50 protein-coding genes, 1 other RNA gene and 2 pseudogenes (2 of these 53 running past the window's edge) are annotated in these 57,671 nt (G+C 51.3%); 29 read left to right on the top strand and 24 right to left on the bottom strand.

From position 1 onward, the window contains the following. The 5 genes from LOZ86_RS04890 to LOZ86_RS04910 all read left to right on the top strand — a co-directional run. On the top strand, positions 1-970 hold the 3' portion of the coding sequence (locus tag LOZ86_RS04890) for an enolase C-terminal domain-like protein (RefSeq protein WP_039486221.1). The gene continues 368 nt to the left of window position 1, outside the view; only the last 970 of its 1,338 coding nucleotides appear in the window; its start codon lies off the left edge, out of view; it ends in the stop codon at positions 968-970. Between the two features lie 36 nt (positions 971-1,006). Then, complete coding sequence (gudD, locus tag LOZ86_RS04895) at positions 1,007-2,347, top strand: glucarate dehydratase (protein WP_230242911.1); 1,341 nt, start codon at positions 1,007-1,009, stop codon at positions 2,345-2,347. A gap of 69 nt (positions 2,348-2,416) precedes the next feature. Further along, positions 2,417-3,187, top strand: coding sequence for a 2-dehydro-3-deoxyglucarate aldolase (garL, locus tag LOZ86_RS04900; RefSeq protein WP_039486217.1), 771 nt, complete (start codon positions 2,417-2,419; stop codon positions 3,185-3,187). A gap of 89 nt (positions 3,188-3,276) precedes the next feature. Beyond that, complete coding sequence (gene garR, locus LOZ86_RS04905) at positions 3,277-4,161, top strand: 2-hydroxy-3-oxopropionate reductase (RefSeq protein WP_039486215.1); 885 nt, start codon at positions 3,277-3,279, stop codon at positions 4,159-4,161. Positions 4,162-4,338: 177 nt separating this feature from the next. Further along, complete coding sequence (locus LOZ86_RS04910; protein ID WP_230242912.1) at positions 4,339-5,484, top strand: glycerate kinase; 1,146 nt, start codon at positions 4,339-4,341, stop codon at positions 5,482-5,484. A gap of 402 nt (positions 5,485-5,886) precedes the next feature. On the opposite strand, the gene barA is transcribed toward LOZ86_RS04910, so the two are convergent. Then, on the bottom strand, positions 5,887-8,682 hold the full coding sequence (gene barA, locus LOZ86_RS04915; RefSeq protein WP_230242914.1) for a two-component sensor histidine kinase BarA: 2,796 nt from the start codon (positions 8,680-8,682) through the stop codon (positions 5,887-5,889). A gap of 101 nt (positions 8,683-8,783) precedes the next feature. Between barA and rlmD the strand changes: the two genes are divergently transcribed. The 7 genes from rlmD to LOZ86_RS04950 all read left to right on the top strand — a co-directional run bounded on the left by rlmD (position 8,784) and on the right by LOZ86_RS04950 (position 20,544). Next, positions 8,784-10,133, top strand: a complete 1,350-nt coding sequence (gene rlmD, locus LOZ86_RS04920; protein ID WP_039513238.1) for a 23S rRNA (uracil(1939)-C(5))-methyltransferase RlmD — start codon at positions 8,784-8,786, stop codon at positions 10,131-10,133. A gap of 53 nt (positions 10,134-10,186) precedes the next feature. Then, positions 10,187-12,421, top strand: a complete 2,235-nt coding sequence (gene relA / locus LOZ86_RS04925) for a GTP diphosphokinase (RefSeq protein WP_039513235.1) — start codon at positions 10,187-10,189, stop codon at positions 12,419-12,421. A 432-nt stretch (positions 12,422-12,853) separates the two neighbouring features. After that, the gene (gene mazG, locus LOZ86_RS04930; RefSeq protein WP_039486205.1) at positions 12,854-13,651 is read left to right on the top strand and encodes a nucleoside triphosphate pyrophosphohydrolase; all 798 of its coding nucleotides are present in this window, start codon (positions 12,854-12,856) and stop codon (positions 13,649-13,651) included. Positions 13,652-13,877: 226 nt separating this feature from the next. Then, on the top strand, positions 13,878-15,515 hold the full coding sequence (pyrG, locus tag LOZ86_RS04935) for a glutamine hydrolyzing CTP synthase (protein WP_039486203.1): 1,638 nt from the start codon (positions 13,878-13,880) through the stop codon (positions 15,513-15,515). A 98-nt stretch (positions 15,516-15,613) separates the two neighbouring features. After that, positions 15,614-16,909, top strand: coding sequence for a phosphopyruvate hydratase (gene eno, locus LOZ86_RS04940; protein WP_039513233.1), 1,296 nt, complete (start codon positions 15,614-15,616; stop codon positions 16,907-16,909). 357 nt (positions 16,910-17,266) lie between these two features. Next, positions 17,267-19,462 carry a TonB-dependent receptor gene (locus LOZ86_RS04945; RefSeq protein WP_039513227.1) on the top strand — a complete coding sequence of 732 codons (2,196 nt, stop codon included), beginning with the start codon at positions 17,267-17,269 and terminating at the stop codon, positions 19,460-19,462. A gap of 5 nt (positions 19,463-19,467) precedes the next feature. After that, positions 19,468-20,544 carry an ABC transporter substrate-binding protein gene (locus tag LOZ86_RS04950; protein ID WP_039486195.1) on the top strand — a complete coding sequence of 359 codons (1,077 nt, stop codon included), beginning with the start codon at positions 19,468-19,470 and terminating at the stop codon, positions 20,542-20,544. Positions 20,545-20,633: 89 nt separating this feature from the next. On the opposite strand, the gene LOZ86_RS04955 is transcribed toward LOZ86_RS04950, so the two are convergent. Both LOZ86_RS04955 and LOZ86_RS04960 read right to left on the bottom strand, forming a co-directional pair. Beyond that, positions 20,634-21,311 carry a type 1 glutamine amidotransferase domain-containing protein gene (locus tag LOZ86_RS04955; RefSeq protein ID WP_039486193.1) on the bottom strand — a complete coding sequence of 226 codons (678 nt, stop codon included), beginning with the start codon at positions 21,309-21,311 and terminating at the stop codon, positions 20,634-20,636. Positions 21,312-21,358: 47 nt separating this feature from the next. Continuing rightward, positions 21,359-22,777, bottom strand: coding sequence for a coniferyl aldehyde dehydrogenase (locus LOZ86_RS04960; protein ID WP_039513225.1), 1,419 nt, complete (start codon positions 22,775-22,777; stop codon positions 21,359-21,361). A 295-nt stretch (positions 22,778-23,072) separates the two neighbouring features. On the opposite strand from LOZ86_RS04960, the gene LOZ86_RS04965 reads away from it, so the two are divergent. The 3 genes and pseudogenes from LOZ86_RS04965 to bglB all read left to right on the top strand — a co-directional run bounded on the left by LOZ86_RS04965 (position 23,073) and on the right by bglB (position 27,008). After that, complete coding sequence (locus LOZ86_RS04965) at positions 23,073-23,963, top strand: LysR family transcriptional regulator (protein WP_039486189.1); 891 nt, start codon at positions 23,073-23,075, stop codon at positions 23,961-23,963. 301 nt (positions 23,964-24,264) lie between these two features. After that, positions 24,265-25,824: an MFS transporter gene (locus tag LOZ86_RS04970; RefSeq protein ID WP_230242916.1), complete on the top strand. Its 1,560-nt coding sequence runs from the start codon at positions 24,265-24,267 to the stop codon at positions 25,822-25,824. Positions 25,825-25,867: 43 nt separating this feature from the next. Then, positions 25,868-27,008: pseudogene (bglB, locus tag LOZ86_RS04975) on the top strand (beta-galactosidase BglB). A gap of 371 nt (positions 27,009-27,379) precedes the next feature. On the opposite strand, the gene LOZ86_RS04980 reads toward bglB, so the two are convergent. Next, on the bottom strand, positions 27,380-28,126 hold the full coding sequence (locus LOZ86_RS04980; RefSeq protein WP_039486185.1) for an SDR family oxidoreductase: 747 nt from the start codon (positions 28,124-28,126) through the stop codon (positions 27,380-27,382). 712 nt (positions 28,127-28,838) lie between these two features. Between LOZ86_RS04980 and abiEi the strand changes: the two genes are divergently transcribed. Further along, positions 28,839-29,405 (top strand): type IV toxin-antitoxin system AbiEi family antitoxin, encoded by a 567-nt coding sequence (gene abiEi, locus LOZ86_RS04985; RefSeq protein ID WP_039513221.1) that lies wholly within the window; start codon positions 28,839-28,841, stop codon positions 29,403-29,405. Positions 29,406-29,588: 183 nt separating this feature from the next. Here abiEi and LOZ86_RS04990 read toward each other — a convergent pair whose 3' ends face one another. The 10 genes and pseudogenes from LOZ86_RS04990 to LOZ86_RS05035 form a co-directional block, all read right to left on the bottom strand. Continuing rightward, a complete protein-coding gene (locus LOZ86_RS04990) occupies positions 29,589-29,873 on the bottom strand; it encodes a type II toxin-antitoxin system RelE family toxin (protein WP_039486183.1) in 285 nt (94 codons plus the stop codon). Continuing rightward, positions 29,863-30,114, bottom strand: a complete 252-nt coding sequence (locus tag LOZ86_RS04995; protein WP_005973616.1) for a type II toxin-antitoxin system Phd/YefM family antitoxin — start codon at positions 30,112-30,114, stop codon at positions 29,863-29,865. Before LOZ86_RS04995 ends, LOZ86_RS04990 begins: the two co-directional genes overlap by 11 nt. 261 nt (positions 30,115-30,375) lie before the next feature. Further along, positions 30,376-32,703, bottom strand: a complete 2,328-nt coding sequence (locus LOZ86_RS05000) for a phage/plasmid primase, P4 family (RefSeq protein ID WP_230242918.1) — start codon at positions 32,701-32,703, stop codon at positions 30,376-30,378. 10 nt (positions 32,704-32,713) lie between these two features. Continuing rightward, positions 32,714-33,055: a DUF5375 family protein gene (locus tag LOZ86_RS05005; protein ID WP_230242919.1), complete on the bottom strand. Its 342-nt coding sequence runs from the start codon at positions 33,053-33,055 to the stop codon at positions 32,714-32,716. Then, positions 33,052-33,318: a hypothetical protein gene (locus LOZ86_RS05010; RefSeq protein ID WP_161546823.1), complete on the bottom strand. Its 267-nt coding sequence runs from the start codon at positions 33,316-33,318 to the stop codon at positions 33,052-33,054. Before LOZ86_RS05010 ends, LOZ86_RS05005 begins: the two co-directional genes overlap by 4 nt. Then, complete coding sequence (locus tag LOZ86_RS05015; RefSeq protein WP_005973630.1) at positions 33,315-33,509, bottom strand: hypothetical protein; 195 nt, start codon at positions 33,507-33,509, stop codon at positions 33,315-33,317. Before LOZ86_RS05015 ends, LOZ86_RS05010 begins: the two co-directional genes overlap by 4 nt. Further along, complete coding sequence (locus tag LOZ86_RS05020) at positions 33,502-33,699, bottom strand: host cell division inhibitor Icd-like protein (RefSeq protein WP_039488123.1); 198 nt, start codon at positions 33,697-33,699, stop codon at positions 33,502-33,504. Before LOZ86_RS05020 ends, LOZ86_RS05015 begins: the two co-directional genes overlap by 8 nt. 44 nt (positions 33,700-33,743) lie before the next feature. After that, a pseudogene (locus tag LOZ86_RS05025) lies at positions 33,744-34,046 on the bottom strand (ash family protein); the annotation flags it as partial. Between the two features lie 8 nt (positions 34,047-34,054). After that, positions 34,055-34,279, bottom strand: a complete 225-nt coding sequence (locus tag LOZ86_RS05030) for a hypothetical protein (RefSeq protein WP_015841426.1) — start codon at positions 34,277-34,279, stop codon at positions 34,055-34,057. Beyond that, positions 34,276-34,536, bottom strand: a complete 261-nt coding sequence (locus LOZ86_RS05035) for a helix-turn-helix transcriptional regulator (protein WP_039488126.1) — start codon at positions 34,534-34,536, stop codon at positions 34,276-34,278. The genes LOZ86_RS05030 and LOZ86_RS05035 overlap by 4 nt, the downstream gene beginning before the upstream one ends. A 535-nt stretch (positions 34,537-35,071) precedes the next feature. Between LOZ86_RS05035 and LOZ86_RS05040 the strand changes: the two genes are divergently transcribed. Continuing rightward, positions 35,072-35,875 (top strand): hypothetical protein, encoded by an 804-nt coding sequence (locus LOZ86_RS05040; protein WP_039485093.1) that lies wholly within the window; start codon positions 35,072-35,074, stop codon positions 35,873-35,875. Further along, positions 35,872-36,120 (top strand): ogr/Delta-like zinc finger family protein, encoded by a 249-nt coding sequence (locus tag LOZ86_RS05045; RefSeq protein WP_039516605.1) that lies wholly within the window; start codon positions 35,872-35,874, stop codon positions 36,118-36,120. Before LOZ86_RS05040 ends, LOZ86_RS05045 begins: the two co-directional genes overlap by 4 nt. Positions 36,121-36,380: 260 nt before the next feature. Here the strand turns inward: LOZ86_RS05045 and LOZ86_RS05050 are convergent, their stop codons facing one another. The 4 genes from LOZ86_RS05050 to smpB all read right to left on the bottom strand — a co-directional run bounded on the left by LOZ86_RS05050 (position 36,381) and on the right by smpB (position 40,952). Beyond that, positions 36,381-38,630: a hypothetical protein gene (locus LOZ86_RS05050; protein ID WP_111778634.1), complete on the bottom strand. Its 2,250-nt coding sequence runs from the start codon at positions 38,628-38,630 to the stop codon at positions 36,381-36,383. A 6-nt stretch (positions 38,631-38,636) separates the two neighbouring features. After that, positions 38,637-39,860 (bottom strand): integrase domain-containing protein, encoded by a 1,224-nt coding sequence (locus LOZ86_RS05055; protein ID WP_039485086.1) that lies wholly within the window; start codon positions 39,858-39,860, stop codon positions 38,637-38,639. Between the two features lie 198 nt (positions 39,861-40,058). Beyond that, positions 40,059-40,421: a transfer-messenger RNA gene (gene ssrA, locus LOZ86_RS05060) on the bottom strand. A gap of 48 nt (positions 40,422-40,469) precedes the next feature. After that, positions 40,470-40,952, bottom strand: coding sequence for an SsrA-binding protein SmpB (gene smpB / locus LOZ86_RS05065; RefSeq protein WP_230242922.1), 483 nt, complete (start codon positions 40,950-40,952; stop codon positions 40,470-40,472). A gap of 155 nt (positions 40,953-41,107) precedes the next feature. Between smpB and LOZ86_RS05070 the strand changes: the two genes are divergently transcribed. Together LOZ86_RS05070 and LOZ86_RS05075 are read left to right on the top strand one after the other, a co-directional pair. After that, positions 41,108-41,554 (top strand): type II toxin-antitoxin system RatA family toxin, encoded by a 447-nt coding sequence (locus tag LOZ86_RS05070; protein WP_039485083.1) that lies wholly within the window; start codon positions 41,108-41,110, stop codon positions 41,552-41,554. Beyond that, positions 41,544-41,825 (top strand): RnfH family protein, encoded by a 282-nt coding sequence (locus LOZ86_RS05075; protein ID WP_207783125.1) that lies wholly within the window; start codon positions 41,544-41,546, stop codon positions 41,823-41,825. The genes LOZ86_RS05070 and LOZ86_RS05075 overlap by 11 nt, the downstream gene beginning before the upstream one ends. A 238-nt stretch (positions 41,826-42,063) precedes the next feature. On the opposite strand, the gene bamE is transcribed toward LOZ86_RS05075, so the two are convergent. The 3 genes from bamE to nadK all read right to left on the bottom strand — a co-directional run bounded on the left by bamE (position 42,064) and on the right by nadK (position 45,174). Beyond that, positions 42,064-42,399: an outer membrane protein assembly factor BamE gene (bamE, locus tag LOZ86_RS05080; RefSeq protein WP_039485079.1), complete on the bottom strand. Its 336-nt coding sequence runs from the start codon at positions 42,397-42,399 to the stop codon at positions 42,064-42,066. A 153-nt stretch (positions 42,400-42,552) separates the two neighbouring features. Further along, positions 42,553-44,214: a DNA repair protein RecN gene (recN, locus tag LOZ86_RS05085; protein WP_039513202.1), complete on the bottom strand. Its 1,662-nt coding sequence runs from the start codon at positions 44,212-44,214 to the stop codon at positions 42,553-42,555. An 81-nt stretch (positions 44,215-44,295) separates the two neighbouring features. Then, positions 44,296-45,174 (bottom strand): NAD(+) kinase, encoded by an 879-nt coding sequence (nadK, locus tag LOZ86_RS05090; protein WP_010282445.1) that lies wholly within the window; start codon positions 45,172-45,174, stop codon positions 44,296-44,298. Between the two features lie 150 nt (positions 45,175-45,324). Here nadK and grpE point away from each other — a divergent pair, with 150 nt between their 5' ends. After that, positions 45,325-45,912, top strand: coding sequence for a nucleotide exchange factor GrpE (gene grpE / locus LOZ86_RS05095; RefSeq protein WP_039485073.1), 588 nt, complete (start codon positions 45,325-45,327; stop codon positions 45,910-45,912). A gap of 291 nt (positions 45,913-46,203) precedes the next feature. Further along, positions 46,204-47,442, top strand: coding sequence for an Nramp family divalent metal transporter (locus LOZ86_RS05100; RefSeq protein WP_039485071.1), 1,239 nt, complete (start codon positions 46,204-46,206; stop codon positions 47,440-47,442). 66 nt (positions 47,443-47,508) lie between these two features. Here LOZ86_RS05100 and LOZ86_RS05105 read toward each other — a convergent pair whose 3' ends face one another. Next, a complete protein-coding gene (locus LOZ86_RS05105; RefSeq protein WP_039485068.1) occupies positions 47,509-47,712 on the bottom strand; it encodes a 2-hydroxymuconate tautomerase family protein in 204 nt (67 codons plus the stop codon). Positions 47,713-47,725: 13 nt separating this feature from the next. Next, positions 47,726-48,892, bottom strand: coding sequence for an MFS transporter (locus LOZ86_RS05110; protein WP_230242923.1), 1,167 nt, complete (start codon positions 48,890-48,892; stop codon positions 47,726-47,728). Positions 48,893-49,142: 250 nt separating this feature from the next. Here LOZ86_RS05110 and nudK point away from each other — a divergent pair, with 250 nt between their 5' ends. The 6 genes from nudK to LOZ86_RS05140 all read left to right on the top strand — a co-directional run bounded on the left by nudK (position 49,143) and on the right by LOZ86_RS05140 (position 55,947). Continuing rightward, the gene (gene nudK, locus LOZ86_RS05115) at positions 49,143-49,724 is read left to right on the top strand and encodes a GDP-mannose pyrophosphatase NudK (RefSeq protein WP_039485062.1); all 582 of its coding nucleotides are present in this window, start codon (positions 49,143-49,145) and stop codon (positions 49,722-49,724) included. 382 nt (positions 49,725-50,106) lie between these two features. Beyond that, a complete protein-coding gene (locus LOZ86_RS05120) occupies positions 50,107-51,372 on the top strand; it encodes an ABC transporter substrate-binding protein (RefSeq protein ID WP_039485060.1) in 1,266 nt (421 codons plus the stop codon). A gap of 63 nt (positions 51,373-51,435) precedes the next feature. Next, complete coding sequence (locus tag LOZ86_RS05125) at positions 51,436-52,317, top strand: carbohydrate ABC transporter permease (RefSeq protein WP_039485057.1); 882 nt, start codon at positions 51,436-51,438, stop codon at positions 52,315-52,317. A 1-nt stretch (position 52,318) separates the two neighbouring features. After that, positions 52,319-53,131: a carbohydrate ABC transporter permease gene (locus LOZ86_RS05130; protein WP_039485055.1), complete on the top strand. Its 813-nt coding sequence runs from the start codon at positions 52,319-52,321 to the stop codon at positions 53,129-53,131. A gap of 36 nt (positions 53,132-53,167) precedes the next feature. Beyond that, the gene (locus tag LOZ86_RS05135) at positions 53,168-54,253 is read left to right on the top strand and encodes an ABC transporter ATP-binding protein (RefSeq protein ID WP_039485053.1); all 1,086 of its coding nucleotides are present in this window, start codon (positions 53,168-53,170) and stop codon (positions 54,251-54,253) included. 170 nt (positions 54,254-54,423) lie between these two features. Continuing rightward, on the top strand, positions 54,424-55,947 hold the full coding sequence (locus tag LOZ86_RS05140; protein ID WP_039485052.1) for a glycosyl hydrolase 53 family protein: 1,524 nt from the start codon (positions 54,424-54,426) through the stop codon (positions 55,945-55,947). Positions 55,948-56,017: 70 nt separating this feature from the next. Here the strand turns inward: LOZ86_RS05140 and LOZ86_RS05145 are convergent, their stop codons facing one another. Further along, entirely contained in the window at positions 56,018-57,055 is a 1,038-nt protein-coding gene (locus tag LOZ86_RS05145; RefSeq protein ID WP_039485050.1) for a LacI family DNA-binding transcriptional regulator, read from the bottom strand. 487 nt (positions 57,056-57,542) lie between these two features. Between LOZ86_RS05145 and maeB the strand changes: the two genes are divergently transcribed. Continuing rightward, positions 57,543-57,671: the beginning of an NADP-dependent oxaloacetate-decarboxylating malate dehydrogenase gene (maeB, locus tag LOZ86_RS05150; protein WP_039485048.1), read on the top strand. It continues 2,151 nt past the right edge of the window; the window shows 129 of its 2,280 coding nt (coding positions 1-129); the start codon lies at positions 57,543-57,545; its stop codon lies off the right edge, out of view.

A 57,671-nucleotide genomic window follows, 5' to 3' on the forward strand; every position in this document is an offset into this window, starting at 1 on the left:
GCTGGGGCAATTCATGGGCGTTCCCGTTGCCGAGCTGCTGGGGCCGGGTAAACAGCGTGATGAAGTCACCGTGCTCGGTTATCTGTTCTACATCGGCGATCGCACGAAGACAGATTTACCTTACTTATCAGGTGAAAAAGGCAAGCATGAGTGGTATCACCTGCGTCATCAGCAGGCGATGGACAGCGAGGCGATTGTGCGTTTGGCCGAAGCCACGACTGACCGCTACGGATTTAAAGATTTCAAACTCAAAGGTGGCGTACTGCCCGGCGAGCAGGAAATCGATGCCGTGAAGGCGCTGAAGAAACGTTTCCCGGATGCACGTATCACCGTCGATCCAAACGGTGCCTGGCTGCTGGATGAAGCGATTGCGTTGTGCAAAGACATGAAGGGCATTCTGACTTACGCGGAGGACCCGTGCGGTGCCGAACAAGGTTTCTCCGGCCGTGAAGTGATGGCGGAATTCCGCCGCGCCACTGGGCTGCCAGTAGCGACCAACATGATTGCCACCAACTGGCGTGAAATGAACCATGCCGTGATGTTACAGGCGGTCGATATTCCGCTGGCCGATCCGCATTTCTGGACGATGCACGGCGCGGTGCGCGTCGCCCAACTGTGTGATGAGTGGGGCCTGACGTGGGGCTGCCATTCCAATAACCACTTCGATATTTCTTTGGCGATGTTCACGCATGTGGGCGCTGCGGCACCGGGTAACCCGACGGCGATTGATACGCACTGGATCTGGCAGGAAGGGCAGCATTTGACCAAAGAGCCGCTGCAAATCGTCAACGGAAAAATTAAGGTGCCGGATCGTCCCGGTCTGGGGATTGAGCTGGATATGGAACAGGTTATGAAAGCCCACGATCTGTACAAAAAATTACCGAGCGGGGCACGTAATGATGCCGTCGCCATGCAGTACCTGATTCCTGGTTGGAAGTTTGATCGTAAACGCCCGGTTTTTGGCCGCTAACCCTACATAGAAAAATTAGAGAGAAAGGATAAGAAAATGACATTGCAAAGTTCAACTCCGGTGATTACCCACATGCAGGTTATTCCGGTTGCAGGTCACGACAGTATGCTGCTCAACCTGAGTGGCGCACATGCACCTTATTTCACTCGCAACATTGTTATTCTGAAAGATAACGCCGGGAATACCGGTGTCGGAGAAATTCCTGGCGGTGAGAAAATCCGTCAGACGCTGGAGGATGCTGCCGCGTTGGTGGTGGGCAAAACGCTGGGCGAATACAAAAACGTGATGACGGCGGTGCGTGCACAGTTCGCCGACCGCGATTCTTCCGGGCGCGGTTTGCAGACGTTCGATCTGCGTACCACTATCCATGTCGTCACGGGGATCGAAGCTGCCATGCTCGATCTGCTGGGGCAATTCCTCAACGTCAGCGTGGCCTCGCTGCTGGGCGTTGGGCAACAGCGTGATGCTGTCGAGATGCTGGGCTATCTGTTCTACATCGGCGATCGTAATAAAACCGACTTGCCTTACCAGAGCCAGACTAATGAGAAATGCGACTGGTATCGTCTGCGTCATGAAGAGGCCCTGACGCCAGAAACCATCGTGCGTCTGGCTGAAGCCGCGTATGAAAAATACGGTTTCAACGATTTCAAACTGAAAGGCGGCGTACTGGCTGGTAGCGAAGAGGCCGAAGCGGTTACCGCGCTGGCGAAACGCTTCCCACAGGCCCGCATCACGCTGGATCCAAACGGTGCCTGGTCGCTGGATGAAGCCATCGGTCTGGGCAAACAGCTGCGCGGCGTGCTGGCGTATGCCGAAGATCCGTGCGGCGCGGAGCAAGGTTTCTCCGGCCGTGAAGTTATGGCGGAATTCCGTCGTGCGACGGGGCTGCCTACTGCGACCAACATGATCGCCACCGACTGGCGGCAGATGGGTCACACTATTTCGCTGCAATCGGTCGATATTCCGTTGGCCGATCCGCACTTCTGGACGATGCAAGGTTCCGTTCGCGTGGCGCAGATGTGCCACGAATGGGGCTTAACCTGGGGTTCTCACTCCAATAACCACTTTGATATTTCATTGGCCATGTTTACTCAGGTCGCCGCGGCGGCACCGGGCAAGATTACGGCGATTGATACGCACTGGATCTGGCAGGAAGGCAATCAACGCCTGACGAAAGAACCGTTGCAGATTGTTGGCGGCATGGTGGAAGTGCCGAAGAAACCGGGTCTGGGCGTTGAGCTGGATATGGACCAGGTGATGAAAGCACATGAACTGTATAAAAACATGGGATTAGGCGCACGTAACGACGCCATGGGAATGCAGTACCTTATTCCTGAGTGGACGTTTGATAATAAACGTCCGTGTCTGGTTCGCTAACGTTCTGATTTTCCGTTTTTTGAGCGCGCCGCTTCAGGCAAGCGGCGCTGGAATGACCGAGGATAAAAAATGAAGACTCCGCTGTTACCTAACCGTTTTCGCCAAGATTTGCTGCAGGGGAAAACGTTGATTGGCTGCTGGTGTGCGCTGGGCAACCCGATTTCAACTGAAGTGCTGGGGCTGGCGGGATTCGACTGGCTGGTGCTGGATGGAGAGCATGCGCCTAACGATATCGTGACGTTTATTCCTCAGCTCATGGCGCTGAAAGGCAGCCACAGCGCGCCTGTTGTCCGTCCGCCGTGCAATGAGCCGATCATCATTAAGCGGCTGCTGGATATCGGGTTCAATAACTTCCTGATTCCCTTCGTGGAAACGGCGGAAGAAGCCGCGCGTGCGGTTGCATCAACCCGTTATCCGCCAGCCGGTATCCGCGGTGTTTCCGTGGCGCACCGTAGCAACAGCTATGGCACCGAACCGGACTATTTCGCCAAGATTAACGACAACATTACCGTCGTGGTGCAAATCGAAAGTCAGGACGGCCTCGACAATCTGGATGCGATTATCGCAGTAGATGGCGTAGACGGCGTGTTTGTTGGCCCGAGCGACCTGTCTGCGGCGCTGGGCTATCTCGGTCAGCCTAACCATCCTGACGTGCAGAAGGCGATCCGCCACATCTTCGATCGTACCGCCGCGCATAACAAGCCGTGCGGCATTCTGGCTCCGGTTGAGGCCGATGCGCGTCGCTATCTGGAATGGGGCGCAAGCTTCGTTGCGGTTGGTAGCGATCTGGGCGTGTTCCGCAGCGCAACACAGGCGCTGAGCGACAAGTACAAGAAGTAATTCATTAATTCCGTGCGAATCGGATCCGCCATGAGGCGGGTTCATCGTGAATTGAAGTGATATCTACATCAGACAATGAGGTTAGGGCGATGAAAATTGGTTTTATTGGATTGGGCATCATGGGAAAACCGATGAGTAAAAATCTGCTGAAAGCAGGTTACTCATTAGTCGTGATGGATCGAAATCTGGACGCGGTCGCGGAAGTGGTTGCGGCGGGTGCTACAGCGGCTGAAACGCCGAAACAGGTTGCAGAGCAGTGCGATGTCATCATCACCATGCTGCCTAACTCTCCGCACGTTAAAGAAGTGGTGCTGGGTGAAAACGGCGTCATCGACGGTGCACGCGCCGGAAGCATTGTGGTGGATATGAGTTCAATCGCCCCGCTTGCCAGCCGTGAAATTGCTACCGCGCTGGCAGCGAAAGAGATCACGATGCTGGATGCGCCAGTCAGCGGTGGTGAGCCTAAAGCGATCGACGGCACGCTGTCCGTGATGGTCGGTGGTGAGAAAGCTCAGTTTGATCGCTGCGTTGAGATTCTGAAATCCATGGCAGGCTCCGTTGTTCATACCGGTGATATCGGTGCCGGTAACGTGACCAAACTGGCGAATCAGGTGATTGTGGCGCTGAACATTGCTGCCATGTCCGAAGCGCTGGTGCTGGCGACGAAAGCAGGCGTTAACCCGGATCTGGTTTATCAGGCGATCCGCGGTGGATTGGCGGGCAGCACCGTGCTGGATGCGAAAGCGCCGATGGTGATGGATCGTAACTTTAAGCCGGGTTTCCGCATCGATCTGCACATCAAGGATTTGGCGAACGCGCTGGATACCTCACACGGCGTTGGTGCTCAGCTGCCGTTAACCGCAGCGGTGATGGAAATGATGCAGGCGCTGAAAGCGGACGATCTGGGATCGGCCGACCACAGTGCGCTGGCGTGTTACTACGAGAAGCTGGCCAAAGTTGAAGTTACGCGATAAGCCGTGAAGCGATAGTCACGAGGCTGGCACAGGATGCCAGCCGACTGGCAGATAATCACTCTGATCTACCTACTGGGTTTCAGGATTTGCTGCCCTGAACGTTGGCAGGTATAAGCGCCGTTTCATGAGCGCGCGGATTATTGATGCAATCGGAACGTTGATGAAATCGGATCGTTTATGAAAATAGTGATCGCACCGGATTCTTATAAAGAAAGCCTGTCTGCACAAGATGTTGCTACGCAGATTGAAAAGGGATTTCGTGAAATATTCCCCGATGCCTGCTATGTCAAATTGCCTGTTGCAGATGGTGGGGAAGGCACCGTTGAAGCCATGGTCGCTGCGACCGATGGCAAGATTGTGAATGTTAAGGTGACAGGGCCGTTAGGCGATAACATCGATGCGTTCTTTGGCCTGTCTGGCGATGAAAAAACGGCTTTTATTGAGATGGCGGCGGCAAGCGGTCTGGAACGTGTGCCTTCGCAACAGCGTAACCCGTTAAAAACGACCAGCTATGGCACGGGCGAGTTGATTCGCTGCGCGTTAGATCACGGTGTTCGGCACTGCATCATCGGGATTGGCGGAAGCGCAACCAATGACGGCGGGTCGGGCATGGTGCAGGCGCTGGGCGCGAAGTTGCTGGATAAGCAGGGCGAACAGATTGGTTTTGGCGGTGGTGAGCTCGACAAACTTGAATGCATCGATATCAGCGAGCTGGATGAGCGTATTAAAAGTTGTCGCTTTGAAGTGGCCTGCGATGTGACTAACCCGTTGACGGGGAAACAGGGCGCATCGGCAATTTTTGGCCCTCAGAAAGGGGCAACGCCGGAGATGATTGAACAGCTGGATAATGCGCTGAAGCATTATGCGGCGGTGATTCGCCACGATCTGGATATGGACGTGGAACACGTTCCCGGTGCGGGCGCGGCGGGTGGTCTGGGCGCGGCGCTACAGGCTTTTTGCGGCGCTGAGCTGCGTCAGGGCATTGAGATTGTCACGGAAGCGTTGGGGCTGGATGAGCTTGTGCGAGATGCCACGCTGGTGATTACCGGGGAAGGGCGTATCGACAGCCAGACGATCCACGGCAAAGTACCGATTGGCGTGGCGCGGATTGCCAAACAGTATAATAAACCGGTGATTGGCATTGCTGGCAGCCTGACGGCAGATGTCGCCGTGGTGCATGAACATGGCCTGGATGCCGTATTCAGCGTGCTTTATAACATCTGCTCACTCGAAGAAGCGCTGGATAATGCGGCAGAGAATGTGCGGATGACGGCACGTAATATCGCTGCCACGATCCGACTGGCGCAGTCGGTATCGCGTTGATCGTCATCGTGATGCGATGGCGCTACGGTTAGTCAGGCCTTTTATCTACACATTTTTATGCAGACTGATAGAGGGTTTCGTGCGCCACAATACGGCTATTTCATGCTACTTCGCAGCACGCGCCCGACACGGGACGGCTCAAACGCCGCTCGCCCCGTGACCCCAGGCTTTCGGCGGGAAATTATGCCGCTGACGCGGTGCCCTCGTCGGTATCTGGCTTAACGGACCGCTTGCGACACGTTCCATACGTGGCGCAAGCTTTCGCCGCGTCCCTGCGGCTCATCCGAAGCCCGCTATCTCCTCAGCATAATTTTTTACGCCGGGTAATAGCAAAGCGCACGAAACTGTCTCCACAGCCACATAAAATATGACGAAGAGACAGGGCTATGCTGGGGATATTGATTACGAATGCATGGGGTTGATATGCGGCTGGGCGGCTTTGTTGACGTTGTCGATTTCGTCCAGCAGCTCCAGCCATTCGGGTTCCAGATCGCTGGCGTGAACACCTTTACGCAGCTGTTGTTCCAAGTAGCGGCAGATGCGTTGCAGGCGCGGAACGCCGCTGTAGCTGCAACTGCCGTGCAGTTTATGAACTAAATCGATGATGTCATCATCCGTCTGACCCTTCAGCACGTTTTCTATCTTCCGCCGAACCTCTGGTAAGAAATTCAATAGCATTTGCAGCAGGTCACGCGCCAGTTCCGGCTTGTTGGCCGCCTGTTGCTGCGCCAGCGCCCAGTCGAGCGATAGCTGGCTATCGTCGTGCTCGTTCAGTAATCCCGTCATATCGCCCCGACTGCGCTTCAACGGATCTTGCCGTGCATGGCGTGTCAGCACGCTTTTCAGCATCTGTTCGTCTATCGGTTTAGCCAGATAGTCATCCATACCTGAACGCAGCAGATGCTCGCGTTCACCCGTCATAGTCTGTGCCGTCACCGCGATGATCGGCGTGGTGGCATGGTGAGGAATCTGACGGATCAGCTCGCTGGCGCAAATGCCGTCCATACCCGGCATCTGAATATCCATGAGGATAATGTCGCACTGATTCAGTTCTGCCTGTGCAATCGCATCTTGTCCGCTTTCGCACAGGATAATCGTCTCGACCTGTTCTTCCAGCAGTGTGCCGATCAGTTTCAGATTAGCGGGATTGTCATCCACCGCCATTACTCTCAGTGGCAGACGGGCAGGATGGTGTACGGCACCCTGATTCGGTGCGGTATCGTCCGGTAGAAAAGAGAGCTGGAACAGCGTGCTGTCTTGTAACAGCGGCAGCAGGCGTGACGTGGCGAGCGGTTTGCTCAGGCAGGCATGTACGCCGAAGGTTTTCAACTGCTCAGCATCCATTTGCGCGAGGCTAGGCAGCGCCAGAATCACACAGGGCGAACGGCGACAGATATCGCGCAGTCTGGGCGTATAGTCGAGCAGAGAGTTGCGATATTGCACGGGAATACCGAGCAGCAGGATATCGAACTCCCCTTCCGGCAGTTGCTCAAACGTCGGGCTGTAGCTCACGATGAGCGGCGTCTGGCTCAGGATATCCAGCGTGGCCTGCGCGGCGAGGGGATGATACTCAACGTAGGCCAGATGTTTGCCTTGCAGCATCGAGTAGGCTGGCTCGGTCGGCATGGCGTGCGGGTTGAGCGGCAGCGTGATGTGGAACCAGAAGGTCGATCCCTTGTTGAGCTGGCTCTGGAAACTGATATCGCCACACATCTCTTTGACCAGACGCTGGGTGATGACCAGCCCGAGACCCGTGCCGCCATGACGGCGCGAAATACTGGTGTCGGCCTGACGGAAAGCCTGGAACAGCTGCGATTGCTGCAACTCGGCGATACCGATGCCGGTATCGCGTATTTGCACCTCTAGCTGCACCTGATGAGGTTCCTGCCGACGCTTCTCCACCCGAATATCGATGTTGCCCTGTTCGGTGAATTTAATCGCATTGCCCAGCAGGTTGGTGATGATTTGCTGTATCCGCAGCGGATCGCCGACAAACTGTTCGGGCACGTCATTCTGAATACTGAGCGTCAGCTCCAATCCTTTTTCATGTGCCGTATGCGCCAGCAGCATCACCACGTCGTCCAGCGTGTTATGCAGCGAGAACGGAATATCCTCCAGCACCAACTTTCCTGCTTCTAGCTTCGAGAAATCCAGCACATCGTTAATAATATTCAGCAGGTTATTGGCGGATCGTTCGATGGTGAGCAGATAGTCCGTCTGCGTGGTGTTCAGCGGCGTCTTCAACGTCTGGCGGGTGAAACCGATCACGCCATTCAACGGCGTTCTCAGTTCGTGCGACATATTTGCCAGAAACTCTGACTTGATGCGCGCGGCTTCCTGCGCGCGCTTTTTGGCTAGATCCAGCTCAACGTTTTGGATCTCCATCTGCTCCAGCGTTTCCCGCAGATCGTAGGTCGCCTGATCGATATTTTGCTGCATCTCTTCGTGGTAGGCGGTCAGCGACATCGCCATCGAGTTGATGCCGTTTTTCAGCATATCCAGCTCGCCGAGCATGTAACCTTCGACCCGGCTATCCAACTGTCCACGGCGAATGCGGTCAACGGTATCCACCATATTACGAATCGGGGTGGTGACATCCCGCATCAGACGATAGGCAAAGATGACGGCGGCACCCAAAGAGAGCAGCAGCAGGAGCGCGGCGATGAAGATTTCCTGATACTGCTGAAGCCGAATGGTGCTGGTATCCAGCTCGATCACCAGATAGCCCATTGGCGTGGCGGTACCGGGCAGCACCGGAGTCGTTCCGCCTGGCATGAATTCGCTGTCATTGACGATCGGCATGTGCAGAATCAGCGCGTCATTCGTGTGGTGCAGGTGCAGTTTATTGTGTGCAAGCGCATCGTTGCTGAGCGACTGCAATGTCACGTTGTTGCGTACGTTGGTGGTCGCCAGGAGCTGATTACGCGCATCGAACACGCTAATGGTACGAATAATCGCAGAGTGGCGGCGATGAAGCGTATTGATTAATGCTGGGATCGTGTCCATCTGGCGATGGGTAATGGCGTAAGCGCTGATGGTCGCCAGCGGCTCAATGATACTGGCGCCTGAATCGGCCAACTGCGACTGCAACTGATTGTAACGATGAATGACGAAGAACGAACTCAGCAGCAGCCCGATCATCAGCGTCGGTGCCAAAATCAGTATCAACATCCGTGCACGAAGACTGTATTTGGTCATGGGGTTCCAATGTGGGAGAATTAGAGGATGCTAGGCACCCTATTATTTAATTTAGTTATCGGGTACAGCCGTTCAACTCAAGAGAAAATCGATAGTACATTATGGCGCAATTCTACTCTCCAAACCGGCGTGTGACGACCCGGAAAGCGATTCCTGCTAAGAACCTCACTGTTACGGTCACGTCGCTTGATCCGTTTGGGCAAGGGGTGGCGCGTCACGAAGGCAAGACGGTGTTTGTCACGGGTGTACTGCCGGGAGAGCAGGCCGACGTTCAGTTGACGGAAGAGAAGCGTCAGTTTTCGCATGCGAAACTGAAACGCCTTCTGACGCCTAGCCCGCAGCGCGTTACGCCGGCGTGTCCGCATTTTACCCGCTGTGGCGGTTGCCAGCAGCAGCACGCGGACATCACGCTACAACAGAGCAGCAAAACGGCTGCATTGATGCGCCTGATGACGCGGGAAACGGGCGCAGAGCTGCCGGAAGCCTCGCTGGTGGCTGGAACACCTTATGCCTATCGGAGGCGCGCGCGGCTTGCGTTATACTTTCAGGCAAAAGAGCAGCGTCTGTTGATGGGCTATAGACAGTCAAATTCTCACGATCTGGTGGATATCAACGCCTGTCCGGTATTGCGCCCCGAGCTTGAAGCGCTGCTGCAACCGCTGCGTGACTGCCTGAACCGATTAAAGGCGGTGAAGCGTCTTGGTCATGTGGAACTGGTGCAGGCGGAAAACGGTCCGCTGCTGGTGCTGAGGCACCTTGATCCACTCCATTCATCGGATCAGCACGCGCTGCGTGATTTTGCCCAGCAGCAGGGCGTTTCGGTTTATCTGGCACCGGATGCCGACTCGCTGACGTGCCTACAGGGTGAAGAGCCGGTTTATCACGTTGCCGGGCTGACGCTGGCCTTTAGCCCGCGCGATTTTATTCAGGTCAATGATGCAGTGAACCAGCAGATGGTCGCGCAGGCGCTGGCATGGCTGGATGTGCAACCGCAGGATAGAATATTAGATCTGTTTTGTGGCATGGGTAACTTCACGCTACCGCTGGCACAGCGTGCCGCCAGCGTCGTTGGTGTAGAAGGGGTAACCGCGTTAGTTGAGAAAGGACGCGAGAATGCCCAACGCAATGGGCTGTCCAATGTCACATTTTTTCACCAAAATCTTGAAGATGACGTCACGCAGCAGCCGTGGGCAGCTCAGGGTTTTGATAAGATATTACTTGATCCGGCACGTGCTGGCGCGGCAGGCGTTATGGAGCAGATAACCAGACTGGCACCTGAACGGGTGGTGTATGTCTCCTGTAACGCCACGACGCTAGCACGCGACAGCAAAGTATTACTGGCCGCAGGTTTTAGGCTGGCGAATGTCGCGATGCTGGATATGTTTCCACATACCGGTCACCTTGAATCGATGGCACTGTTTTTGCACGATACCGGCACGCGAAAGGCGTAACAGGCAGCAAAGCGGCGTCGTTTGCAAGGTGAAGGGTAACGTAGGGAGAAATTATGGTTGCGGTAAGAAGTGCGCATTTGAATACGGCAGGTGAATTTGTCCCTGACGCGTGGATTGCTTCACTGGGTATTTCCAGCCAGCAATCGTGTGAACGTTTAGCCGAAACCTGGCGTTACTGTGAGCAGCAAACGCAAGATCACGCCGATGCGTCGCTACTGCTGTGGCGCGGCATTGAAATGGTGGAAATCCTGTCCACGCTCAGCATGGACAATGACAGCATGCGCGCGGCGCTGCTCTTTCCGCTGGCCGATGCGAACGTGGTCGATGAGGCGACGCTGGAAGCCGCGTTTGGTAAAAACATCGTTGATTTGGTGCATGGCGTGCGCGATATGGATGCAATCCGCCAGCTCAAAGCGACGCAGAATGATTCCGGCGCGTCTGAGCAGGTCGATAACATCCGCCGCATGCTGTTGGCGATGGTGGAAGATTTCCGCTGCGTGGTGATCAAGCTCGCGGAGCGGATTGCGCACCTGCGTGAAGTGAAGGATGCCCCGGAAGAAGAACGGGTATTGGCGGCCAAAGAGTGTACCAATATCTACGCGCCGCTGGCGAACCGCCTGGGTATCGGCCAGTTGAAGTGGGAGCTGGAGGATTTCTGCTTCCGCTATCTGCATCCTGATGAATATAAAAAAATCGCCAAGCTGCTGCACGAGCGCCGTATCGATCGCGCGCAGTACATTGACGATTTTGTCAAAACGCTGCGCAACGCGATGAAAGAAGAGGGCGTGCAGGCGGAGATCTATGGTCGTCCCAAGCATATCTACAGCATCTGGCGCAAGATGCAGAAGAAGGCGCTGTCGTTCGATGAGCTGTTCGATGTGCGAGCGGTGCGTATCGTCGTTGAGCGCTTGCAGGACTGCTACGGCGCGCTCGGTATCGTGCATACCCACTATCGTCATCTGCCTGACGAGTTTGACGACTACGTCGCTAACCCTAAACCAAACGGCTATCAGTCCATCCACACCGTGGTGTTAGGGCCGGGCGGGAAAACGCTCGAAATCCAGATCCGCACGCGGCAGATGCATGAAGATGCCGAACTGGGCGTGGCGGCACACTGGAAATACAAAGAAGGTACCTCCGTGGGCGGGCGTTCCGGCTACGAAGGCCGCATTGCCTGGCTGCGTAAGCTGCTTGCCTGGCAGGAGGAAGTGGCGGATTCGAATGACGTACTGGACGAAGTTCGCAGCCAGGTGTTTGACGACCGGGTTTATGTCTTTACGCCGAAAGGCGATGTGGTGGATCTCCCCACGGGCTCCACGCCGTTGGATTTTGCCTATCACATCCACAGTGATATCGGGCACCGCTGCATCGGGGCGAAAATCGGCGGACGTATCGTGCCGTTTACCTACCAGCTGCAAATGGGCGATCAGATTGAAATCATCACCCAGAAGCAACCGAACCCGAGCCGTGACTGGCTGAACCCGAATCTGGGGTATATCACCACCAGCCGCGGACGTTCGAAGATTCAGAACTGGTTCCGTAAGCAAGATCGCGACAAGAATATTCTAGCGGGTCGACAGATCCTGGATGACGAACTGGCGCATCTGGGTGTCAGCCTGAAAGCAGCGGAAAAACTGCTGCTGCCACGCTACAACGTGAATTCGCTGGATGAGTTACTGGCTGCTATCGGCGGCGGTGATGTTCGCCTGAACCAGATGGTGAATTTCCTGCAATCACAGCTAAAACAGCCGAGTGCGGAAGAGCTGGATCGTGAAGCGCTGCGCCAGCTGACGCAAAAATCGCATCAGCCAGCAGCACGTAACACGAAGGACAACGGCCGCGTGGTGGTAGAAGGTGTAGGCAATCTGATGCACCACATTGCCCGCTGCTGCCAGCCGATTCCGGGTGATGAGATCACCGGGTTCATCACGCGAGGCCGGGGGATTTCGATTCACCGTGCGGACTGTGAACAGTTGGACGAACTGCGCGCCAGCTCGCCGGAACGCATTGTCGATGCCGTCTGGGGCGAAAGCTACTCCAGCGGCTATTCGCTGGTGGTGAGGGTGATTGCTAACGATCGCAGCGGGTTGCTGCGAGATATCACCACGATTCTGGCGAATGAGAAGGTCAATGTACTGGGCGTCGCCAGCCGTAGCGACACCAAGCAGCAACTGGCAACGATTGATATGGACATCGAGATCTACAACCTGCAAGTGCTGGGTCGCATTCTGGCGAAGCTCAACCAACTTCCGGATGTGATTGACGCGCGGCGCCAGCAAGGCGCGTAACACTTGCCAACGTTCCTTTCAGTGGCTGTCTTTTAGACGCAAATGATGTAGAAAGTAAGCTTCGTTGGTTGTTCTCTGGCGTAAAAAATTATGCTGAGGAGATAGCAGGCTTAGGATGAGCCGCATGGATGCGGCGAAAGCTTACGCCACGTCGGGAACGTGTCGCAAGCGGTCCGTAAAGCCTGATACCGACGAAGGTATCGCGTAGCGACATAATTTCCGCCGAAAGCCTAGGGTCACGGGGCGAGCGGCGTTTGAGCCGTCCCGTGTCGGGCGCGTGCTACGAGATAGCATGAAAATGGCGGTATTGTGGCGCACGAAACCATTTCTACATCTGCATAAAAATGTGGCTAAGAGACTGTTCACCGCGAAGGTGTGGGATACAGGCGTTGGCGCACATTATTTCCTGTTTATTTTATAATCGAGAACTCAATGAACGTATCCTCCGTCGAGCGCCTGCTCGCCATCATGAAAACCCTCCGCGATCCTGAAAATGGTTGTCCGTGGGATAAGGAACAGACGTTTGACACCATCGCGCCTTATACGTTGGAAGAAACGTATGAAGTGCTGGATGCCATCAGCCGTCAAGATTTCGATGATTTGCGCGGTGAGCTAGGGGATTTGCTGTTTCAGGTGGTGTTTTACGCGCAAATGGCGCAGGAAAAGGGCTTGTTCGATTTCTCTGATGTGTGTAACGCCATCAGCGACAAGCTGGAACGTCGCCACCCGCATATTTTCGGCGATCTGACGCTGACGGACAGCGATGCCGTGCTGGCCAAGTGGGAACAGACCAAAGCGCAGGAGCGTGCGGAGAAAGATCGTCATTCGCCGTTGGATGACATTCCAGATGCGCTGCCTGCCCTGATGAAAGCGCAAAAAATTCAGCAGCGTTGTTCGTCTGTGGGCTTCGATTGGGACAGCCTGGGCCCGGTGCTCGACAAAGTGTATGAAGAGATCGATGAGGTGATGTTTGAGGCGCGGCAAGCCGTTGTCGATGAAGAAAAATTAGGTGAAGAGATTGGTGATTTATTGTTCGCTACAGTCAATCTCTCTCGTCACTTGGGACACAAGGCTGAGAATGCATTGCAGGCGGCAAATCGCAAGTTTACTCGTCGTTTTCGTGAGGTAGAACAAATCGTTACGGCATCGGGAAAAACGCTGGAACAGGCGACGCTGGATGAAATGGAAGCCGCATGGCAGCAGGTGAAAAAACAGGAAATAGGCCATTAATCCATTTTTAATCACAAACCGTATTTTTATCGATTTTAATGAGTTTATTATATTGTTATTAAAGGTAATTATTGGTTGTGGTGAGGGCGGTTTTACTTCACCTTCGAGGGTGTTGGAATCGCCACATTGTGTAAAACGAACATTTGTGGCGTTCATCAGGTTCAGGTATACTACTTTCCCGTCTTGGTACCTCCATCGTCTTTAAACCTAAACTCTCAGGTTCAGCATGACAACTAATTATATTTTTGTGACCGGCGGGGTCGTTTCCTCTCTGGGTAAAGGCATTGCCGCAGCCTCTCTGGCGGCTATTCTTGAAGCCCGTGGCCTCAACGTTACCATCATGAAACTGGACCCGTACATCAACGTGGATCCGGGCACGATGAGCCCGACGCAGCACGGTGAAGTGTTTGTCACCGAAGACGGCGCCGAAACCGATCTGGACTTGGGTCACTACGAGCGGTTCATCCGCACTAAAATGTCGCGCCGCAACAACTTCACCACTGGTCGTATCTACTCTGATGTCCTGCGCAAAGAGCGTCGTGGTGACTATCTGGGCGCGACTATTCAGGTGATCCCACATATCACCAACGCGATTAAAGAGCGCATCATTGAAGGTGGCGAAGGCCACGATGTCGTTCTGGTCGAAATCGGCGGTACCGTCGGCGATATCGAATCTTTGCCGTTCCTTGAAGCGATTCGGCAGATGGCGGTGCAAGTGGGCCGCGAACACACGCTGTTTATGCACCTGACGCTGGTGCCGTATCTGGCGGCGGCGGGCGAAGTGAAAACCAAGCCGACACAGCACTCCGTTAAAGAACTGCTTTCCATCGGTATTCAGCCTGACGTGCTGATTTGCCGTTCCGACCGCACTGTGCCGGCCAACGAGCGTGCAAAAATTGCTTTATTCTGTAATGTGCCAGAAAAAGCAGTAATCTCCCTTAAAGACATTGATTCGATTTATAAAATCCCGTCGCTATTGAAATCACAGGGGCTGGACGATTATATTTGTAAACGATTCAGCTTGAACTGTCCCGAAGCCAACCTGTCAGAATGGGAACAGGTTGTGTATGAAGAAGCGAATCCGGGCGGTGAAGTCACTATCGGTATGGTCGGCAAATATGTTGCGCTGCCGGATGCCTACAAATCCGTTATTGAAGCCCTGAAACACGGCGGGTTGAAGAACCGTCTGACGGTAAATATCAAGCTGATCGACTCACAGGATGTTGAAACCCGTGGCGTCGAAGTATTGAAAGATTTAGACGCTATTCTGATTCCGGGCGGTTTTGGCTATCGTGGCGTCGAAGGGAAAATCATGTCGGCGCGTTACGCCCGTGAGAACAATATCCCTTATCTGGGCATTTGCCTGGGTATGCAGGTCGCATTAATGGAATTTGCTCGCAACGTTGCCGGGATGGAAGGCGCAAACTCAACGGAGTTTGTGCCAGACTGTAAGTACCCAGTGGTTGCGTTGATCACCGAATGGCGTGATGAGAACGGTGAAGTTGAAATCCGTGATGAAGCCAGCGATCTGGGCGGCACCATGCGCGTTGGTGGGCAGCAATGCCATCTGACCGAAGGCAGTCTGGTGCGTCAGATGTACGGTGAGCAGACGATTATCGAACGTCACCGTCATCGTTATGAAGTTAACAACATGCTGTTGAAACAGATTGAAGCGGCGGGATTACGGGTTGCTGGTCTTTCCGCCGACCGCAAACTGGTGGAGATTGTTGAATTACCCGATCATCCCTGGTTCGTTGCCTGCCAATTCCACCCGGAATTCACGTCAACGCCGCGAGATGGACATCCCCTGTTTGCCGGCTTTGTGAAAGCCGCTGGCGCGTACCAGAAGCGTCAGATGAAGTAAGAGTTATATCAGCAACGCGCGATCGCTATCGCGCGTTGTTCGTCTAGGGTTTTAGTTCTATCTAAAGTTTTAGTTTAACTTGTACTGAGGAAAATCTAATGTCCAAAATTGTTAAAGTCATCGGCCGTGAAATCATCGACTCACGCGGAAACCCAACTGTTGAAGCGGAAGTTCATCTGGAAGGTGGTTTTGTAGGTCTGGCTGCTGCGCCATCAGGAGCTTCTACTGGCTCTCGCGAAGCACTGGAACTGCGTGACGGTGACAAATCCCGTTTTCTGGGCAAAGGCGTAACGAAAGCGGTTGCTGCTGTTAATGGCCCGATTGCTCAGGCTGTACTGGGTAAAGACGCGAAAGATCAGGCGAACATCGACAAGATCATGATCGACCTGGACGGTACTGAGAACAAATCCCAGTTCGGTGCTAACGCCATTCTGGCCGTTTCTCTGGCAGCCGCTAAAGCAGCAGCTGCGTCAAAAGGCCTGCCGCTGTATGCTCACATCGCTGAACTGAACGGCACCCCAGGCAAATACTCTATGCCACTGCCAATGATGAACATCATCAACGGCGGCGAGCACGCGGATAACAACGTTGATATCCAAGAGTTCATGATTCAGCCTGTTGGCGCGAAAACGCTGAAAGAAGCCATCCGTATGGGTTCTGAAGTGTTCCACACCCTGGCTAAAGTTCTGAAATCCAAAGGTATGGGTACTGCTGTTGGTGACGAAGGTGGCTATGCGCCAAACCTGGGTTCCAACGCCGAAGCGCTGGCTGTTATCGCTGAAGCGGTAAAAGCAGCAGGCTACGAGCTGGGCAAAGACATCACTCTGGCGATGGACTGTGCAGCGTCTGAATTCTACAAAGACGGTAAATACGTTCTGGCTGGCGAAGGCAACAAAGCGTTCACCTCTGAAGAATTCACCCACTTCCTGGAAGATCTGACCAAACAGTACCCAATCGTCTCTATCGAAGACGGTCTGGACGAATCTGATTGGGCTGGCTTCGCTTATCAGACTAAAGTTCTGGGCGACAAAATCCAGCTGGTTGGTGACGATCTGTTCGTAACCAACACCAAGATCTTGAAAGAAGGTATCGATAAAGGTATCGCTAACTCCATCCTGATCAAATTCAACCAGATCGGTTCTCTGACCGAAACACTGGCTGCAATTAAAATGGCGAAAGATGCAGGCTACACGGCTGTTATCTCTCACCGTTCAGGCGAAACTGAAGATGCCACCATCGCTGACCTGGCTGTTGGTACCGCAGCAGGCCAGATCAAAACGGGTTCTATGAGCCGTTCTGACCGTGTTGCTAAATACAACCAGCTGATTCGTATCGAAGAAGCGCTGGGTGATGCTGCACCGTTCAATGGCCTGAAAGAAGTTAAAGGCCAGTAATGACGTTTCTGGCGTTATCAGGTCGCTGAGAAAGCGGCCTGATACGCGCCCAGCGTGATTAACTATAAAAATCCAGAAGCGTGAAAACGTTTCTGGATTTTTTTATGACAATCCCCGCTACGCTTATCGCCCTATACTTGCCATGTTTCCTGCCGTGCGGATGCCTGATACCCACGACGTAGAACCTTTCCTACACCCTGTTTTTATATTTTAATTTTTAAAATTCAAAGTTTTATAAAATAAATCCCTCTATGGCTCGCCTTATTTTCTTTTTGTCATGTCTGTATAGTATATGGCGATATATAAAAATTTACATATCGATAATTGACATTATATTGACCAACAGGGACATAGCAGATGAAAGCCCCAAAAAAAAATAATAGAAAAAAAGCACAGTGGTTATTACCAGCATTAATGGTGGTTGTTCCACCAGTACTGAGCGCTGAACCCGCAACGAGCAACGTCAGCGAGAAGGCAAAAGCGGCTGACGTTATGATCGTCAAGGCAGAACATAGTGAGGCGAATGCGAATCTGGCTGGCGCAGGTATGGCGACCGATGATGTGGAGATCGGGCCGCTGGGTAAACGTTCAAGGCTGGATACGCCGTATTCGACCACGACCGTGACGGAAGCCATGATTGCCAATCAGCAGGCGAAGAACGTTAACGACCTCCTGAAATACAGCGCGTCCAGCCAGATGCAAGCGCGAGGTGGCATTGACGTTGGCCGCCCGCAAAGCCGTGGTATGCAAGGCGATGTGCTGGCGAACAGCCGATTGGATGGGTTAAACATTATTTCCACCACGGCGTTCCCAGTCGAAATGCTGGAACGGCTAGATGTGATTAACAGCCTGACTGGCGCACTCTATGGGCCTGCCAGCCCGTCCGGTCAATTTAACTTCACGCAGAAAAGGCCCACGGCACAAACGCTGAACCGCTTTACCGCAGGCTATTCGGGTAAAGGCGCGGCGATGGACCATGCCGATCTCGGTGGACATCTGGGTGACGAAAACCAGTTCGGCTATCGCATCAACCTGCTGCACGATGAAGGCGAGGGGAGTATCAGCAACAGCACGCTGAGACGGCAACTTGCCAGTGTCGCGTTTGACTGGAATCTCTCACCTGACACGGTGCTGGAAGTTAATGCCAGCGAGTATCGCTTCAGAGAAATGGGCTATGCGAGTGGGTTTTCCTATGGCAATGCTATCCAGTTGCCCAGCGCACCAGATATCACGAAACAGGGATACGGGCAGAGCTTTGCGGGGCTCGATCTGGTGACGAAAACCGCCAGCACCCGCCTGAAGCACTACTTCAACAATAACTGGTATGCCTCTGGCGGGGTGGGTTATCAAACTGCCGATCGCGGTATGCGTTCACTGTCGAATGCCATTACTAACAATCAGGGCACCGTGAGTACGTCTCTGACGCAGCCTTATACCGCCGGGCGCTTTAAGGTATTGAGCAATACGCTGCAACTGAATGGCCATATTGATACTACCGGGCCTTCTCATGACGTCGTCTTTAGCACCACGGGTTACCAGTGGACGAACTATGCGGCGCTGGGGAATTCGAATCCCTATACGCTAGGTTCCAGTGCGTTTGATGCGCCACGCACTTACACCGACCCTAGTAACGGGCGCTTTTATGTGGGTTCTGGTCGCTATAAATCGTCGCGCACCAGCCAGCAGGCCATCACCGCTGGTGATACCATTACGTTTAACGAGCGCTGGTCGGCCATGGGCGTAGTGAGCCAAAGTTGGATCACCTTCCGTACCTTTGGCTCTAATGGCGATGTACAACGTGATACGGGTACCAGCCCAACGCTGTCGCTGATGTACAAACCCTTACCTAACGTGATGACCTATGTCGCTTATGCCGATTCACTAGAGCAGGGCGGTACCGCGCCAACAGATGATTATGTGGTGAATAAAGGGCAGACGCTGAAGCCTTACCGAAGTACCCAGTATGAAGCGGGGGTGAAATCGCAGTGGGATGGGCTAAATCTGAACGCGGCCCTTTTCCGTTTGGAACGCCCCTTTGCGTATGTCGCATCAGATAACGTATTCAAAGAGCAGGGTAATCAGGTTAACACCGGTCTGGAATTGATGGCGGATGGTGAAGTGCTTTCTGGTTTGCACCTTTACGGCAGCATGACGCTGCTGGATCCGAAGCTGAAAGATACCGCATTAGCGGCAACGCGTGATAAACGGGTGGTTGGAGTGCCGAAGTTTCAGGCCAATCTGCTGACGGAATATAGCCATCCATCAGCACCTAATCTGGTCTATATCGCGAACCTCCACTACACCGGTAAACGTGCCGCGAATGATACCAACACAACCTGGGCTGATAGCTATGTGACGCTGGATTTGGGCACACGCTACGGCTTTAAGCTGTACGATAAGCCGGCGGCATTGCGCGTGTCGCTCAATAATGTCACCAATGAGCGTTACTGGGCTTCAATTTTCCCCGGCAAGACTGATGGTTCTGACAGTGCAGCCAGCGCTTTTGCTGGTGAACCACGTGAAATCCGCGCTTCTCTGACCGTTGACTGGTGAGTGCGATGCTGAAGTGTAACCTTACCACGCGGTATCGCGAGCTTCTGCTCAATGCGTTAGTGCTGTTGGCGGTGAGTTTCTCCGGCGTGCATCGGGTTCAGGCGGAAACGCCTGAACCCGCTACGCGGACGATTCACTATTACGGCGATCGCTCTGTGACGGTGCCCGCGACGGTTGAGCGGGTTGCCACCTCGTGGAATGCGCAAAACTCGATACTGGCTATGCTCGGCTATGGCGATCGTATTGTCGGGACGACGAAACTTGTGCGCGATATGCCGCTGTTCCGCCAGTTTGTTCCATCCATTATGCAGGCGTCGCTGGTCGCTCATAGCGGAAACATGGGAATTAATACGGAAGCGCTGATTTCTCGCCGCACTCAGGTCTTTTTCGTGTCTGACAGCGTGCCGGTTGCTGAAGCCGAGGCGCTGAATAAGGCAGGGATCGCTATTGTGCCGCTCCACTATAACTCGCTGGCGGCAATGGTCGAACGCACGCTGATTACCGGTGAGGTTCTGGGGCCGGACGCATCGCGTCGGGCACAGGATTTTGCTGCCTACTATCAGGATAACGTCAGGCGAGTGACGGAGGTGATCCAGAACATTCCGTCACAGCAGCGTGTGAAGGTCTACCATGCGGTTGGCGATCCGTTAACGACATCGGGACGCCCTTCACTGAATCAGGACTGGATGGATCTGGGTGGCGCGATCAACGTGGCAGAGCCGTGGTTTAGTCGTTCTGGTGTGACAACCGCGCCCGTGTCGCTTGAGCAAATTTTTCAGGCCGATCCCGATGTGATTATTACCATGCGGGCTGGGGATGCGAAGGCGATTCGTCAGGATGCGCAGTGGCAGCAGCTACGGGCGGTAAAGCAGGGGCGCGTTTATGCGAATCCGCTGGGCATGTTCTGGTGGTGTCGGGAAACGTCGGAGCAGGCGTTGCAGTTTCTTTGGCTGGCAAAAACGCTGTATCCGCAGCAGATGCAGCACATTGATATGGCAAAAGAGACGCATGATTTCTATCAGCGCTTTTACGGTTTCGATTTAACCGCGCAGCAGGTGGATACAATATTATCTCCCCCCTGAGTATGCCGAGGCGGAGTACTTAATGACAGAGCCGCATCGTGATGCGGCTCTGTTTTTTAGACACAGACAAATGAGGGGTATCGCGCGGATTAAGCCAACTGCTTAAGAATCGCTTTAGCAACGACTTCCGAGCTTGCTGGGTTCTGACCGGTGATCAGCTTGCCGTCTTCAACGAGGTACGGCGCCCAGTCTGGGCCTTTTTCATACAGGCCGCCGAGTTTCTTGAACTCATCTTCAATCAGGAAAGGCACTACGTCCGTCAACTGAACCGCCTCTTCTTCACCGTTGGTGAAGCCTGTCACTTTGCGGCCTTTAATCAGCGCGTCGCCATTTTCTGCTTTCACGTGAATCAGTACGCCCGGCGCGTGGCAGACAAACCCGGTCGGCTTGTTGGCGCGTACAAAGGCTTCGATGAGCGCGATAGAGACTGGCGATTCTGCCAAGTCCCACAGCGGGCCGTGACCGCCAGGATAGAAGACGGCATCGAAATCCTGTTCGTTGACGGTATCGAGTTTTACCGTATTCGCCAGTTCCTGCTGTGCAGCAGGGTCCGCTTTAAAGCGATGCGTCAGTTCAGTTTGAAAATCGGCCAGATCGCTTTTTGGGTCGAGAGGCGGTTGGCCGCCAGCAGGCGAGGCGAGCACCAGCTCAGCTCCTGCGTCTTTAAAGGTGTAATAAGGGGCGGCAAACTCTTCCAGCCAGAAGCCGGTTTTATTGCCTGTGTTGCCCAGTTCGTCGTGAGAAGTCAGTACCATTAAAATTTTCATCGTTTTTCTCTCTATGGTTGCAGGATGATCGGGTGAATAGCTGCCAGTTAGCCTTTGAGTACGGCGACAATTGCGTCTTGTTTTTCATGGTAAGGCGCACGCAGTGTCAGGTTAGACGCGCCATCTTCACTTTGTATGACAATCGGTTTGGCATGGCTGAAACGGCGGAATCCGTGAACGCCGTGATATGCACCGATGCCGGATGCGCCAACGCCGCCGAACGGAAGTGTGTCGATAGACACGTGCGTCATCACATCGTTGATGACCAGCGCGCCTGATGTCGTTCTGCTGGCGAAGCGTTGCTGCATGGCTTCATCGTTGCTGAACAGATACGCCGCCAGCGGGCGTGGATGCGCGTTGATGTAGTGAATCGGTTCCTCTGCCGCCTGATAGGTTTTAATCGGCAGCAGCGGGCCAAAAATTTCTTCATGCATGATCGTCATATCATCATGTACGCCGAACACCAGATGCGGGGCAATCTTGCGGCTTTTCGCATCGTAGGGCGCTTCGCCTTCCGGTGCCAGACTGACGATAGTCGCACCCTGTTGTTCAGCCTCTTTCAGAATACGAATCAGTCGATCGTAATGCCTGTCAGCAATGATAGACGTGTAATCCGGGTTCGCCTGTAGCGTCGGGAAGCTTTTCTGCATAAAGGCTTTCGCCGCATCGCGGAAAGCCTGCTCCTGACCTTCGGGCAGCAGAACATAGTCCGGTGACAGGCAGATTTGTCCGGCGTTGAAGGTTTTCACCGTCAGCGTGCGTTCAACGGCTTCGTTGATGTTTGCGCTGAAATCGATGACGACGGGGGATTTGCCACCCAGCTCCAGCGTGACCGGCACCAGATTCTCTGCCGCGGCGCGCATCACATGTTTCCCAACGGCGGTGCTGCCGGTGAAGACCAGATGATCGAACGGTAGTTCGCTGAATGTCTGACCAATTTCTGCATCACCCAGCACCACTGCCAATTCCAGCGGATCAAAATAGTGGGCAATCAGTTCCGCCAGCAGTTCAGACGTACGCGGCGTGAGTTCTGACGGTTTCAGAATCGCGGTATTACCGGCGGCAAAAATGTCAGCCAGCGGGCCGAATGACAAGTTTACCGGAAAGTTCCACGGGCTGATTACGCCGATCACGCCAAGAGGCTGATGCTGAATCCACGCCTGCATGCCGGGAGCAGGTTCATCCACGGGTTCTGGCTGCATCCAGCGTTCAACGTTGTCGATGGCGTTCTGTAGCATGTTCAGCGTGATGCCGATGTCGGCAGCTAACGAGTGATACAGGCTACGATGACCGAAATCATCACTCATGGCCTGCGCGAGCGCCGCATGGTTTTCACGGAGCAGGTTGATGCTGCGCTGTAAGCGATCTTGACGCAGCGCGGCATCGGCTGGGCCAGATGCAATGTGAGCACACTTCATCGTATTCAGGATGGCTTGTAAATCCTTTTTGGATTGTTGTGTCGACATGTTTTGTCCCCTTTTAGTCGTCGAGTACCAGAGAAAACAGAAAGTTAGCCGGGGTTTCCGGGTCACTCAAGATGGGATAAAGGATACGGCAGGGGTTGATCCGTCCGCCAACAAGATTATTATTCTAGGGGTATAAATAATTTTATGTCCCATACCCGTCATACTTCAAGTTGCATGTGCGTTGGCTGCGTTCACTCACCCCAATCACTTACCTGAGTAAGCTCATCGGGATTCGCTCTCTTGCCGCCTTCCTGAAACTCGAATTATTTAGGGTATAAATACCTATAGGTCTTGTATGTCACTCATCCGTCTACGCACGTTTGTGGAAGTCTATCGGCAGCGCTCGATTAGCGGAGCGTCGCGCGCGCTCAATCTGACCCAGCCGGCGGTGTCGCAGCACATTGCCGGGCTGGAGGTGGCGGTGGGGCGACGGCTTTTTGAACGTCAGGCTAATGGCGTGACGCCAACGTCAGCGGCAGACGACTTAGCGGCGGATCTGGGGGACAAGCTCGATGAGGCTGAGGCGGCGCTGGCCTCTGCCCGCGCGAGGTCAATGGACGTCTCAGGGACGCTGCATATCATTGGTCATGCGGACTTCATGGCTGAAGTGGTGTCGGAACAGCTATTGCCGTTGCTTGAAGCGGGCGTACGGGTGCATATGCATACCGGCGACGGTGATTTGATTAAACAGATGCTGCTGGAAGGGCATTGTGATTTGGGCATAACGGCGCATCCGGTGACGGATAAACGGCTGAAAAGCGATCTGTTAAAGAGTGCGACACTACAAGCGGTGGCGGCTCCCGCGATTGTCGAACGGCTATTGCAGACGGGCGATCTGCCGCAGGCGCTGGCACAGGAACCGATGCTGGCGTATGACCTTGAATTTCCGCTGATCGATCACTGGTTGAAGAAGAATCGCATGGAGGAGAAGGGACTGGTGCCCGCCGTGGTGAGTCAGGATTTGCGTGCGCTGCGTCGCGTGCTGACCAGTGGATTTGGCTGGACGGTGATGCCGGTGTATTTATGTCAGGATCTGCTGGATACGGGGGAGCTTGCCATTATTCCGCCTCCTGTCGGCACAACGCAGTTGGATTACTATCTGGCCTGGGTGCCGGGTGCACTGCGCCAGCCGCGTTTAGCCCACGCACGGCAAACCTTCCTGTGGCGGTTGCAGCACGCTGAATAGCGCTAATCTCTGCTAAAAAAGCGCCATTTTTCAAGACATCATGAGGCAACGTCCGTTGGCGATGCTGCCTTTCTTCCTGCTGACTTCCTATCTTCTATCCTGTGATCGCCATAAACGAACTGTTGGTTTCGTTCAGTTAAAATGGCTTTTTATAAAATCTTTGAAGCGGATCGCACCAATCTTCCCTGTGCTGCCAGCGTGGGGCGCGTGGTGGCAAAAGCGCAAAGGTTTTCACGATCGCCGGGCGCTACCGTATCAGCGTGACACCTTCATAATTAAAAATGTTCGGGGAAGGATGGCGATGAAAACGCGTAAGATCGGTTTGGCTAACTATTTAGCCTACGGTTCAGGGGACTTTCTCGGTGCTGGTACAACGGCGCTGACGGCCGCTTGGTTACTCTATTTTTACACCACGTTCTGTGGCTTAACGCCGATTGAGGCAACGTTTATTTTTGCGATGGCGCGTGTGCTTGATGCCGTCGTCAGCCCGCTGATGGGCTTCCTGACCGATAACTTCGGTTCAACCTGGCTGGGCAAACGCTTTGGCCGCCGCAAGTTCTTTATTCTGCTCGGTATTCCCTTCGTGTTCAGCTACAGCTTCATGTGGGTCGGGGATATGAGCTATTGGTACTATCTGCTGACGTACCTGCTGTTCGATGTCGTGTATACGATGGTGCTGGTGCCGTATGAAACGCTGGTGCCGGAAATGACCGACGATTTCAAACAGAAGACCAAGTTCTCTGGCGCACGTATCGCGCTGGCGCAGCTGTCCGCGATTTTGGCCGCGTTCCTGCCGGGCATTCTGCTGGGCTACTTTGGTAAAGACAACGCGATTTCCTTCTTCTATTCGAGTCTGGTGTTCTCCGTTATCTGCGCGTTGGTGCTGACGCTAGTCTATTTCTTTACCTGGGAACGGCCACGCGATCAGATGTCGGAAGCATCGCTGCGGGCGGAGAAAGAGCGCCAGTCTCTGACGTTAGGCCAAAGCCTGAAACGGCTGAACGTCGAGCTGGTTTCCACGCTGCGTATTCGCATTTTCCGTCAGCATCTTGGGATGTATCTGGGCGGGTATATCGCGCAGGACGTGTTTAACGCTGTGTTCACTTATTACGTGGTCTTTGTGCTGATGCAAAGCCCGACCATGGCGTCTAACCTGATGGGAACGATGGCGATTCTGCAATTTATCTCGGTGATCGGCATGATCCCGCTGTGCATCCGCTTTGGACCAGCCCCATCTTACCGTTTGGTCGTGTGCCTGTTTGGTGTGAGTGCGCTTTCCTACGCCGTCCTGTGGTACAGCGGTATGCATGACACCTTCTCTCTGCTGCTGTTGATTTCTGCGCTGGCTGGCATCGGGCGCGGCGGGATCAACTACGTGCCGTGGAACACCTACACTTACATCGCAGATGTGGATGAAGTGATCACCGCGCAGCGTCGCGAAGGGATCTTCGCTGGGATTATGACGCTGACTCGCAAAGCCTCTCAGGCTGGTGCGGTGATGCTGGTGGGCGTGGTGTTACAACTCTCCGGCTTTGTGTCCGGCCAGAGCGTACAGGCACCGAGCGTTAGCCACACGATTCTGATGATTTTGAGCTTCGGCACCGTGGGCGTGCTGGCGCTGGGCTTCCTGGTTTCTCTGCGCTTTAAACTCAACCTGCAAACGCACAGCGTGCTGCGGGAAGAGACGCTGAAAATGCGTGAAGCCGGGCGTCCTGTGCCGGAGAAAATTACGCCGCAGGCGCGGGCAACGGTCGAAATGCTGGCTGGTATGCCGTATGAATCGCTGTGGGGCAACAACAATATCGGCTATCTGAACCGCCACAAAGGCGACAAGCCGGTCACGCACGCCACACAGCCGTAACTGTATTGAACTGTTAACTGATAACTCAATTGGATGAATGACTATGACCGTATTCAGTGTAAAACATAGCCCGCTTTTACGTCAGCCAGAACGCTTCATCTCCCGCGAAGATCTGAAGGCGCTGATTTGCCGTATCACCGACAATCTGGTGAATATTGAGGATAAAACCGGTGAGTTCTTGTTACGGCTGGACGATGGTCGGGTGATTGATACCAAAGGCTGGGCGGGATGGGAATGGACGCACGGCATCGGGCTGTATGGGATTTATCAGTATTACCAGCAGACGGGCGACGAGCAGATGCGCGCCATCATCGACGACTGGTTTACCGAGCGTCTGGCGGAAGGTACGCCGACGAAGAACGTGAACACTGTATGCCCGTTCCTGACGCTGGCTTATCGCTATGAAGAAACGGGTGATGCGCGCTGGCTGCCGTATCTTGAGCGCTGGGCGGAGTGGGTGATGTACGAAATGCCGCGCACGGACAAGCAAGGCTTGCAGCATATTGTTTATAACAATGAAAACCATCAGCAGCTATGGGACGACACGCTGATGATGAGCGTGCTGCCGCTGGCGAAAATCGGCAAGCTGTTAAACCGGCCGGAATTTGTGGAAGAAGCCACGTATCAGTTCCTGCTGCATGTGCAATATCTGATGGATCGCGAAAGCGGCCTGTGGTTCCACGGCTGGACGTTTGAAGGGCAGCACAACTACGCGAAAGCACGTTGGGCGCGTGGTAACAGCTGGTTGACGATCGTTATTCCTGAATTTATCGAACTGCTGGATCTGCCGGAAAACAACGCGACGCGTCGCTTCCTGTTGCAGGTGCTGGAAAGCCAGATTGAAGCATTGGCAAAATATCAGGATGACAGCGGCCTGTGGCATACGCTAATCGACGATCCGAATTCATACCTTGAAAGCTCGGCAACCGCTGGTTTTGCCTACGGTATCCTGAAAGCGGTACGCAAACGCTACGTCGACCCGAGCTACGCTGAGGTGGCGGAGAAAGCGATTCGTGGCGTGATTAATCACGTCAATAAGGACGGTGAGCTGACGCAGGTGTCATTCGGCACCGCGATGGAGCAACGATCTGGATTTCTACCGCAACATCGCCCTGACCTCCATGCCGTACGGACAGGCAATGGCGATCCTGTGTCTGGCGGAATACCTGCGGGTCTATTTGTAACAGGTCATCGCAACTCTTATATCCAAATGCTGCGAGTTTTTATGGTTTGGCCGTTATCCGGCGTGAAAATTATGCAGCGGTGCGCTTGACCGCCGAGTGAGCGACAGGACGTCGCGAAAGCCAGTGCCGCGTCGGGAACGCGTCACTGGCGGCTCGACTAGCGGTCAAGCACATCGTTGGGACCGCGTAGCGGCATAATTTAGCCGGAAGCCTGGGTTCGTAGGGCGGCGGCGACTGAGCCGCCCTACGTCGGGCGCGTATATGGTATCGCATGTGAATGGCGGTGGTGTGGCGCACGAAAGCCTCTCTTAACCTGCATATAAATGTGATTAAGAGACAGGCTAAGCGGGAGGAACCTGCATAGGTTGCGTCTATTTCCCGCCCGCGAGGTCGATAAAATTCCCTGTGACATAGGACGCCTCATCCGATAACAGCCAGCCTATCGCTTGCGCGACCTCCATCGGGTGGCCACCTCGCTTCATGGGTAGCGAATGCTTGATGCGATCGACTCTTGCCGGTTCGCCGCCGTCAGCATGCATATCGGTATAAATAAAACCGGGACGCACGGCGTTAACTCGAATGCCCTGATCGGCGACTTCCAGCGATAAGCCAATCGTCAGCGTATCAAGCGCGCCTTTTGATGCCGCATAATCAATATATTCATGCGGTGATCCGAGCCGGGCGGCGGCGGATGACACGTTGACGATAGCCCCGCCTTTTCCGCCATGACGGAACGCCATACGCTTGACCGCTTCCCGAGCACAGAGAAAACTGCCCACTGTATTGGTCGCAAAAATGTCGTTAAGCCGCACGGCATCAAGCTGTTCAATGGTGGCTTGAGGTTTAAGCATCGCGGCGTTATTCACCAGACCTGTGAGGCAGCCAAGTTCTTTATCCGTCCGCTTAAAAAGCTCGATAACCTGCTCTTCGTCGGCGATATCGACCTGAACGGCGATAGCCGTCCCGCCACTCGCGCGTATCTCTTCGAGAACACTATTCGCACTGTCCTGCTGGGTGCGGTAGCCGATGCAAATCTTGTGGCCTTTTCCTGCCAGATAGCACGCGGTTGCGCGGCCAATGCCGCGCGAACCGCCAGTAATCAACGTAATGAACGCCATTCTGATACCTAGTTATTTAGCCCTGCCACACTGTAATTCACCAGAAGCCAGCGATAGCCGTTTGGTTTACCGTTAGCATCATACACGGCTTTGACCGTTTGACCGTTTATTGGCTGTAAAGGTTACATACGGTTGGGGAAACATATTCACGATGGTTGCTTAAAGGTTGCTAAGTTCCAGCATTGCTAATTCCTGATCTAAAAGTGGGATGACATGTACCCGCTTCATTTTCATGGATTTTGCTGGAATACGCCATTCTCTCGCATCCAGATCGATCTCTTGCCTGCGAGTATCGGAAGCCTCACCGTTTCCAGATTACCTCTGTCTTGTATAGGTTGGATAGCCTACACGCAAGGTCCGTGTTTTAATGTTTGTGATACTTGTTTCGCCTATGGTAGGAAAGATTCTAAGGACACAAAAAATCGCTGGGGGAATCTGAATATTCAACGTAACGTTATGATATTTATGTTTTAAATGTGAACTCAGACTTTGTTGGTATACCTAAACGTATACCAATACTGAAAAGTGATAGGGCTTTTTGCTAACGTTCTCACCCTGTGAAACCCACCTTTTTGTCACCTAAATCTATGACTATTCTTTGGTAAGTACACACGAATGTCATTTATTGGTGTCATTCGTGTGTACTTGACGAGGGTTTTTATTCAAGTATACGTGAATGACGCAATTATATGGTTTTCATGTGGACTTATAAATGAACAGGATCACTGCTATTGAGCGTTTAAACGCATTCGATAAGCAAGGGCGTTATGTCTTCACCTCCCGTGATTTAGCCAAGATTTTCCATGAGGATACGCCAAGAGCGTTTAATGCCGGGCTAAATCGTTTGGTAAAAGATGGCATCCTGACCCGTGCTATTCGCGGCGTGTACGTTTATAACCATGCCAAAAGCAAAGATGCCTATACGCTTGAACGCATCGTGTTAGCGCTACGCCGTGGTGAATATAACTATCTTAGCCTCGAATCCGCCTTGTCTGAATATGGCGTGATTTCTCAAATCCCGATTGACCGGATCACGGTGATGACCACCGGACGTTCCGAAGAACATAAAACGCCTTTTGGGGTGATTGAATTTACCCATACCAAGCGGCCACCAGAGCAGATTTTGCAGGATACCTATTTTGGCAATTCTCCGTTACGGCAAGCGACGAAGAAAACCGCTGTGAGGGATTTACGCCGCGTTGGACGCAATACCCATCTGATTGACGAATCGGAGCTACATGATGAAGGAGATGACGGAAAAGCGCCGTTCGTCATGTAACCGTCAGTAGCCAAAATAAAAAGATTTTGCACAAAACTGTTCACCCTCTTCGCCAGTGGTTTTTATTTTTAATAATCAATAGATTAATGGGTGATGAGTCGGTGAACAGGTGACGAGTTACTTATCACCTTGATGGTAGGTATGCTGCATAGCAAGGAAGCCGCGAGTTTAAGACATCCGCGTTTATAGTCGGTCTTTCGCTGTTTTATAAACTTCTGAGCGTTCCCGTTTACCCACAGCTAAAACCAGCACCACGATCTCATGCTTGATCACTTGGTACACTAGCCGATAGCCAGCGGAACGAAGTTTGATTTTGTAGCAGTCGGCCATTCCATGAAGTCGGTTGGCGGGAACGTGGGGATTTTGTAAAACCTCTTTCAACTTTTTGGTGAACTGCTCCCGCACGGGCGCACCCAGCTTCTTAAATTCTTTCAGCGCGTGCTCTTCAAACTCCAGCTTATAACTCATCCAGATCGACCTTCACACGTTTCCCCTTCATCCGGGAACGGGCGATTTTGGCAAGTTCGATATCTTCCTGATAATCGGCCAGTGCTTCCCATGTTTCAGGGGAAACATAATAGCCAGAGATACGGCCATTAGTGAGCACCGCTACAGGCTCGCCGTTAGCTTCTTTCAGCGCGGCATTGGGCGATTTTTTAAAGTCGCTGATACTTACGGCAGCATTCGCAAGGATAGGTTGTACGGACATAATCAGCCCCTTTTAAGTATGACATTTGATACTGAATTTAGCACTTAATCAAAAAAGCAGCAACATCACGGTATAAACGTGATGCCACAATAAAAAGATTTTGCACAAAACTGTTCACCCTCTTCACCACAGATTTTTATTTTTACTAATCAATAGATTAATGGGTGATGAGTCAGTGAACAGGTGATGAGTCACTCGTCACCCTTTGAAGTATCTGGACGTAAAAAAACTGGCCGAAGCCGGTTTTGTCGTTTCTGGTGTCTACCTCGCTGACTCACATTTGGGCAGCCAGTCAGCGTCTGATTCGTCTTTCAGCTCTAGATTGGTCTGTATGCCCTGCTTGGTTCTGCCCTTGAGGTAACTCTGCCCGTATTCCGACATCATGTTAGGCAGCACCTTACCAAAGGCCGTCAGGCTGATCGGCTTCTGGTGGCCGTGCGACTCCATAAAGGACAGGTAGGCGTGATACAGGTATTTACGCGGGTTGCGTGGCGTGATGTTGGCGTTACCCATATACAGCCCGGTGGTGTCGCCGTGCGCCAGCAGGTAGCCGCAAAAATCAACCAGCGGGTCAGCCTGCCGTTTGATTTCCAGTGCCTCAGCGGAGTGTTGCTGTGCCTGTAACAGCGTCCGGGCGTCGTTTGGCTCTTCAAAGCGTTTCATCAGGTGACGCACAATCACCGCCAGTTCAGCGCGGATTTTCTCTTTCAGCTTGGGATCGCGTTCACTGGCCGGGATGGTTTCGCCGAAGTGGATAATCACCCGGCGACGGGACACGCCGCCGCTGCGGTCACTAAAACGCATCGGCGAGTTATTGACGGCCAGAATCACCGCCGGTATCCGGGTTGAGTAAGCATCACGGTATTTCGGGTCAACCATCACCGCATCGCCGCCGGTAATCGCCTTGATACCAGCACCGTCACCGCTCCATTTCTCTTGGTCAGGCAGTACGATTAACGAGAAGCCGATAATCGACGAACGTTCACGGGATGATTCAATGGTGTTGATGGTCGCCGCCGTGGCGTTATCGTCCCCGGCCAGCATGATGGCGATTTCCGCCAGAATACTTTTGCCGCTGCCACCGGGGCCGGTGACTTCAAGGAACAGTTGCCAGTCGTAGCAGTTCGCCAGCACCATAAACAGCGCGGCCAGAATGCGCTCCTGTTTATCCGCGTGATTCCCGGCGGCACGGGTCAGCCAGCGCCAGAAGTGCGGCGCGTTGTCGGCAAGGTTTTCCCCGGCCTTAAACGGGGTGTAATCCACGTCATTGACGGTATGTAACCAGTGCTCCCGGCGATGAGGTCTAAATTCACCGCTGACGGTATCAAATACGCCGTTACGAAAGCCGATTAACCGGCGCTGGGGTTCAGCCTGCATCGGAACAATCAGTTTCAGGGTGTTTATCACACTGTCTATACCCGCTGCGGTAAAGGGTGCCTGTATCTTCTGAAACAGCGCGGCGATATCCCGGCTTAACAGACGATGGGGAAGGACTTTCCATGCGCCGTTCTGATACTGGAAGAACGTTTCCCCGAACGCATCAATTGCCAGCGTGTCGCTGTAGTGTTCGCGTATCTTCTCCGCTTTCTCGCTGGCGCTCATGGCCTTGAATTCGGCTTCGCCCAGCGACTCAAACGGGCTTGTTTTTTCCGGCAGGGTAAAGGCATGCAGATGCTGCCGGGTGGCATCGGCACCCTCGGCAAGATACACATCATTCCAGTCACCAAACACCGGCGGCAGCGCGACACGGCCATTGACAGCAGAGGCGGCTTGTTCGGCTTTGGTCTGGCCGGTGCCGTTCTCGTCCCGGTCAGCGGCTATCAGCAACATGACCGCCGGGTGGCGGGTTTTCAGCTCACGGGCAAGGGACGGCAGGTTGTTCGCGCTGAGCGCGACATACACCGCATCGCCGGTTAACTGATGCAGCGTTAAGCCGGTAGCGTAGCCCTCGGCCAGCCAGATAACGCTTGCCTGTTTGCCGCTGAAACAGTGAAAGGCACCTTTCACCTGTCCGCCTTTTAGTGTGCGCTTGTCGCCCTGCGCGTTGATAAGCTGGAGATTCACCACCTCCCCCTCTGGTGTGGTCAGCGGCACCAGTACATCGCCGGGCTGATAGGCAATACCGCCCACGCGCAGCGGTTTACCCTGTAGGGTGGGCACGGCCATGTCCGGCCAGCCTTTGGCGCTCAGATAGGTGTTACCGGACTGTATCACCGCCTCTTTCAGTTTTGCCTGTGCCTGAACCGCCGCCCGTTGCCGGGCGGCCTCGCTGTCTGCGTCGTCAGATGTTGGCGCTGTCGGGCTGTCCGGCAGGTCGCCCAGCCATGCGCCTACTTTCAGGGCGGCTTCTGTCGGCGTCAGGTTCAGGGCTTTCTCAACCAGATTCAGGCCATCCCCTGCACCGCACTGGTTACAGAACCATGTGCCGCACCCCGCTTTGTTATCGAAGCGGAAACGGTCTTTGCCCTTGCACATCGGGCAGGCGGTATGCTGCCCGGTGGCATCAATGCGAATACCCACAGCCGGGAGCAGTTGCGGCCAGTGGCCGCTGGCGCGTTTCACGGCCTGTGTCACGGTAAGGTGTGCCATGCGTTGCCCCTTAATGCAGTGTGGTGGTTGGGGTCGCCGCTGTCGCGCACTGGCACAGCTCCCCCCTAATGATGTGCCCCAGCGCGGTTAACCGGGGTTTATCGGTCAGTAACGTGGGTTGCACCATATCGCCCAGCATGGCACAGGCGATTTCCATCCCGGTGGCGGTGCCGTGCTCACGCACGTGTGCGCCCTCCAGCTCCAGCGCAATGGCGATTTCCAGTTCGTTTAAGTTGCAGTTCAGGGCAATGCCGGTTTCCCGGCAGTTATCCAGATAAGCCTGTGCCACAGCGCGGCGGTAGACGGCTGTACGCACTTCCAGCGGAATACAGGACTGATTATTGATATTCATTGTGCTGTCTCCCGTGTGGTGAAAAGGTGGGCTTCACAGTGGGTCATGACGTGGCCTATCTGGTCAGTCAGCAGCGCCACCAGTGCGGCCATATCATCGGCCGGTAACGTATTGGGCTTGGCGGCGGTCATGCCGCATTGCTGAGCGTCCAGCATATCGAGAAACATCACACCAACGCGGTGCGCATGAGACAGGCGCAGATAGTCAGCGTGGGGAATGGGATAGGTATCCTGATTATTGAGACGGGCAGCTAAGGTATTCATGCGCTCACCCCGTTGTCGGTTTCAGGCGCTTCCGGGCTTTGCAGCGTCACGGCCAGCAGTTCCAGCCGTTCAGCCAGTACAAACGTCAGCACCTCTTTGGCTACAGGATTATCCAGCTCGATGACGGCGTGGGTCAGGGCGCGGCACTGGTCGGCGATTTCATCAAGGGTCAGCGGGGTAGAATCAAACATGGCTAACCCCCTGAACAGGCAGACGGCCAGCAAAAGCCAGTACATAGTCACGTGCCAATAAACGGCGGGCGCTGATTTCATCCGGGGCGATAACGGCTTCACGGTGCGGTAAGGCGCGTAATTCAGCGCGGCGCACGGCCAGAAACAGAAAGGTAAATTGCGGGTGTGACGGGGTGAGGGTCGTAGCCATGAGACATATTCCTTTGTTAGCTGATTACAGCTACCACCGGAAACGCCAATTTCAAGGGTGGTAGCCCAGACAGGGTTGGCGTAACCGGTAACAAAGGAAACCGGCGCTTCCGAAGAAGCCCCTGCCTGAGCCACCATTGTTCTGATGCTAAAGCGGGAAAGGATCCGCTGCACAACATATAGGTGTACTAAGACATCGACATAAAAAAACACGCATGGCGCGTGTGGTGTCGCCTTTGTTATTTCCGGGACGCCAATCCCGGCTACCGATTTTGCGGCAGCGACGAAACTATAACGCCAAAAAGCCCCGGCAGGCAAGCCGGGGAAAGGGATAAATTGCGCAGTCATGAACAGCCTCAGCAGTTGGTCAGCGCATCACCAGCACGGGATGCACAGTAACGCCGGGGTGAATCAGAGGCGGCGGGCGTTGGTGCAATGCTCAGCAGCAATGCGCCGAAACGCTGTTCACGGGCGGCAATAGTGGCCGGGTTACGAATGGCGGGCAGCAGTTGATCGCACAGACTGAGGGCTTCCCGTTCATCGAGTGTGACCGACTGACCGGCGATAGTGAAGGTGATCATGCGTGGTTCTCCTGTTGGCGGGCGGCGATACGCTCGGCCACCCAGTGATGAATTTCGGACTCAACCCATGCGACGTTCTTCCCACCCAGCGGAACACGGGCAGGAAAGGCTTTACGGCTGCTCAGTTCGTACAGCGTCGAGCGGGAAATGCCGGTGACGTGCAGCACTTCCGGCAGGCGCATTAAGCGCTCTCTGGCCGGATGATGTGGCATCGGGGGCATTGCAGGAATGGGGGCTGGGGGGATGGCTGACAACATGTGGCGCTACCTCGTTAATGTCCGCCCGGCTCTGGCCGGATGGCGCTGGATTTCTCTGGTAGCTCGCTATTATGTGAATATTTTCAGGGCTGGCAACAAGGGGCTGTTGTGTCATTGGTGAGCAAAAAACAGGCTTTTTTTGCCACCGGATTGTCATTGTTTCTCTTAGTTTTCCTTTGTTTCTCATTTGAGAAAAGTCTACGTGTTTATGGCTATTAATCACTGCGCTATCTATAGGAAATAACATCGTAAAACATGCTAGCCAGAAAAAAGGCTCAAAAAATCGGGTGAACAGTGTGAACACTCGGTGAAGAGTTACTTATCAACTGTTCACCCCTTTATTTATTGATTTATCTATTCTTTCTTCTCAGGTGAAGAGTAGTGAATAGTTTTATAAAAGAGTTGGTTTTAAATTGGGGAAACCGCCTAAGGGTGAGATTGTTTTGTGTGGCCGATGGCAGAACAGGCTCAGATAGCGGGGGTTGTGTGGTGAGCGGCAGAATAGCTTCAGGTTGAAAACACAGAGAACCCGATAATGAAAACTGACATGCTTACCGCAGTACTGAAAACCATTGGCAGCACCCGGGATGAGAAAACACGTAATCTCATCGACAGTGCTCTGAACGTCATGAATGAAAAGGCCAGCCATAACGCCACCGTCAGCACAAACAACGCGCTGGAGTCATTCAGCCAAGCAAAAGCCGCCCACACGGAGAATATGTTGAAACTGAACGATATCGGCGCAGCCATTACCCACAGTGAGAAAGAACGCCATAATGCCCTAGAGGAAAGTGCTGAGGCAGATCATAACTGGCGTACCCGTTTCCGTGAATTGCGCGGTGTGATGACCCCAGAATTGAAAGCTGAACACGGTAAGCGAGTGGCCGGTCGTGAGCTGGCAGAAGAATTCACCACGCTGATTGCTGAACTAGAGGCCGAAAAATCTCGTGCCATGCTGGCCGCCTGCACATCCGGAAAAGCTTACGTCAATTCCCATCTGGAGGCATTCTCCGTCTACGCTCAGAGTGAATGGACGGCAGCGATGAAAAATATTAGCCCTGCTATGGTACGGGCTTTCGCCCTGCGCCTGCGTGAGCTGGAAATGAGAGGAGAGGAACACCCCCATAACACTCTGTTTCAGGAACTGGGTGCGCATGTGCTGACCCAGAGCCACTATTACACCTTCAATATGGAACAGGAACCGGTTATCTCACAGCTTAACCTCCACCGTCCGGCACTCACCGGCGTTGATATGGATCTCTACAAAAGTCCGGCGCGTCAGATGGTAATGAACAAAGAGTTGGCACAGAAAAACAAAACACAAGGGGCGAAGCCATGATGCACTGCCCGTTCTGCGGCCACGCTGCCCATGCCCGCACCAGTCGCCCGTTATCGGAGAACGTCAAACAACGTTATCACCAGTGCCGGAATATTGAATGCTCAGCAACTTTCCGGACTCTGGAATCGATAGAGGAAATTATTCAGCCATCCAACCGAAAAGATCTGCCAGTGCCGGATATTCCGTTATCACCAGCCATGCAGAAAAAATATAAAGGTTATCCGGCCTCATCCCTGCGTAATTAATTAGCCAGATTATAATTTCATTATTTCCAATATCAGAATGTCGCCCGCCATTGCGCGGGCTTTTTTGCGAGCTTTTTTCTCTGGCTAGCGATTTTTTGACCGTGCATGCATACGGTGCATGGAATTGCATGCAATACTTCCCCCTGAATCTGCCCTACAGCGCCAGTACTGGCGCGGCCTGAGCGCTTCCATGCAACTGCATGAAAAGCGCTACATAAAGCGGGCAGGCGTGGCGGGGATAGCATTGCGCGCTAGGGGCTTTAATCTTCCGCGCCTAATAAAATTGGACCTTCGTAAAATTTTCCTGTTCGATAATTTACTTCAAAATAGCTATATAGCCTCTGTGGGTGATCGTTAAATAGCTCATCTTTGGTAATTATGAATACTGGGATAGATAAGTTTTTTTTAGTTATATATTCTTTTATTTCAATTATCTTTTCGTCTGAATAAGTTAGTAAGCAAGATAGAATTATGAAATCACTGCCGATAACTTGTGCAGTATTGATTAGTTCATCTATCTGTCTTTTAGTAAATGAACTATTTGATTTGCATTCACATAATCCTAATTTTTTTCCTATTTTTATGAAAAGGTCTATGTCTGATATTAATTCACCGTTTTTAAAAATTTCATAATTTGATTCGTAATTAAAATGACTATATTTTTGCTTATGAATATGATTTATTAGGAGTGCAGTAGATAGTTGGCCTTGATCAATTGCTCGGCTTACTAATTGATTTAGTTTGTAATGATCGCTTTGTATTTTCCCTTCAATGAATACAGGTATTTTCACTGAATTTCCGCACTCTACACAATAATTATCTCGTTGAAATGACTCCAGAGAAAACCAAAGAATTGCAGAGCAGTGGTTACATTTGAAATTTTTCCCGCGTAGAAATATTTTTTTATCACAAAGTGTCTGAAGGTTTGGTGAGAATTTTTCAAATTCATTCTTATTGAGCTGTAGTTTGCTAATTATAGTTTCCATTGTCACTACAGTTGGTGTGAATGATATTTCACCTCTTTCTTTTAATGTTCCAAGATATGCTATTAAATCATCATCGGATGATATTTTTTCAAGTTCTGGTAGAGCTTTTTTTATTAATTGTTTGGTTCTGGTATGTGGTGTCAGAGATATAAGAAGATTAAATGTTTTCTCATTGCACAATAAATACGCATTATCTATTCCACCAATAATATTTATTAATTGTTCGAGTATATATGTTTTAGGTGTTTCTTCAATAATTAAGTCAAAATGTGCAAAGTGATGTTTCAGTAATTCTTTAAATAATGGTAGTTTAAAAGACTGTGTGACTCCCGACGTCTGATAGGGGGTGAAATGTGAAAAATATACAGAAAGCCCCAATTTAGATAGGCGTGTGAAGTATTCAGGAAATGCTGATTGATCAATTAATTTATCACTAAAGTGATGGCCGAGAAAATATTTTTTAGGGTATAGAAATTCAGATGGACCTCTTATTTCAAATACATAGCCGCCTCCAAATCCAATATCAGAAAACGTTTTCTCATTCGGATGGGTTAGTAGTTTTTCTTGAGAGTTTGTTGTAATATATTGATCGTGCTCAAAGTTAATCCACCTTTCAGTGCCACCATGGAAATAATACTTATCTGCTACAATGTGTTCATTATCAGGATAGATATTTGATATGTGTTTTCTATCTTCTTCATTTGAAATAACTATTGTTACGTCTTTAGTGATCGTTTTTCTATTTTTCTCTGAAACATCTATAGGAATCCATGCAAGTTGCGATGAATTATAAATGCATCTTATATTCCAAAAATATAATATGAAATCTAAATTTTCTTTTCTTGAAATAAATGCATATTTTTTTCCTTTTTCATGAAAGAAATTTTTAGGGTTGTAATTGATATCAAAAATACTAGAAGAGCTACTATATGCAGAACCTATACTATTAGTTAGGTTATGGTATTTTATATCATTATCGAAAAGAACTTTATAAATATCAGGCAATTCATCAACACAGGATACGATAACTTCTTGAAAAATTGATGGCATCCTTTTCAATTGAACAAGGTTTTTTTTGTTTAGTACTCCATAATTCAAAGCCAAAAATAATGATTCTGGAGTAGGTTCAAGTTTTGAGTGTGAAAAAACTTTTTTTGGGATTAACGTAGGGTCTTTAGACGCCAGATAAGGTGTTCCTGTGAAGGTGAATATTGGTGATCCGAATTTATTTAAATTATAATTAGAGGATTTTGAATTGTATGTGATGGTGTTAAAATGTTCAGATAAATCTAAGTCATTCAGTATGGAATAATTAAGAATGACGTCTGGGTCGTAACGATTTACAAACTCTTTGGTGTTTTGTGAAAATAATTTATTATTAGTGGGAAAAATTAAGTTTATAACGCCATCAATTTCAATCATTAGATGGTTGAAAATATCGGAAAAGGTTTTTATATCGTTCTCGTCAATAATGAAAACTTTGCGGACTGGCCTGATTTTTGTAGTTACGAAGGAATCAAACATACATAATTAATCCTTGTTAGGTATAATCTTTAGGTTAACAAAAGGAATATTAACTTTATCTCCCCACCAACTCATTAACTCAACTCTTTGTATTAAATAAGTCGAACGATTATAAGCTCTCCGAACTTCATTTTTATCGCAATGCGCTAACGCCGCTTCAATCACATCAGGATTAAAACCGGCTTCATTCATGGCAGTGCTGGCTATTGAGCGTAAACCATGCGCCACCAGTTTTCCACCGTAGCCGATGCGTTTTAACGCGGCATTCGCGGTCTGGCTGTTCATGGGTTTTTTAGGATCGTTACGGCTGGGAAATACGTGTTCGCGGTTGCCGCTGATAGGGCGCATGATGTCGAGCAGTTCCAGTGCCTGATCGGAGAGCGGCACGATATGATCGCGCTTGGCTTTCATTCGTTCCGCCGGAATGCTCCACGTTCTTTTCTCAATATCAATCTCTGCCCATGCTGTGGCGGAGGCTTCCGCCGGGCGAATTAGCGTCAATAGCTGCCATTCTAATAAGCAACGGGTCGGAATGGACAGATTAGACATGGCGATGGTGCGCATCAGCTTAGGAAGTTCTTCTGGTCGGATAGTCGGCATATGCTGCTTTTTCGGGCGTTCAAAGGCCATACCGATGCCAGAGGCTGGGTTAGCGTCAATCAGCCCCGTGTTTACCGCATAAACCATGATTTCATTGATACGCTGTACCAAGCGTCTGACGGTTTCTAGTGCGCCACGGGCTTTAATCGGCTCTAACGCCTGTATCAGTGTGCGGGCTTTGATTTCCTGTACCGGGATATTCTCAATTGCCGGGAGCACATCTTTTTCCAGTGAACGCCAAATGTCTTTAGCGTGATCGGCGCTGACATTCGTCTGTTTCAACGTGAACCAGTTACGCGCCACATTGATGAAGACGCTTTCTACCGCGATTTGCGCTTCTTCGACTTCTTTAGCCACTTTTTCCTGTGGATCGATACCTTTGGCTAACAAAGAGAGTTTCTCGTCTCTCATTGCGCGGGCATCAGCTAACGACAACGCCGGGTAAGCGCCAAACCCAATCATGGTGCGTTGGCCGGTTGTTGGTTTCTGGTAACGGAACCGCCACAGCTTTTTCCCGCTGGTTTTGACTAAGAGAAATAACCCGTTGCCGTCATGCAACGTCAGATCTTTGTCTGTCGCTTTGGCCTTTTGTACTTCAGTGTGGGTGAGGGGGCGGGTTGTCCGTGCCATGAGGGAATCCTTTGTCATTGGTATACACATGCAATTGGTATACGCCTTTTGGTATATATCCTACCGTATACCAATTCGTATACCAATAATCTCTGGATTCAGGCGAATAACGTCGGACAATGACGGACACAAAAAAGCCCGCAGGGCTTGTGCCGTGCGGGCTTTCTGGATTTCACCGGACGTATCCGGATCATAATGTGGTGGAGCTGGGGGGATTTGAACCCCCGTCCGGAACCACTCTACCGTCGGTACTACATGCTTAGTCTATCTTTACATTCGCTTGCCAGCTGCGAATAGACACGCCACTAACAAACTAGCCTGATTAGATTTAGTGCTTCAACCCCAGGCAAGGCATCCACACGATCTCTTTTGGGTTTGACCTCTCTTGATCCCCGTCCTAAGAGCGGAGGCTAGGGAGAGAGGGCTCAAAGCAGGTTATTAAGCTGCTAAAGCGTAGTTTTCGTCGTTTGCGACTATTTTTTTGCGGCTTTTTACGAGGCCAACCGCCCCTCGGCATGCACCTTGGGCTTTGCAAATCCCGTCGAATCCAGAATCAGCCCCAAGAAACTGTCGCCAGTATACAGAACTTACCGTTGTTAAGCCAGTGGCTTAGCGATTGGCGTTCTTCATGATACGGGCTTTGTCTAACTTCCATTCACGTTCTTTAATGTCATCACGCTTGTCGTGATCTTTTTTACCTTTCGCCACGCCGATTTTGACTTTGCTCCAGGCATTTTTCCAATACATGGACAGCGCAACGACCGTGTAGCCGTCGCGACTGACGCGGCCAAACAGCGAATCCAGCTCGCGTTTGTTGAGCAGGAGTTTGCGCGTGCGTATGGGATCGCACACAACGTGTGATGAAGCCACGTTCAGCGGCGTGATCGTTGCGCCAAACAGGTAAGCTTCACCGTTCATGAAGGTGACATAGCTGTCGCTGAGGTTTGCTTTGCCTGCGCGCAGTGATTTGACTTCCCATCCGTGCAGCGCAAGGCCTGCCTCAAATTCTTCCTCAATGAAGTATTCGTGACGGGCGCGCTTGTTCTGCGCAATGGTGGCGGAACCGGGTTTGTATGCTTTTTTCTTTGTCATAGTGCCGTCATTATACTGGATGTCATGGGGAATGAAATCCCCGCCGTGCGTCCGTGTCGTGGTTAATGATATCGTGCGATAAGCTTCGCAGAATTTTTGTCTGTCGGGCTATCAATGCTATTATTTTGCGCGTTTTATGAATCACGGAAAAGAGTATGCCAAAGATAAGTCGTTCCGCACTGGTGCCGTTCAGTGCTGAACAGATGTACAAGCTGGTGAATGATGTCGCTTCCTACCCCGCGTTTTTACCGGGCTGTACGGGGAGCCGCGTGCTCTCCTCCTCAGAAGGGGAGATGACCGCCGCAGTCGACGTTTCCAAAGCCGGGATCAGCAAGACCTTTACCACGCGTAATACGCTGACACACAACCAGAACATCAATATGCAACTGGTCGATGGCCCGTTCCGTCAGTTGGGTGGCGACTGGCATTTTACGCCGCTGAGCGCTGATGCCTGTAAAGTCGAACTGCATCTGGAATTTGAATTCACCAATGCCTTGATTGAACTCGCTTTTGGCAAAGTATTCAAGGAGCTGGCAGGAAATATGGTGCAGGCTTTCACGCAGCGAGCAAAAGAGGTCTACAGTGTCCGCAATGCAGGTTGATGTGGTCTACGCGTTGCCGGAACGCCAGTATCTACGCACGGTGAAGCTGGAAGAGGGTAGTACGGTTGAGCAGGCGATTGTGGCATCGGGCCTGCTGGAATTGCGCCATGATATCGATTTACAGGTGAATAAAGTCGGTATTTACAGCCGAGCAGCGAAGCTGGCCGATGTGTTGCAGGAGGGTGACCGTGTGGAAATTTATCGTCCGCTGATTGCCGATCCGAAAGAACTACGTCGTCAGCGTGCAGAGCGTGCTAAGAGCAAATCCTGATCGATGTTATTGAGCGGCACATGACGTTTTCCTGAGCATCCTTATCGAAATGCCCTTACAAAAAAACACAGGCAAACCTGAAGTATTCAGATTTGCCTGCTGTTATACCCGTCATACATCAAGCCGCGTGTGCGTTGGCTTCCTTCAAGTACTTTGCCCATTGTGGGCTTCGTCTTAACGTGCCGCCTCTGGCTGCCAGAAGTGTTCATCCTGATTCAGCCGAACGGCATCGAAAGCATTAATTCAGCGAAGGTTTGTTGTTGATGTTGGTTAACACGCCACTGCCGCTGAAGGTCAGCGTCAATGTCTGCTGTTTTACCGATTCATGGCCAGGCTGCTGGCGGAAGACGTAAAACCAGGTATCGCTGCCAAACGGATCCTGCATCATAGGAGTACCCAGCGTATAAGCGACCTGTTGTTTGGTCATGCCGGTGTGAATTTTCGCAACGTCAGCCGGTGCCAGATAGTTTCCCTGATTGATGTCCGGCCGATAGACCACCTTTTCCAGTGTGGAACAACCGGCAGTCAGCATAACAACCACCGCGGCGACGACAGTCAGCGTTTTACAGCGCATAGTGATTACATTCCTTAAGGGCATAGGTTGCCGATGATAATAGACCTTGCAGGACTTGGAAACCTGCAAGGCGATTGTATGACCTCAGGAAGGTAAAAAAGTTGAGCTTTTTTACCCGTGATGCACCTTTCTCGCCCTTGTCGGCTGTGGATTTTAGGCGGCCAGCAGTTCTTTGGCATTTGCCAGCGTATTTTTGGTGACGGCGCTGCCGCCCAAGAGACGTGCCAATTCTTGTAGCCGAGCACGTTTATCCAACGGTTGCATCAGCGTTTCCGTTTCTGTACCGTCCGTTTGTTTGCTCACGAAGAAGTGCTGGTGACCGCAGCCCGCGACCTGCGGCAGGTGCGTCACGCACATAACCTGCGTAGATTCACCGAGCTGGCGCAGCATTCTGCCGACGATGGCGGCGGTTGGTCCGCTAATACCCACATCGACCTCATCGAAGATCATCGCTGGTGTGTCCATTTTTTGTGCGGTGATCACTTGAATAATCAGTGCGATACGTGATAGCTCACCGCCCGAGGCCACTTTTGCCAGCGTCTGATGCGGCTGGCCGGGGTTCGTGGTCACGCGGAATTCGATACTGTCGGCACCCGTGGCCGTCAGGTTGTCTGGCGTAAATTTCACATCAATGGTGAAGTGGCCGTGTGGCATTGCTAGTTCACGCATATTGGTGGTGATGAGCAGTGCCAGTTCGCTGGCGTGGTGCTGACGGCGCACGTGCAGCTGTTCTGCAAGGTGCAACGCCTGCTGATGATATTCGCCGACGGAAGCGCTAAGCGCGTCATGATCGCTTTCCTGCTGCTCTAGCTGTTGCTGTTCTTCCAATAGCTGCTGATGGAACGCTGGGAGCGCTTCTGGAGCAACATGGTGTTTGCGTGCCATCGCGAGCTGACGCGACAGACGTTGTTCCAGTTCATACAGACGAATCGGATCGAGATCCATTTGTTCGCTGTAGTGGCGCAGTTCATCGCTGGCTTCGCTAAGTTGAATGCCTGCTTCTTCGAGCATGGACAGCACGCCAGACAGTTTGTCATCCATGCTGATGAGTTCGCCAAGCTGATGCTTTACGCTGTGCAGCATACTGATGATGTTCTGCTCTTCATCTTCACTCAGCAGTTGCATAGCCTGTTGGCTCATTGTCAGTAGCTGGCCGCTATTCGCCAGACGCTTATATTCAACGTCAATCTGTTCGTATTCGCCGGGCTGTGGGGCGAATTCGTTTAGCTCTTTTAATTGGTATTGCAGCAGTTCCCAGCGAGCCTCGCGCTCAATGGCCGCCTGTTGCAGCTGCGCCAGCGCGCGGCAGCTTTGGTGCCACTGATGCCAAACCTGCTGCATAGCAACCAGCAGCTTCGGCTCATCGGCATAGGCATCCAGCAGGTGTTTTTGATGATCGGGGCGCAGCAGTAGCTGATGAGCATGCTGACCGTGCACCTGAATCAGGTGCTGGCCGAGTTCACGCAGTTGAGACAGCGGCACGGCGGTGCCGTTAATAAAGCCGCGTGAGCGACCATCAGCGCTAATAACGCGGCGTAGCAGACACTCGTTGCTGTCATCCAGTTGGTTTTCTTCCAGCCACTGACGTGCCGTCGGGGTATCTGCCAGCGCGAAGCGGGCGCAAATGTCGGCGCGGGCAGCGCCCGGCCTAACCATGCTGGCGTCAGAACGATTTCCCAGACATAAACCAAGGGCATCAATCGCAATCGATTTCCCCGCACCGGTTTCCCCGGTGATTACGCTCATTCCTGACTGAAAATCGATTTCTAATTCGCGCACGATGGCGAAGTTACTGATAGTGAGTTGCGCCAGCATGATAAACCCCTGTATGTAATCACATGTGATTGCATACAGTATAAACTGGTTTTATATACAGTAAAGTAGCTGGATAAAATTTTAGAATAATTTTTTTGACCAACCAAGTTTTGAGCTTAGTGTGTTGAAATAGCTGTAATTTTTTGGATGAATCAGATTCAGGTAATGTTCGCTGCGGCGAATGAGGACTTCTTCACCTTCCTGTACCGGTAACGCAATCTGGCTGTCGCAGCTGATTTCCAGGTCATTGGTAATGCAGGAAAATTTCAGCCGAATCGTGCTGCTGCTGTTGATGACCAGCGGGCGGGCAGACAGCGTATGCGGGAACATGGGCACCAGCGCAATCGCATCCAGCGACGGCGTCAGAATCGGGCCGCCAGCGGAAAGGGAATAGGCGGTTGAGCCGGTAGGCGTGGCGATAATCAGGCCGTCTGAACGCTGGGAAAAGGCGAATTTGTCGTCAATATAGACTTCAAATTCAATCATATGTGCGACTTTCCCAGGGTGCAGCACCACTTCGTTAATGGCGGTACTGATGCTGTCCTGCTGGTTTGCGCGGCAAACGTGCGCTTCCAGCATGAAGCGCTGTTCACTTAAGTAATGGCCGTCGAGAACGTCAGAAAGCTGCTGCTGCGCTTGATCAGGATCGAGATCGGTCAGAAAACCGAGGTTGCCACGGTTCACACCGATCACCTTGATGTCATAGCGCGACAACACTCGCGCTGCGCCGAGCATGTTGCCGTCACCGCCAACAACAACCGCTAAATCTGCCTGCTGGCCGATGTCGGCAAGGCTCGCTGTCGGTGCGTCTTTCAGATTCAGTTCGCGGGCGATCTGTTGCTCGATCAGAACCGAGTAACCTTTGTCGGTGAGCCAGTGATAAAGCATCTCATGCGTGGCTAGCGCCGTTGGGTGGCGCGGATGGCCGACAATGCCAATACAATTAAACGGCCTGTTCATTGTAAGCGGTGTGTTCATTGCTGTTTTTTGTCCTCAGCGTGGTGTATCGGCAGCGGCGGGAACCAATATATGACTGGTTCCCTTGAATCCCCGATTTTGATCCCCATAATAAGCAACTAGCGAGATTAATGCTAAACCGCGGAGAATTTCATGAGTAGTAAAGAACAGAAAACGCCTGACGAGCAAGTCCTGGATCAAAAGGAAGCAGCAAAAGGGCAGCAAGCGGATGCCACGCCAGAGACGGCAGACGTAGCTGACCCGCGTGATGCGCGCATCGCCGAGCTGGAAGCCCAGTTGAGCGAACTGCAACAGCGTGAACGTGACAATATGCTTCGCGTCCGTGCTGAAGCCGATAACATTCGCCGCCGTGCGGAAATGGATGTCGAGAAAGCGCATAAATTTGCGGTAGAGAAATTTGCCAGCGAAATGCTGCCAGTGATCGATAATCTGGAACGTGCGCTGGATACGGCGGACAAATCCAACGAATCGCTGGCCGCGATGATTGAAGGTGTTGAACTGACGCTGAAATCGTTGCTGGATGCTGTACGCAAGTTTGGCATCGAGGTTGTGGGGGATGTAGGCGTACCGTTTAACCCAGAAGTGCATCAGGCAATGACGATGCTACCTTCGGCCGATCACCAGCCGAACCATGTCATGATGGTCATGCAAAAAGGCTATACGCTGAACGGTCGTTTGCTACGTCCGGCGATGGTCGCGGTATCAAAAGCACAAGACTGATTCTTTCTGCTTTTACGTGCTATTTGCTTTCTACGCACCATCATGTGCAATGTATCTTCATTCCAAACCCCGTGCTCACCGCATGGGGTTTTTTGTTTATATCCCCATCATACTGAATTATTTAGTGTACATTTTGTTAAGATTTGTTTGATAAAAAAGATGTTTTTTAGGTTTTGAATGACTCATCATCATTAGCTATCAAAAGAATTGGTATTACCACTCTAAATGCACTTGATAATCATTATCGTTTTTGTGAGAGTAATATAACACCAGTGTTAGAAGGGTCATACTATGCCGGGTAGCCGTGCTATTGAGTCAACAAGCCGCACATCAAGGAAGGTTAAACTTTCTCTGATGGGGCCGGCGTTTATCGCGGCGATTGGTTATATCGATCCGGGTAACTTTGCCACTAACATCCAGTCCGGCGCGGCCTATGGCTATACGCTGCTGTGGGTAGTGGTGTGGGCGAACCTGATGGCGATGCTGATCCAATTGCTGTCCGCCAAATTGGGGATCGCAACGGGTAAGAATCTGGCGGAACATATTCGCGATCGCTTTCCGCGTCCGGCCGTTTGGGCGTATTGGGTACAGGCCGAAATTATTGCGATGGCGACCGATCTGGCCGAATTTATCGGCGCGGCGATTGGTTTCAAATTGCTCTTGGGCGTGTCGCTGCTGGAAGGCGCGATCCTCACCGCTATTGCAACCTTCCTGATTTTAATGCTGCAACAGCGCGGGCAGAAGCCACTGGAGATGGTGATCGGCGGTCTGCTGCTGTTTGTTGCCGCGGCGTATATTGTCGAACTGGTCTTCTCTCAGCCTGAGTTGTCCGCGTTAGCCAAAGGCATGGCAATCCCTAGCCTGCCGACCTCCGATGCCGTGCTGCTGGCCGCAGGCGTGTTGGGGGCGACCATTATGCCGCATGTGATTTACCTTCACTCCTCTTTGACGCAGCATGAAGGTAGCCATACCCGTGCCGAGCGTTATTCGGCAACGAAAGTCGATGTCGCGATTGCGATGACCATCGCTGGATTCGTCAATCTGGCCATGATGGCGACGGCAGCGGCGGCGTTCCATTTCAGTGGTAATCAGGATATTGCCGATCTGGATAAAGCCTATCTCACGCTGGAGCCGCTATTGGGTAAAGCCGCTGCGGTTATTTTCGGTCTGAGTCTGGTGGCTGCTGGCCTGTCCTCTACCGTCGTCGGTACGCTGGCGGGTCAAGTGGTGATGCAGGGATTCGTGCGTTTCCATATCCCGCTTTGGGTACGCCGCACTGTCACGATGCTGCCGTCGTTTATCGTAATCCTGTCTGGCATGGACCCGACACGGGTGCTGGTATTAAGTCAGGTCGTGCTGAGCTTCGGCATTGCGCTGGCGCTGGTTCCCTTGCTGTCCTTCACCGGAAATCGTGAACTGATGGGGACGATGGTCAACGGCAAATGGGTTCAGCGCATCGGGCAACTCATTGTCGTGCTGGTAGTTTCTCTCAATATGTATCTGCTGATTGATACGATGTTGGGGATATAAAACGGGTGCCACCGATTATTACGTCAGAATAGCGTGGCACCTTTCCACTCTTTATCACTCGCTTTCTTACTTGCTGACCTTCCTCAACTCCGTCACCGGCACGCCGCCGATTCCCCAGTTGTCCGTTTCGACCTCATCAATCACCACCACGGTGGTTTTGGGGTTTTTGTTTAGCACATCGACCAGCAACTGGGTCACGCCCTCAATCAATTGACGTTTTTGTTCAGCGGTGACGCCTTCATTGGTGATTTTGATGTTGACGTATGGCATGGGTTCTCCGGGGTTAGGGTAATGAACGACGGTAGGGGAAGCAGAGCCCTGCCGCGATGAAAAGTGCTGTTGCGCTGTATAGGATCGCTGGCGCGACAGCGTTGCTATTCGTCAGGGCGCTGGTGAGCAGTGGGCCAAGAATCTGACCGATGCCGTAAGTGAGCGTCACCAGCCCAAGCAGGTTGATACCGTGCGGTGCGCGTAGCCGCTTGGCTAACGGCATCACTAGCGAGATCGTTCCCATAAAAGTAGCACCAAAGCCGATACAGCTGAATATCAATGCCACGGGAGAGTGGCTGAACAGCGTCAGCAGGACGCAGCCTCCCTGAATGAGCAGGTTCGCCGTCAGGCAGGGTAACGTTCCCCAGCGGCTGGCAGCCAATAGCCAGAAAAAACAGCCAGGAATCACCGCCAGCCCAACCAGCGACCATAAATGCAGGGATAAACGCGGTATGTCCAGTGTGGTCACCATCAACGGCAGATAGGTGGCGATGATGATGTACCCGAAGCCCGCGAGGCCGTACAGCAGCGCAAGCCGTCGCCAGCCAAGCAGGGGCGGTTCATCAGCATTGACCATCGGCTGCTGTGCGACGGTGGATCTATGGGGGGAAAGAATGAGTAAGGCGAGCAGAAGTAATACGGCGATCAAAGCCGCACCCCACCACAATGGCTCGGCGGTTAGGGTGTAATGCCGTCCGATGATGATGTATTCATTACCTAACACGATCCCCACGCCAACCCCAGCATAGAGCGAGGCGATAACGCGAGAATGCTTTGTGTGGTGCAAAATAGTCAAAGAGCCGAAGATCATCATCGCCGCGCTGGCGATCCCGGCGAGGAAGCGAACGATCATGACCAGCGCCGTATTGGTGGTCAGAGCCATCGCGAAGAGCAAAATGCCGGTTGCAGCGGCGGCGGCAAACAGCAGGAACACCGGTTGAGCGGTTGAGGCGCGACGGCTGAAAGAGAAAAACAGGCTACCGAACAAATAGCCGGCGTAGTTCGCGCTGGCAATATAGGACAGTTGGCCGAAGGTGAAGCGACCTTCCTCCAGCATCACAGGCAGCATCGGCGTATACAAAAAGCGCCCAAGTCCCATTCCTAACGCCAGCACGATCGTCCCGAAAAGGGCAAGCGTCAGCGTATCCGATAGGGCGATGAGGCGAGGATGTTCCGTCATTCGATGGCTCGGTAGAGAGAGTATGTCGTTATCCTGCCTGTTTTCTCGTCAAATGAAAGTGAATAGTAATGAGTAGGTTGCTGACGCAGAGAGAACGTTTTCTGGCAGAAAAACGATGGAGAGATGTGTGCACCGGATACATCAAGCATGTTTCCCAGTCTGTTTATACCGGGTTTAAAAGGGGATATGATAATTTTGTTGTTATAAATGAAATGAGTTCCCCCTAGTCATCGAGCATCGAGGTGTTTGCATGTCGTCTCCCATTGATATCGTCGAAAAGAAGCTGCTATCTGATAATTGGTATATTCTGAATAAATATACATTTGATTTAAAAAGAAATAATGGCGGTTTGGTTCGCCAGGTTCGTGAAGTTTATGACCGTGGTGATGGCGCGACGATTCTGCTGTACAACCGGGCGAAAGGCACGGTGATTCTGACACGACAATTCCGTATTCCCACCTACGTCAACGGCAACGAAAGCGGCATGTTGCTGGAAACCTGCGCGGGTTTGCTGGACGACCATTCGCCCGAAGAATGTATCCGTAACGAAGCAATCGAAGAAACCGGCTATGCGATCGGCGATGTGGAAAAGCTGTTCTATGCCTACATGTCGCCGGGCAGCGTGACGGAACGCGTGCACTTTTTCGCCGCTGAATACGATGAGTCGCTGCGGGATAATGAGGGCGGCGGTGTGGACGATGAAGATATCGAGGTGCTGGAGCTACCGTTCAGCGAAGCCGTTGCGATGATGAACGATGGCCGGATTAAAGACGGTAAGACCATTATGCTGCTACAGCACGCAATCATCCGCGGCTGGTTTGCCAAGGCATAGACCTGTTTTGCGGCACACGGGTATCCCCATGTGCCGCTTGATTGGGTGTGGTAACGCTTTCATTTTTGTGTAATTCCATGGTGAAGGTGTGATTATGGTTAATATGAGCTGAGTAACGTTTTTGTATTTTCATTTTTTGTTTTATTTTCAATGGTATGTGATGTTTTTTGTTTTTATTTTAATCATTTTCATGGGCCGACATAGGCTTTATGGAAGGAAATTTTTCCTAAATTTTTTGTATTTAGATCGAATATTTAGTCATTTTTCTCCCTGTTGTGTGACCCGTATCACCGGATGAAAGAATGTAAGCGGTGTAACTCGTTGCTTCATTATGCAGTAACTCATATTCTCTCTTTACAAAAAGTAAAGAAGGACTGCTCTGATGAAGATCAAGAATAAAGTATCTACCCTATTTGCAGTTTCATTCCTCACGCTGGGCTTATCGAGTCACAGCCTGGCTGCTGAAGTCACCGTGTGGGCCTGGGATCCTAACTTCAATGTCGCGGCAATGCATGAGGCATCGTCGATATATAAAAAAGCCGATCCAAGTTTTAGTCTGAAAGTGATCGACTCAGGTAAAGAAGATATTGAGCAGAAATTAAATACCATGTTGGCTTCAGGGGTTAAAAACTCGCTTCCTGATATTGTGCTTATTGAAGATTATAATGCTCAAAAATATCTTCAAGCTTATCCTGACTCATTTGTCCCATTACAGGATGCTATCGATTATAGCCAGTTTGCACCTTATAAAACGAAAGTGATGACGGTAGGGAATAAGGTATACGGTGTTCCTTTTGATTCCGGCGTGGCGGGAATGTTCTATCGACTCGATTATCTGGAGGCTGCCGGATATAAAGAGAGTGATATGGTGAATATTACCTGGGATAAATATATTGAGATTGGCAAGCAGGTAAAAGCGAAAACCGGTGTTGATATGCTAACCTACGATATGAACGATGTGGTTCTTCCCCATATTATGATGCAGTCCGGTGGAGAATGGTTCTTCGATAACCAAGGACAACTTAATCTCACCAAAAACGATGCGCTGAAAGAAACGTTAAAAACGATTAAAGCGATTAACGACGCGAAAATTGTGCGACCTGTCTCTGGCTGGTCGAGTTTTGTGGGGAGTTTTAACGCTGGGAAATCAGCGAGTGTGGTTTCCGGCGTATGGGTGATTGGTTCCATTAAAAGTGCCGAAGATCAGAAAGGAAAATGGCGTGTTGCGCCGATCCCACGGCTGAACCTCGATAAAGCGGTACATGCATCCAATCAGGGAGGATCGAGCTGGTATGTCTTAAAAGGTGGCAAAAATACTAAACAGGCGATTGAGTTTTTGCAGAAAACCTTTGCGGCAGATAGCAACATGTATCAAACCCTTTTGGTTGATCGCGGTGCGCTTGCGACCTTCCTTCCCGCCACGTCCGGCCCTGCTTATGCAGTAAAGGATCCGTTCTTTGGTGGTCAGCCCGTGTTTGCTGATTTCTCTAAATGGGTGACTGAAATTCCACAGGTCTCCTATGGCATGTATACCCAAGAAGTTGATAACGCCATTGCTGCTGAAATACCTGCATTACTGAAAGGCGATTCTGTTGATGACGTTTTAAAACGCGCCGAAGCCACATTAAAAAATCAGATTATGCAGTAGCGAGTGTGAGCTTGAGGGCGGTAAGCCCTCAAGCATTTCTCTCCAGAAATCGATGGTGTGATAATGATGTATAAACCTAAAATGAATAGGCTTTATAACATCAACGGCTGGGCTTTTGTCGCTACGGCTGTTGGGTTGATTGCCTTAATGACGATATACCCTATTTTCAAATCACTTTGGCTCTCTTTTCAGTCTGGCCGTGGTGTGGTGACACAATTTGTTGGCCTGGGAAATATCATTCGTTTATTCAGCGATCCTATGTTCAAAACGGCGCTTTGGAACACATTAACCTTTTTGGTTATCCAGGTGCCTATTATGATTTTTCTATCATTAGCGATTTCTTCTTGCCTGAATTCATCTCAGCTTAAATATCGCCAATGGTTCAGAATTGCCATCTTTTTGCCTTGTGTGACATCGCTGGTGGCCTACTCTATTCTCTTTAAGAGTATGTTTGAACTGGATGGTGTCATTAACTCATTCTTGCTGTTTATTCATGTCATTGACGATCCCATTCCGTGGCTATCCGATCCTTTCTGGGCCAAGGTGACAGTTATTATCGCAATCACCTGGCGTTGGACGGGATATAACATGATATTTTATCTTTCCGCTATGCAGAATATTGATAAGTCAATTTATGAGGCGGCTCGAGTTGATGGCGTTAGCCCAATTAAGCAGTTTTTCTTCATCACCATCCCCTTATTGAAACCGGTTATTCTTTTTACCAGTGTGACATCAACCATTGGCACATTACAGCTGTTTGATGAAGTCATGAATATCACGAATGGTGGTCCGGCCAATGCGACGCTGACGTTATCGCTTTATATTTATAATTTGTCATTCAAGTTTGTGCCGAACTTTGGCTATGCGGCAACGGTTTCATACGTGATTGTTGTTTTTTCGGCAATACTTGCGCTGATTCAGTTTAAAGCAGCACGGAAGGGATGATATGAGAAAAAGTAAAATTAACAGCATGCTGATGCATATTTTTCTTGTGCTGATGAGCATTTTCTCGCTTTTCCCATTCTATTGGATGGTGGTATCGAGCACGAATAGCACCAGCCAAATCAACATGGGTAAATTCACGTTTGGCGATCAGCTATTGGTCAACTTTACCAATCTGACGAGTCAGGTGGATCTGGCATTAGTGTTTTGGAATACCTCAAAGATTGCGTTGATCAGCACGGTATCGACGCTGGTGGTGTGCTCTATCGCGGGTTATGCCTTTGAGATTTATTCCAGTAAGAATCGTGAGCGTGTCTATGTCGCGCTATTAACGACGATGATGATCCCGTTTGCGGCATTAATGATCCCGCTTTTCACCATGTTTGGTAAGGCTGGCTTACTGGATACGCATTTTGCCGTTGTCATGCCGACGGTGGCAGGCGCATTTATTATTTTCTACTTTAGGCAATGTACGAAAACGTTTCCGAGAGAATTGATCGATGCTGCGCGTGTGCAAAGCGTCGCGGAGTGGAAAATTTTTCTGTATGTCTACGTACCGATTATGCGAGCCAGCTATTCCGCTGCGTTTATCATTGTTTTCATGACGTCATGGAATGCTTTTCTCTGGCCGCTTATTGTCCTTCAGTCTAATGAATTAAAGACGATTAATCTGGTGTTATCCAGCTTTGCTTCTGCCTATTCTCCAGACTTCGGGCTTATTATGGTGGGAACAGTCATCTCTACTCTTCCTAGCTTACTTATCTTCTTCGCCATGCAAAAGCAATTTATCGCAAGTATGACGGGCGCAGTGAAGTAATGCGCGCGCAATGGCAAATTAAGTTTGAGGTTCAACATGGCTGATATTTTATTAAAAAATATAGTGAAGCGTTACGATAAGACTGAAACAATCCATCGTATTAATCTTGAGATTAATTCAGGCGAATTTGTGGTCTTCGTCGGCCCGTCGGGGTGTGGTAAATCGACGTTGCTGAGAATGATCGCAGGATTGGAAGAGATCACGGATGGCGAAATTCATATTGATAACCGTTTAGTTAACCATTTCGATCCCGCAGAACGGGGGATTGCGATGGTGTTCCAGTCTTACGCGCTGTACCCACATATGACGGTGGCTGAAAATATGGGATTTGGGCTGAGAATGAACGGGCACCCCAAAGCCGAAGTCGAAAAAATGGTGCGCAAGGCCGCGATGACGCTCCAGCTAGAAGCCTTGTTAGACCGCACACCGAAACAACTGTCTGGCGGTCAGCGTCAGCGCGTTGCGATTGGGCGGGCAATTGTGCGCGATCCTAAAGTGTTCTTATTCGATGAGCCCTTATCGAACCTCGACGCCGAATTACGCGTGGAAATGCGTTTACAGATCGCCCGACTTCATCAGGAAATGCGTAACACCATGGTTTATGTGACGCACGATCAAGTGGAAGCGATGACGCTGGCGGATAAAATTGTGGTGTTAAACAAGGGAAATATTGAGCAGGTTGGGACACCGATGGCGCTCTACCATAAGCCAGAAAATCTTTTTGTCGCTGGTTTTATCGGTTCGCCGAACATGAACTTTCTACCTGGCGAAGTGCTACAGGTTGAAGGGAATAACGTGAGTATCCTGATCAATAAGCTCAATACACTTTCCGTTAATCTTGCTAACCACGGATTGCACACCGATCAGAAAATTACCGTGGGTATTCGCCCTGAACACCTGAGTATCGACCCGAATGGCGGGGACGTCAGCTTGTCGATCAATAGTGAGGTCACTGAAAGATTGGGTAATGCGACCTATATCTTTGGTGCGTATTCAGGTGTTAATAATTTCAAGGTTCATTTGTCGGGGGACAATAGTATTGTGCCTTACTCAACGATTCCGCTGACGTGCCGTAGTGAACATTTGCATTTTTTTGATGAAAATGGAAAGCGGATTAATTAGCAAAGAATAAATAGCAAAAGTCAGCGAGTTAATTGAGCAGCCTGTCATATTCATGTTGGCTGCTTATTCTATTAAGCGATATTCATTTTATAAATATAGTCTTCTTTTATTCTGTCCCAGAACGTTACGTGATAAATACCATTTAAGAGCATCGCCTCAAGGAGAAATGAATGAAAAAGAATAATTATTCAGGAATCATCTCTGTATTGTTAATGCTGTTTATAGGGTTTATGTCAGCCAATCTGGCGAAAGCGGCGCAGCCGTTTGCTTACGGCGCGGATATTGGCTGGGTAAAGCAATTGGAAGATCGAGGGGTAACCTGGCGTGATGATGCAGGAACGCCGCGCGATGTATTACAGATACTGCGCGATCACGGCATAAACGCTGTACGGTTACGCATTTTCGTTAATCCCGACCCCAGTGCGCTATGGCATAAAGATAATACGACCTGGACGATGCTTGGCTATACGGATAAAACCCGCGTGGTGGATGCCGCACAGCGTGCTAAAGCGATGGGAATGCGCGTCATGGTGGATTTCCACTACAGTGATGTTTTCGCGGATCCGGGTCATCAAATAAAGCCAGCTGCGTGGGCGAACTACAATCTGAGTCAATTAACGACGGCCGTTTATAATCACACTCATGAGGTGATGACTGCGTTGATATCCGCTGGCGTGACGCCGGAATGGGTTCAGGTCGGCAACGAAATGAATCCGGGAATTTTACTCCCAGAAGGCAGTACCAGCCGGTTTGCCAATTTAACGCAGCTACTGAATGCGGGCTATGATGCGGTTAAAGCGGTCAGCCCTTCTTCTAAGGTGATCAGCCATCTGGCGCATGGGAATAATAATTCAAACGCTCGCTGGTTTTTTGACAATTTCCTCACCACGCACGGTGGGAAAACCGATGTGATTGGTTTTTCATTCTACCCCTACTGGGAAGGAAAAAATTATTGGGAGCTCACTGGCGCACTGGCTAGCAACCTCAATGATATGGCGAGCCGATATGGTAAGGAAGTCATGGTCGTTGAAGTCGGCGGTTTGGAAACTAACCCAACAGACAGTTACTGGACGATTAGGGATACGATTAATCTTGTTAAAGCAGTGCCGGGAAATAAAGGGATCGGGGTTTTTTATTGGGAACCTGCGGGTAATGCAAAAGTGTTACCGGATGGCTACGCGTTAGGCGCGACGACGCAAGTTTCAACCAATGTATTGCAATTTACCCGAGCACTGGACGCGTTTGCCGAATCACAAATCAATTTTATCAACGGAACCCGCTATAAGATCGCTAATCGACAGAGTGGTAAGTCACTGAATGTCGTGAGCGGTTCGCGCGAAGATGGCGCATGGGTTGAACAATACAGTGACAGTAACTGGGACAGCCAGCGTTTTTATTTTAACGCGATTGGCAATGGTTACTTCAATCTGGTGAATGTGAATAGCGGGAAGTACATTGATGTTAATTTCAGTGCCAATGAGGATGGTGCGCAAATTCTCCAAATGTATAACACCGGACATTTTAGCCAGCAATGGCTGATTTTGGATGCGGGCGATGGCTATTATAAAATCATGAATAGGAACAGCGGGAAGCTTTTGGATGTTAACAGCCGTTCAATAGAGAACGGGGCATCCGGTATTCAATGGCATGATAATGGGGGATGGAATCAGCTGTGGAAAATAACCGCTAATTGATGCTCTCTGGCCGCGTAATGTCCTTGCGTGGCCGCTTTACTTGTAAGGGTAGGAAAGATAAGGGAACGTATTATAAAAGGGCGTCGTTGAGTGTGAAACTTTCGCGCCAAACCATCTCATAACCAATCTGTACGTGTTTCTTATAATAGCGTCCTGCCACCAGCTCTAAAAACAGATCGACGGCGGCTTCGCCCATTTCAGTGGGGTAGAGCCGCATTGTGGTCAAACTGGGATTGAGATGTTGTGCTGTGGGGATGTCATTCATCCCAATCACTTTTATTTGTCTGGGAATGGAAATACCTTTCTCTTGAATCGCCCGGTACACGCCAATAGCGATAATGTCTGTCGCCGCGAACACGACATCAGGCCACTCTTTTTGTTGCAGCAACTCATTCATCGCCTGATAGCCGGACTCAATACAAAATAACTGACTGACCTTGCATCGTGATTCGTCGTAGATACCGTGTTTTTGCGTTATCTCCTGAAATACATGCAGCCGGCTCTCATTGTTCCCTATAAATGCGGGGCGCTGAGCGCCGCTATTCACAATGTAATGTAAGACTTCGCGTGCAGCCGCTTCCCGATCAAAAAGCACGGCGTCACATTGTTTATCGAGGGGGGCAGAGTCGATAAAAATCAGGTTTTTATTTAATGAAGAGATTAGGGCGATATCGTTATCGCTAAAGTGACCTACGCAAATGATCGCCTGCGCCTGAGATAAAGTATGGCTGTTGGAGGATAAATTTGTGGTGAATAGATTGCGTAACGAAATATTAAAATGGTGGCAGCGGTTTTCAATGCCAATACGCATTGCGGTGAAATAAGGGTCGTTGAGTTCTTCTGAAGGCGTAAGAAAGTGGACGACGGCGAGATTTAATAAATTGTCATTATCCATTTTGAAATGAGAGCGGACAACGAGCGAGTTCTCTAACCTTTTTTTCTGCTGCTTACGTTGTGTCGGCGATAAATATTCCAGCTCATGGGCAATTTTCTTGATGAGTTGGCGCTTTTCTTTGGTTATGGACAGACTGGGGTCGTTATTAAGTACGCGAGAAACGGTTGAGGCTGCCACCCCAGCTTTTTGAGCGATATCTGTAATCGTTGCCACAAAAAATTTTCCATAATTTGCTTATGAAGATGATAGTAGCCAATGCCTTACTGATTGAACATGCCCAGTAACCCAAAATGCGATGAAACTTTCAGTCATCGCCGTGTTACCCGCATGGACTGTATCCTCTCCTAGCGGGGCTATCAGGGATTGGTCCTTGGGCGCACTTTATTGTTCCGGGTGATGCGGACGATATGAATAATCAGGTACAGCATTTCATTGTTAGAAATGTCGGCGAGAGACATAACCGTTCTACTTCATCGCAATAGGGTTTCATCGCGGCATGATTTCAACCGCATCCGCACTGCACTATTCCTTCCCCAGCGTATTCGGCTACTGAACGAAAAACCGTCAAATAAAATAACTATATTAACCAGCATTCCCCCTCAGTTTTTGCCATCCTCGGTAGTTTAGCCATACGCAAACACTATACTGGGTACTCTTGACCCTACAGACACAACACAACAAAACCGAAAAGGTACATAAGATGGATGAACAGCTAAAGCAAAGCGCCCTTGATTTCCACCAGTATCCGATCCCCGGCAAAATTCAGGTTTCCCCGACTAAGCCGCTGGCAACGCAGCGCGATCTGGCGCTGGCGTATTCTCCCGGCGTC

The sequence above is a fragment of the Pectobacterium parvum genome (genome assembly GCF_020971565.1).
Lineage (GTDB): Bacteria > Pseudomonadota > Gammaproteobacteria > Enterobacterales > Enterobacteriaceae > Pectobacterium > Pectobacterium polare.

Bases quoted from the DNA above. Each gene is read 5' to 3' on its own strand.
- gudD (WP_230242911.1), top strand. From the start codon at position 1,007: ATGACATTGCAAAGTTCAACTCCGGTGATTACCCACATGCAGGTTATT.
- garL (WP_039486217.1), top strand. From the start codon at position 2,417: ATGAAGACTCCGCTGTTACCTAACCGTTTTCGCCAAGATTTGCTGCAG.
- garR (WP_039486215.1), top strand. From the start codon at position 3,277: ATGAAAATTGGTTTTATTGGATTGGGCATCATGGGAAAACCGATGAGT.
- LOZ86_RS04910 (WP_230242912.1), top strand. From the start codon at position 4,339: ATGAAAATAGTGATCGCACCGGATTCTTATAAAGAAAGCCTGTCTGCA.
- barA (WP_230242914.1), bottom strand. From the start codon at position 8,682: ATGACCAAATACAGTCTTCGTGCACGGATGTTGATACTGATTTTGGCA.
- rlmD (WP_039513238.1), top strand. From the start codon at position 8,784: ATGGCGCAATTCTACTCTCCAAACCGGCGTGTGACGACCCGGAAAGCG.
- relA (WP_039513235.1), top strand. From the start codon at position 10,187: ATGGTTGCGGTAAGAAGTGCGCATTTGAATACGGCAGGTGAATTTGTC.
- mazG (WP_039486205.1), top strand. From the start codon at position 12,854: ATGAACGTATCCTCCGTCGAGCGCCTGCTCGCCATCATGAAAACCCTC.
- pyrG (WP_039486203.1), top strand. From the start codon at position 13,878: ATGACAACTAATTATATTTTTGTGACCGGCGGGGTCGTTTCCTCTCTG.
- eno (WP_039513233.1), top strand. From the start codon at position 15,614: ATGTCCAAAATTGTTAAAGTCATCGGCCGTGAAATCATCGACTCACGC.
- LOZ86_RS04945 (WP_039513227.1), top strand. From the start codon at position 17,267: ATGAAAGCCCCAAAAAAAAATAATAGAAAAAAAGCACAGTGGTTATTA.
- LOZ86_RS04950 (WP_039486195.1), top strand. From the start codon at position 19,468: ATGCTGAAGTGTAACCTTACCACGCGGTATCGCGAGCTTCTGCTCAAT.
- LOZ86_RS04955 (WP_039486193.1), bottom strand. From the start codon at position 21,311: ATGAAAATTTTAATGGTACTGACTTCTCACGACGAACTGGGCAACACA.
- LOZ86_RS04960 (WP_039513225.1), bottom strand. From the start codon at position 22,777: ATGTCGACACAACAATCCAAAAAGGATTTACAAGCCATCCTGAATACG.
- LOZ86_RS04965 (WP_039486189.1), top strand. From the start codon at position 23,073: ATGTCACTCATCCGTCTACGCACGTTTGTGGAAGTCTATCGGCAGCGC.
- LOZ86_RS04970 (WP_230242916.1), top strand. From the start codon at position 24,265: ATGAAAACGCGTAAGATCGGTTTGGCTAACTATTTAGCCTACGGTTCA.
- LOZ86_RS04980 (WP_039486185.1), bottom strand. From the start codon at position 28,126: ATGGCGTTCATTACGTTGATTACTGGCGGTTCGCGCGGCATTGGCCGC.
- abiEi (WP_039513221.1), top strand. From the start codon at position 28,839: ATGAACAGGATCACTGCTATTGAGCGTTTAAACGCATTCGATAAGCAA.
- LOZ86_RS04990 (WP_039486183.1), bottom strand. From the start codon at position 29,873: ATGAGTTATAAGCTGGAGTTTGAAGAGCACGCGCTGAAAGAATTTAAG.
- LOZ86_RS04995 (WP_005973616.1), bottom strand. From the start codon at position 30,114: ATGTCCGTACAACCTATCCTTGCGAATGCTGCCGTAAGTATCAGCGAC.
- LOZ86_RS05000 (WP_230242918.1), bottom strand. From the start codon at position 32,703: ATGGCACACCTTACCGTGACACAGGCCGTGAAACGCGCCAGCGGCCAC.
- LOZ86_RS05005 (WP_230242919.1), bottom strand. From the start codon at position 33,055: ATGAATATCAATAATCAGTCCTGTATTCCGCTGGAAGTGCGTACAGCC.
- LOZ86_RS05010 (WP_161546823.1), bottom strand. From the start codon at position 33,318: ATGAATACCTTAGCTGCCCGTCTCAATAATCAGGATACCTATCCCATT.
- LOZ86_RS05015 (WP_005973630.1), bottom strand. From the start codon at position 33,509: ATGTTTGATTCTACCCCGCTGACCCTTGATGAAATCGCCGACCAGTGC.
- LOZ86_RS05020 (WP_039488123.1), bottom strand. From the start codon at position 33,699: ATGGCTACGACCCTCACCCCGTCACACCCGCAATTTACCTTTCTGTTT.
- LOZ86_RS05030 (WP_015841426.1), bottom strand. From the start codon at position 34,279: ATGATCACCTTCACTATCGCCGGTCAGTCGGTCACACTCGATGAACGG.
- LOZ86_RS05035 (WP_039488126.1), bottom strand. From the start codon at position 34,536: ATGTTGTCAGCCATCCCCCCAGCCCCCATTCCTGCAATGCCCCCGATG.
- LOZ86_RS05040 (WP_039485093.1), top strand. From the start codon at position 35,072: ATGAAAACTGACATGCTTACCGCAGTACTGAAAACCATTGGCAGCACC.
- LOZ86_RS05045 (WP_039516605.1), top strand. From the start codon at position 35,872: ATGATGCACTGCCCGTTCTGCGGCCACGCTGCCCATGCCCGCACCAGT.
- LOZ86_RS05050 (WP_111778634.1), bottom strand. From the start codon at position 38,630: ATGTTTGATTCCTTCGTAACTACAAAAATCAGGCCAGTCCGCAAAGTT.
- LOZ86_RS05055 (WP_039485086.1), bottom strand. From the start codon at position 39,860: ATGGCACGGACAACCCGCCCCCTCACCCACACTGAAGTACAAAAGGCC.
- smpB (WP_230242922.1), bottom strand. From the start codon at position 40,952: ATGACAAAGAAAAAAGCATACAAACCCGGTTCCGCCACCATTGCGCAG.
- LOZ86_RS05070 (WP_039485083.1), top strand. From the start codon at position 41,108: ATGCCAAAGATAAGTCGTTCCGCACTGGTGCCGTTCAGTGCTGAACAG.
- LOZ86_RS05075 (WP_207783125.1), top strand. From the start codon at position 41,544: ATGCAGGTTGATGTGGTCTACGCGTTGCCGGAACGCCAGTATCTACGC.
- bamE (WP_039485079.1), bottom strand. From the start codon at position 42,399: ATGCGCTGTAAAACGCTGACTGTCGTCGCCGCGGTGGTTGTTATGCTG.
- recN (WP_039513202.1), bottom strand. From the start codon at position 44,214: ATGCTGGCGCAACTCACTATCAGTAACTTCGCCATCGTGCGCGAATTA.
- nadK (WP_010282445.1), bottom strand. From the start codon at position 45,174: ATGAACAGGCCGTTTAATTGTATTGGCATTGTCGGCCATCCGCGCCAC.
- grpE (WP_039485073.1), top strand. From the start codon at position 45,325: ATGAGTAGTAAAGAACAGAAAACGCCTGACGAGCAAGTCCTGGATCAA.
- LOZ86_RS05100 (WP_039485071.1), top strand. From the start codon at position 46,204: ATGCCGGGTAGCCGTGCTATTGAGTCAACAAGCCGCACATCAAGGAAG.
- LOZ86_RS05105 (WP_039485068.1), bottom strand. From the start codon at position 47,712: ATGCCATACGTCAACATCAAAATCACCAATGAAGGCGTCACCGCTGAA.
- LOZ86_RS05110 (WP_230242923.1), bottom strand. From the start codon at position 48,892: ATGACGGAACATCCTCGCCTCATCGCCCTATCGGATACGCTGACGCTT.
- nudK (WP_039485062.1), top strand. From the start codon at position 49,143: ATGTCGTCTCCCATTGATATCGTCGAAAAGAAGCTGCTATCTGATAAT.
- LOZ86_RS05120 (WP_039485060.1), top strand. From the start codon at position 50,107: ATGAAGATCAAGAATAAAGTATCTACCCTATTTGCAGTTTCATTCCTC.
- LOZ86_RS05125 (WP_039485057.1), top strand. From the start codon at position 51,436: ATGATGTATAAACCTAAAATGAATAGGCTTTATAACATCAACGGCTGG.
- LOZ86_RS05130 (WP_039485055.1), top strand. From the start codon at position 52,319: ATGAGAAAAAGTAAAATTAACAGCATGCTGATGCATATTTTTCTTGTG.
- LOZ86_RS05135 (WP_039485053.1), top strand. From the start codon at position 53,168: ATGGCTGATATTTTATTAAAAAATATAGTGAAGCGTTACGATAAGACT.
- LOZ86_RS05140 (WP_039485052.1), top strand. From the start codon at position 54,424: ATGAAAAAGAATAATTATTCAGGAATCATCTCTGTATTGTTAATGCTG.